Below are 54,704 nucleotides of genomic sequence, written 5' to 3'. Positions count from 1 at the left end.
CGCAGCTTCAGCGGCGAATCGGCCGAGAACATCAGGTGCGGCAACTGGCCCCAGATGGAGGCATCGGCCAGCGGCGCCACATAGGAGTAGCTCAGCTGCGCGCCATTGCCGCTGCTGGTGCCGCTGCCGGGCGCCGCGCGGTCCACCACCGTCACGGTGTGGCCCTGGGCCTGGACTTCCCACGCGGTGGCCAGGCCGACGATGCCGGCGCCGAGGATGCAGATGTGCATGGTGGTGTGCGGACGGAGGAGAGGGGACAACGCGGAAGAGGGCGGCGGGCTGGCCCGTCAGGGTGAACCCGCACTCTACGGAGCGTGCCTGCGCACCGCCAATGCCAAAGCCATCCAGGGCCATGCCGCGAGCTCATGGGGGGCGGCGCGCATCCATAAGCTTTGGGCATGGCCAGCCGCGAAAAAACCATGAGCGGCGGCCCGGTCCTGCGGCCACACTGGCCGGCGCCTTGCTTGGGTTCCTGACGAGTCCGTCTTCTTCCGTCGTGCTCGCTTCCTTCACACGCATCTTCGACAGAAAGGTTTCCATGAAGCTTTCCCCCCTCATGATCGCCGCCCTGCTGGGCATCGCCGGCCTGCAGGCCGCCCAGGCCCAGGGCCAGGACACGCTGGCCAAGATCGACAAGGACAACAAGATCACCCTGGCCTACCGCGAGTCCTCGGTGCCCTTCAGCTACCTGGAAGCGCCCGGCAAGCCCATCGGCTTCGCGGTGGAACTGAGCAATGCCGTGGTGGCCGAGGTCAAGAAGCAGCTCAACAAGCCCAACCTGGAAGTGGCGCTGATGCCCGTCACCTCGCAGAACCGCATCCCGCTGCTGACCAACGGCACCATCGACCTGGAGTGCGGCTCCACCACCAACAACACCGCCCGCGGCAAGGACGTGGCCTTCGCCATCAACCACTTCTACACCGGCACCCGCGCGCTGGTGAAGAAGAGTTCCAACATCAAGGACTGGGCCGACCTCAAGGGCAAGAAGGTGGCCATCACCACCGGCACCACCAACATGCTGGTCGTGCGCAAGTACAACGAGGAGAAGAAGCTGGACCTGGACATCATTGGCACCAAGGACCATGCCGATGCGCTGCTGCTGGTCGAGAGCGACCGCGCCGCGGCCTTCCCGATGGACGACATCCTGCTCTTCGGCCTCAAGGCCAACGCCAAGGACCCGGCCAGCCTGGAGGTGGTGGGCGAGGCGCTGCAGGTGGAGCCCTATGCCTGCATGCTGCGCAAGGACGATCCGAAGTTCAAGGCGCTGGTGGACGGCGTCTTCACCGGCCTCATGAAGTCGGGCGAGTTCGAGAAGATGTACGCCAAGTGGTTCATGGGCCCGATCCCGCCGAAGAACCAGGCCATCGGGCTGCCGATGAGCAAGGAGCTGAAGGACAACCTCAAGGCGCTGAGCGACAAGCCAGCGACATGAGCTCGCCCCCCAGGCTGCGCGGCACTGCGTGCCGCTTCGCCGACCCCCCTGCCGGGGGGCGCTCCCAGCGGCCCGGCAGAGCCGGTTCCGCGGGAGCCGCCGGTATGGCCTGCTCCGCGGCCTCCTGTGCAGTCGTGGGGTCGAGGTTGCCGGCGAGCGGATGATCCTGCGTTCGCTACCTGCCAATTGAAAGAGCCTCCCGCGGGAGGCTCTTTTGCATGGGTTCGGCGGGTGAGTCGGGCTCAGCGCTTCTTGTGCGCGTCCATGCCCTGGGCCAGCAGCTGGCGGGCCTGTTCCACGTTTTCGTTGACGCGCTGGCGCACGATCTCGAAAGCCTCGGCCTGGGACTTGGCGGTCAGGTCGGCCAGTTCGCGGATGTCTTCCAGCGCCTGCTGGAAGCCGGCGCGGCCCATGCTGTCGATCTTGCCGAGCTGGGCCTTCATGTCCTGGCCGGGCATCGCCTGCAGCGTGTCGCGCCACTGCTCGATGGACTGCTTGAGCATCTCGGTCTGGCGCTGCACCACGGTCTGCAGGCCCTCGCGCGCCATCGCGCTGGCCTTGACCATCGCCTCCATGTCCTTGCGGCCGTTCTCCAGCAGCAGGGCGGCCGTGCCGGTCACGTCCATGCCCTGCATGCGCTGGGCCATCTCCTGCAGCGACTTGGAGGCCGCCTCCTGCATGCCGGCCAGCGCGGCCATGGGATCGGGCAGCGGGCCGGCGCCGCCGGCGGATGTGGACGAGGAGGTCTTGCGGGTGGCCATCGGGCGTCTCTCCATTCGGTGAATACGGTGGAGCGGCCACGATAACCGCAGCCGCCGCGGGCGCAAAGCCCGGGCGTCAGCGGGCGGCGGGCGTGGAGCCGGCGGTCGGCAGGTCCGGCAGCTCGATCTTGACCTCGAGCACTTCCAGCGCGTCCTGCTTCTCCAGGTGCACCTTGATGTCCTCGGCCTTGATCGACACGTACTTGGAGATCACCTCCAGCAGTTCGCGCTGCAACTGCGGCAGGTAGTCGGGCCGGCGCGCGTTGATGCCGCGCTCGTGGGCCAGGATGATCTGCAGCCGTTCCTTGGCGACGGCCGCGGACTTCTTCTTCTCGCCCAGCAGGAAGGAGAGGAAGGACATGCGCCTTACCTCCCGAAGATTCGCTTGAAGAAGCCGGGCTTGGCCGCTTCGGTGAAACGCATGGGACGGTCTTCGCCGAGGAAGCGCGCCACCACGTCCAGGTAGGCCTGGGCCACGTCGCTCTCCTTGTCATGCACCGCCGGGATGCCCTGGTTGGAGGCCTGCAGCACCGACTCCGACTCCGGGATCACGCCGATCAGCGGAATGCGCAGGATGTCCTGGATGTCCTCCAGCGACAGCATCTGGCCGTCGGCCACGCGCGTGGGGTTGTAGCGGGTGATGAGCAGGTGCTCCTTGATCGGGTCCGCCCCGTCCTTGGCGCGCTTGGTCTTGGAGCTGAGCATGCCCAGGATGCGGTCGGAGTCGCGCACCGAGGACACCTCGGGGTTGGTCACCACCAGCGCCTCGTCGGCGAAGTGCATGGCCATCAGCGCGCCGGTCTCGATGCCGGCGGGCGAGTCGCAGACGATGTAGTCGAAGTCCATCGTCTTGAGCTCTTCGAGCACGCGGCCCACGCCTTCCTGCGTCAGCGCTTCCTTGTCGCGCGTCTGCGAGGCGGCCAGCACGAACAGGTTGTCGCACAGCTTGTCCTTGATCAGGGCCTGCGTCAGGTTGGCCTCGCCCTGGATCACGTTGACGAAGTCGTACACCACGCGGCGCTCGCAACCCATGATCAGGTCCAGGTTGCGCAGGCCCACGTCGAAGTCGATCACGGCCGTCTTCTTGCCCGCGAGGGCCAGGCCCGATGCGAAGCTCGCGCTGGAGGTCGTCTTGCCGACGCCGCCCTTGCCCGAGGTCACCACCACGATCTTGGTCATTTGCCTGAATCCTTTTTTGACTGGTTCGCGCCGCTTGTTGCGCTGGGGAATGGGGGGTTTTTTGCGGGGAGCCATCAACCGGTGATGGCTTCCAGCAGAAGCTTGTCGTCCTGCAGGCGGATCTGCGCGGGCTTGCCGGCCACGTCCGCGGGCAGTGCCACCTCCGAGGTGCGGTACACGCCGGCCACGGCCACCAGCTGCGCGTCGAGGCAGGTGGTGAAGATGCGCGCACCCGTGTCGCCGCGCGCCCCGGCGATGGCCTTGCCGCGCAGCGGCGCGTACACATGCACGTTGCCGTCGGCGATGACCTCGGCGCCGAAGCTCACGAGGCCGGTGACGATCACGTCGCCGCCGCGGGCATACACCTGCTGGCCCGAGCGCAGCGGCCGGTCGATCAGCAGCGTGCCGCCCTGCGGCACCGGCACCTCGCGCACGATCTGCGGCGCGGGGCTGGGCGGCTCGGGCGGCCGGGCGGGGGCCGGGCTGGGCAAGGCAGCGATGGCCAGGCCCGCGGCGCGCGCGGCCTGGGCATGGCGCGCATCGGCGCCGCGCACGGCCACCGGCTGGGTCTGGTGCCGCGCGAGGATGGTGCGCAGCTTCCTGAAGTCGATGCTGCGGGCGGCCTCGTCCTCGGGCAGCTGGGAGAGGTCGATCACCACCGGCTCCTGCTCGAAGAAATCGGGCGAGTCGGCCAGCTGCGCGTCGAGCGCAGCCGTCAGCACGGACAGGTCGGCGGTCTTGAGGATCACCGCCACCAGGGGCAGCGTGGCACTCTTGAATTCGAAAACCGCGCGTGCGCGTGCGGCGGAAGCATCGGCCATCGAGGGACGGTGGGGAGAAATGGAGGATGAATGAAAAAAAGTTTCGCCAGAACGGCGAAACCTTCGAAGTCTAACGGCGCAGCACCGCCTGGCGGCGCTGCGCAGGGGGCCTCAATGTGACCGGGCGTTTGCGCCGCGGCCCAGCATGGCCCACAGCAGCAGGGCCCCGAAGGTGGCGGTGCCGATGCCGCCCAGCGCGAACTGGCCGAAGCGCAGCGTGAAGTCGCCCGTGCCCAGGATCAGCGTGATCGCGGCGACGATCAGGTTGCGGTTGTCCGAGAAGTCCACCCGGTTGTCGACCCAGATCTTGGCGCCGGCCACAGCGATCAGGCCGAACACCACGATCGACACGCCGCCCATCACCGGCAGCGGAATGGCCTGGATCAGCGCGCCGAACTTGGGACTGAAGCCGAGCACCAGCGCGATGACGGCCGCCACCACGAACACGGCGGTGGAGTAGATGCGCGTGGCGGCCATGACGCCGATGTTCTCGGCATAGGTGGTGACACCCGTGCCGCCGGCCGAACCGCTCACCATGGTGGCCAGGCCGTCGCCCATGAAGGCGCGGCCGATCAGCGGGTCGAGGTTGCGGCCGGTCATGGCCGTGACGGCCTTGAGGTGGCCAAGGTTCTCGGCCACCAGGATGATGGCCACCGGCGCGATCAGCAGCATGGCGCCGGTGTCGAAGCGCGGGCCGGTGAAGGCCGGCATGCCGACCCAGGCCGCGGCGGCCACGCCCGACAGGTCCAGCGGCTTGCCCATGCCCAGGCCATTCGCCAGCACGGCATAGACCACGCTGGCCAGCAGCAGGCCGGCCAGGATCAGCAGGCGCTGCAGCATGCCGCGCGCGAACACGGCCACCAGGCCCACGCACAGGAAGGTCATGGCCTGCATCCAGCTGTCGAAGTTGCCGGCCGCCATGTTCTTGATCGGCACGCTCGCCAGATTGAGGCCGATCACCGCCACCACCGCGCCGGTGACCACCGGCGGCATGAAGCGCTCGATCCAGCCGGTGCCGATGGCCTGCACCAAGAGGCCGATGCCGAAGTACACCAGCCCGCAGACGATGATGCCGCCCAGCGCCACCGGCAGGTTGGCGTTGGGCCCCTGGCCGCCATAGCCGGTCGCGGCGATCACTACGCCGATGAAGGCGAAGCTCGAGCCCAGGTAGCTGGGCACACGGCCGCCCGTGAGCAGGTAGAACAGCAGCGTGCCCAGACCGCTCATCAGGATGGCCACGTTGGGGTTAAAGCCCATCAGGATGGGCGCCAGCACCGTGGCGCCGAACATGGCGATGACGTGCTGCACGCCCATGGCGCCGGTCTGCGGCCAGGACAGGCGCTCATCGGGCGCGACGACGGTGTTGCCGGTCATGGCGACTTCGCGCCACTGGAAAAGGCTCATGGGTTTCTCCTCGGAGGTGTTGTGGTCGATGACGGAGCACGGCGGCGCCTCGCTGCGCCGCGGCAGGGCAAAGGCGGGCCGGGCGGGGCGACTCAGCGCGGCTGCAGCACGGCCATGGTCAGGCGCGAGACGCAGGTCAGCTCGCCGTCGTCGTTGCGCAGCTCGATCTGCCAGACCTGCGTGCTGCGGCCGCGGTGCACCGGCCGTGCGGTGCCGGTGACCCAGCCCTTGGAGGCGGCGCGCAGGTGGTTGGCGTTGATGTCCAGGCCCACGGTACGCTCGTTCTCGGGCACCGAATAGTGGGCGCCGCAGGAACCCAGCGTCTCGGCCAGCACCACCGACACGCCGCCATGCAGGATGCCGTAGGGCTGGATGGTGCGGGCGTCCACCGGCACGCGGCCGACGATGTAGTCGTCGCCGATCTCCAAGAACTCCAGGCCGATGTGGCCGCCCACGGTGCCCACATGGCTGCGGGTGAGTTCCTCGATCGAGATGGGTTTCTGCCATATGCACATGGGTGTCTCCGTCGGCTGTCGGGTTGGATGAAAGAGCCGCGGAACTATAGCCAGCGCACCGGGGCGGTGCAGTCGCCTGCGGGCGGTGGCCATTTGCCCGTCATCGCGCCCGCAGACGCGACGCTGTTCCTACCCGATTCGCGGTCTGGTCCCACAGTCCGCGCGCCCGGGCGCGCTAGGCTGGCCCGCCAGCCCGCACCGCGGGTTTTCTACACCCCATGGAACGAGGAGCCCCCATGAGCCAGGACGACAAGAACGCCCCGCCCGACGCCTTCCGCTTTCCCACTGCCGACAATCCGCAGGCGGCCGAGAAGGTGGCCCCGCCCGAGAAGCGCGAGCCCGACGAGGCCACGCTCGACGAGGGCATCGAACAGTCCTTTCCCGCCAGCGACCCGGTGTCGGTGACGGTCAGCCCGCCGCCGCGCAAGCGCGACGAAGGCGCACGTCGGCCGGTGAAGGGCCTGGTCATTTCCAAGTCCTTCGCCCTGATCGCCTCGGCCGCCATCGCCGGCCTGGCCATCGCGGCCATCAGCCGGCCCGTGGTGCGGCGCCGGCTGCACTGGCGCTGAGCCTTTCTTACTTGGCGGGCGCGGGCGGAATGTTCAGCCCGCGCGCGACCGCCGGACGCGCGACGAAGGCGTCCAGCACGCGCTGCACCTGCGCGAAGTCGCCGAAGCCCACCAGTTCGCGCGCCTCGTAGAAGCCGACCAGGTTGCGCACCCACGGGAAGATCGCGATGTCTGCGATCGAATAGTCGCTGCCCAGTACCCAGTCCTTGCCCACCAGGTGTTTGTCCAGCACGCCCAGCAGTCGCTTGGACTCGGCGACGTAGCGGTCGCGCGGACGCTTGTCCTCGTAGTCCTTGCCGGCGAACTTGTGGAAGAAGCCCAGCTGGCCGAACATCGGCCCGATGCCGCCCATCTGGAACATCAGCCACTGCAGCGCGTGATAGCGGCCGGCGGCGTCCTTGGGGATGAACTGGCCGGTCTTGTCGGCCAGGTAGACCAGGATGGCGCCCGACTCGAACAGCGCCAGGGGCTGGCCGTCGGGTCCGTTGGGGTCGAGGATCGCCGGGATCTTGTTGTTCGGGTTGAGCGACAGGAACTCGGGCGAGGTCTGGTCGTTGGCGCCGAAGTCCACGCGGTGCACCTCGTAGGGCAGGCCACATTCCTCCAGCATGATCGACGCCTTCACGCCATTGGGCGTGGGCAGCGAATAGAGCTGCAGCCGGTCCGGATGCGTGGCAGGCCACTTGCGCGTGATGGGGAAGGCGGAAAGGTCGTTGGACATGGGGAGTCGAAGTCTTGGGGAGCGAGCGCGCCAGCATGCCAGAAGGCCGGTCGCGGTGCCGGCATGGCTGCCAAAGCGCCCACGCGGCGACCTCCTGCCCGGCCAGCGCTGCAGGCGCTCAGGCCGCGGGCTGGAATCCGGGCAGGCGGTGCATGCGCCGCCGCAGCGCATCGATGAAGGCCGTGACGCGCGCGGGCCGATAGACGCCCGGTGGCATGGCCACATGGATGCTCACCGGCTCCAGCCACCACCGCGGCAGCACGCGCCGGACGCGGCCTGCGTCGATATCCGCCTGGCACATCCAGGGCGCTGCGGCGCCGATACCGTCGCCGTTCAGGATGGCGCGGTAGCTGGACAGCAGGCTGTCGGTGCGCAGCGGTGTATCGATGGGCACCATCTGCGCCCGGCCGCTCCTGTCCAGCAGCCGCAGCGTGCCCATCACATGCGGCACCAGGCCCACGCAGGGCAGGGTGGGCAGGCGTGCCAGCGTGACGGGACCGGTTCGTGCCAGCAGGGCCGGACTGGCCACCAGCACACGCTCCATCGAACCCAGCGTACGACTGACCAGCCCGGGGTCGCGCACCTCGCCCACGCACACCCAGCATTCGGCACCTGACGCGGCGAGGTCCACCACGCGGTCGGTCAGCGTCAGCTCGACCCGCAGTTGCGGCCAGGCGGCGCGCAGGTCGGTCACGGCATCGGTGAGAAAGCCCGTGCCGTAGCCCGATGGCCCGATCACGCGCAGTGTGCCCTCCGGCCGGCTGCGGGCGCCGGAGATGCGCTCGGCCAGTCCAGCCCACCGGTCGGCCAGCGCGCGCGCCTCGGCCACCAGCTGCCGCCCTTCGTCGGTGAGCGAAAAGCTGGCCGTGGTGCGCAGGGCGAGCTTGCAGCCCAGCATGCGCTCCAGCTCCAGCAGGCGGCGGCTGGCGGTGGGCTGCGTGATGCCGAGCGTCCGGGCGGCCTTGCTGAGCGAGCCGGCTTCGGCCACACGCACGAAGGTGTCGAGCAGGTCGAGGCGGTCATGGATCGGCTTCATGCGGCGAGCGTATAGGACTTCATCGTTCCATGCGGCTAGTGCAATTGCCGGGCCCGCCTTATCGTGCGGCCGCATGAACCGCGTCGCCTCCGACATCGACCCGCTGCCTGCCAGCGCTGCCCCGCAACCTGCCCGCCTGATCGGCGACACGCCGCGCGGCGGCTCCGTGCTCAGCTTCTACAGTCCCCGGGGCGCGGCGCGGCCTCCGCGCGTGGGTCGGGGCGAGGGCGTCTGGCTCTGGGATGCGGATGGGCGCCGCTACCTCGACGCCACCGCCGGTGCCGTGGTCGCCAACATCGGCCATGGCAACCGGCATGTGATCGCGGCCATGCAGGCGCAGGCCGAGCGCGTGAGCTTCGCCTATCCGCGCTTCTTCGAAAGCGAGCACAACATCGCGCTGGCGGATCGGCTCTGTGCGCTGGCCGGGGAGGGCTTCGACCGGGCCTTCTTCGTCTCGGGTGGGTCGGAGGCCAACGAATCGGCCCTCAAGCTCGCGCGGCAGTACGCGGTGGTCACAGGCCAGGCGGGGCGCTGGAAGGTGATCTCGCGCGACCCCAGCTACCACGGCTCCACGCTGGGCGCACTGGCCGTGACCGGGGACGCGCACACCCAGGCCATCTATGGCCCCATGGTCAAACCCATGCCGAAGGTGCCGGCGCCGCTGAGCTACCGCCTGCCGGAAGGCCACACGGCCGAGAGCTACGCCATGGCCTGCGCCGACGCGCTGGAGCGCACCATCGAGCAGGAAGGTCCCGAGACCGTGCTGGCCTTCATCCTGGAGCCCATCGGAGGGCTTTCCACCGGCGCCGTGGTCTCGCCGGCCGCCTACTTCCAGCGGGTGCGGCAGATCTGCGAACGCCACGGTGTGCTGCTGATCTACGACGAGATCATGAGCGGCGCCGGCCGCACCGGCGAATTCCTCGCCGCGCACCACTGGCCGGGCGCCCGGCCCGACCTGGTGACGCTGGCCAAGGGCCTGGCGGCCGGCTACACGCCGCTGGGTTGCCTGCTGGCACCGGCGCGCATCGTGGACGCGGTGGCAGGCGCGGGCGGGTTCGTGCACGGCCATACCTACTTCACCAATCCGATGTCCTGCGCCATCGCCAACGCGGTGATGGACGAGGTCGAGCGTCTGGACCTGGTGGCGCGGGCCCGGGAGCGCGGTGTCGGTCTGCGCCGCCGCCTGGAGGCCGTCGCTGCGCGCTCGCCGCTCGTGGGTGATGTGCGCGGCCTGGGCCTGTTCAGCGCCATCGAGCTGGTGGCAGACAAGGCCACGCGGCGTTCACTGCCGGCCGACTTCAACGCACCGGCACGGCTCACCGAACACGGTCTGCGCCACGGCATCGCGCTCTACAACCGCCGCGCCAACCTGGGGGCCTTCGGCGACTTCCAGATGATCACGCCCCCGCTGACCATCAGCGAGCCCGAACTCGACGAGCTGGTCGACCGCCTGGGCCGCGCGCTGGACGATCTGGCGGACGAAGTGGTCCGGCGCGGCCTCACCTGAGCCCAGAGGGCGTTCATCGAAAAACCCACGGCCGGCCGTCCCGCGCTCCTGGCAGGGACGGCGCCCCTGCAGGCCCGGCTGTCGGCACCGCCGGCCGGCCGATCCCGCCTTTTCCTCCACGACCCGCGAAAGACACCATGACACTGCCTGCCTTCCTCCGCCTCGGCCTGGCCTGCGCCGGCCTGGCCTTCGCCTGCGCCGCACCGGCGCAGGTGCCCACGGGCAAGGGCCCGCTGCGCCTTGTCGTCGGCTATCCGGCCGGCGGCTCGGCCGATGTGCAGGCACGCACGCTGGCCGACAAGCTGGCGGCCGACCTCGGCGTGACCGTGGTGGTCGAGAACCGCACGGGCGCCGGCGGCCAGATCGCCGCCGACTATGTGCGCGGTACCGCACCCGATGGCCTGACGGTGCTGCTGGCCAACATGCACATGATGGTGATGCTGCCGCTGACCTCGCGCTCGGTGCGCTACGACCCCGTCAAGGACTTCGCCGCCGTCGGTCGCATCGCCACCTTCTACGAAGGCCTGGCCGTGCCCGCGGCCCTGCCGGCCAAGGACGTGCGCGAATGGCTGGCCCTGGCACGCACCGACGCCTCGCGCGGCAGCTACGGCGTGCCGGCGCCGGGCAGCGTCTCGCAGTTCATCGGCTTCCGCCTGGGCAGCGAGGCCGGCGTCAAGCTCACCGCCGTGCCCTACCGCGGCGCCGCGCCGCTGGTGCAGGACCTGCTGGGCAACCAGGTGGCGGCCGGCATCACGCCCATCGCCGATCTGGTGCAGTACCAGCAGGCCGGCAAGATCAGGATCCTGGCGGTCAACGGCGCCCAGCGCGCGGCCCAGCTGCCGGACGTGCCCACGCTCAAGGAGCTGGGCCAGCCGCATTTCGACAACCTCGAATGGACCGGCCTGTTCGTGCCGGCCGCCACCCCCGCCGCCACGGTCGCTCAGCTGCATGCCGCCCTCGGCAAGGCCCTGGCGCAGCCGGACGTGAAGGAGCGGCTGGCCAAGCTCAGCAGCGACGCCAACCCGAGCACGCCCGAGGCCCTGACGCGGCTGATCGCCGAAGACCTGCAGCGCTGGGGACCGGTCATCAAGGCCTCCGGCTTCTCCACCGAATGACGGCGGCGATCCCGCCCCACCGTGCGCTGGCGCTGCCGGGTGTCCATGGCTACACGGGCGCCAAGACCGTGCATGCCGGCGAGGCCATCGACCTGCACCTGAGCGTGGACCGGCCCTGCCGGCTGGGCATCTACCGCCTGGGCGACGATCCCGAGGACCGCGCCAGCGACCGCCTGGTGGCCGACCTGGGCAGGGTGCAGCCGCACATCCAGCCGATTCATCCCGGCTCCTATGTGCATGTGCCACGTGGGCTGCCGGCCGGCATTGCCCTGCCGGGCCTCAGCCTGGAGTGCTGGGTGATGCCCTGGCGGGTGGACGGTCCGCGCCAGGCACTGATCACGCAGTGCGATGACCCGGCACAGGGCGGCTTCGGCCTCTTCATCGCATCGGACGGTGCGCTGGGCCTGTGCCTGGCCGATGCCGGAGCGCCGTCGGCCGGCGCTGTCCCCACCCATCGCTGGACCGCCGGCCGGCTGAAGGCCCGCGTCTGGCAGCATGTGGCCGCGACCTGGGACGGCCGCACGTCGGCGCTGTGGATCGACGGCGTCTGCGTCGGCCGCCAGACCTGGACCGGCCTCCTTCGTCCCGGCGCCGCGCCGTTGCGGCTGGGCGCTTGCGGCGACGGGGGCGTGGCGCAGGCCTTTGCCGATGTCGACCTCGCCCTGCCGGCCATCCACGAATGCGCGCTGCCGGCCGAGGCGCTGGCGCAGCGCGTGACCGATCGCGGCCGGCATCTGCCCGCCCATCCCGCCCTGCGCGCCTGCTGGCCGCTGCGCGAGGGACGGGGCGAGGTGGTCGCCGATGCCAGCGGCCATCAGCGCAACGGCCGCATCGTCAACCACGGCACCTGGATGATCCGCGGCCCCGGCTTCGACGAGGCCGTGGCTGTCCGTGACGGCGACCCCTTCGCCACTGCCGGGCAGTGCCACGGCCTGCGGCTGGCGGCCGACGACCTCTACGACTGCCGATGGGCCATCACCCATCGCGTGACGCTGCCGGTGAACGCGCAGCCCGGCCTGCATGTGGCGCGGCTGGGCGTCGAGCTGGACGGGCGCGAGGCGGTGTACGACATCACCTTCCTGGTCAGGCGTCCGGCCGGTGCCGCGCCGGCGCCGCTGCTGGTGCTGTGCGCCATGAGCAGCTGGCTGGCCTATGCCGCGACGCCCTTCGCACGCAACACCGTGGACGACCCGGTCTGGCCGCGCCGATCCACCGGCCTGCCCAACAGCCATCCCGATGCGCCGGCCTACTGCAGCTACACCTTCCACCGCGCAGGCCAGCCCAGCTACTTCACCGGCCTGCGCATGCCCTGGCCCAACGCCAGCCCGGCGGCGCTCTACGACCCGGCCGGCAGCGGCTTCGCCCAATGGACGCGGCTGGAGCGCCGCCTGCATGTCTGGCTGGAGAAGGAAGGCTACGACTTCGACCTGCTGGCCGATCTGGACGTGCATCGCGACCCGGCGCTGCTGGCGCGCTACCGAACCGTGGTGGTCAATGGCCACAGCGAGTACTGGTCCACGCCCGTGGTCGACGCCTTCGACGCCCTGCTGCGGCGCGGCGGCAGCGCGCTCGTGCTGTCGGGCAACACCATGTACCTGCGCGTGAGCTTCGACGAGGACATGGCGGTGATGGAGCAGCGCAAGAACGAGGAGCGCGGCGCCGATCCGGCCCAGGCCGCGCTGCGCCCGCCCGCGGGTCCCTTCGGCGAGGAATTCCACAGCCAGGACTGGATGCGCGGCGGCCAGCTGCGCGGCGTGGGCCGTTCGGCCGCGAGCATCATCGGGCTGGAGACCGCGGGCTGGGGCTTTGCCGATGCCGGCGACTTCGGCGTGTACCACGTGACGGCCGCGCAGCATCCCTTCTTCGCAAATCCGCTGCCCGTCGGCCTGGCCGAGGGCGACACCTTCGGCCATGCGCCCGGTGGCGGCCTGCCGCGCGCCATCGGCCACGAATGGGACCTGACGGTGGCCAGCCTGCGGCGGATGACGGGCACTGCGCCTCCGGCGGGCGAGGTCCTGCCCGAGCCGCCCGCGGGCCTGCAGGTGATCGCGCAGGGCCGCCGCCGCGTGCCGGGCGCCCTGGACGCCTACCTGGACTGGTTCTCGCGACCCACCGAGGCGCTGGACGGCGGCCTGTCGGCCGAGATGATCGACTGGCAGCGGCCCCAGGGCGGGCGGGTCTTCCATGCGGGCGCGGTCGGCGCGGCCTGGGTCGTGGGGCACGACCCGGCCTTCGACCGGCTGCTGCGCAACGTGCTGCACCACTTCGACGTGCCTGCACCGCATGGCAGGCGCCCACCCGGCGGCCCGACCGGCTGATCGCACGCGCGGTGGCAGCCGGACCCTCGCGTCGGCATCGCTCGATTCAAGCGGCGATCACCTCGGCATCCGCCACCGCCGCATGCAGCCGCGCCACGGCATCGGCGCGCCGCGTGAGCACGGCGCGTTGGTTGAGGTAGCCCTTGTCGGTGATCTCGCCGTGGTCGGCATCGGGGGGCGTGCCCAGCACCAGTGCGCGGGTGGGGCAGCGGGCCGAGCCCAGCCCGGAGGCCATGCGCTGGCGCATCGCGGCCTGCAAGGCCTCGCGCAGCTTCGCCGGTTCGGCGGCGCCCTGTGGACTGGGAAAGACCAGCAGGCCCACGGCCTCGCGGTCGTGGCCGGTGAGCACCAGGTCCTGCACCCAGGGCGCGAGCTGCGACACCAGCTCGATGCGCAGCGGGCCCACCGACACCCAGGTGCCGCTGCCGAGCTTGAAGTCCTCGGCCACGCGGCCGTCGAAGACGATGCCGCGCTCGGGCCGCGCCGCATCCACCAGGTAGCCGGCATCGCCGATGCGGTAGTAGCCCTCGGCGTCGAAGGCGGCCGCCGTCTCGCGCGGCTGGTGGCGATAGCCGGGCGTCACCGTCACGCCGCGGATGCGCATCTCCAGCTTGCCGCCGTTGGGCACGAAGCGCACCTCCATGCCGGGCAGCGGATTGCCGATGCAACCCGCGCCATCGAGCGTCCAGTGGGCCGAGGTGATGGCCGGCGAGGTCTCGGTGCAGCCCCAGGAGGTGGTGAGCCACAGCGGCTGGCCCGGCCGCACGCGCTCGGCCAACGCATGCAGCCGCTGCCAGGTGGCGGGCGACAGCGCCGCCGCCGCGTAGAAGGCCAGCCGCAGCCGCGAGAGGATGTCCGCGGCCAGCGCCGCGTCGGCCTCCATCAGCGGCAGCAGCATGTCGAAGCCGCGCGGCACGTTGAACCACAGCGTGGGCCGTACCTCGCGCAGGTTGCGTGCCGTCTTCTCGACCAGGCCCGGCGCGGGTCGCCCTTCGTCGATGTAGAGCGCGCCGCCATGGGCCAGCACCATGTTGAGGTTGTGGTTGCCGCCGAAGGTGTGGCTCCAGGGCAGCCAGTCCACCAGCACCGGCGGCTCCTGCGTCAGGAAGGGCCAGGTCTGGGCCATCATCTGCTGGTTGGCGCACAGCATGCGGTGGGTGTTGATCACCGCCTTGGGATGGCCGGTGGAGCCCGAGGTCATCAGGTACTTGGCATGCGTCTCGGGGCCGATGGCCTCGAAGGCGTCGCGCACCGCGGGCGTCTCAGGTGTGGCGCACAGGGTGTCGAAGGCCAGGCCGCCGGGCCACGCACCGGCATGGGCGCTGAACACGCAGGGCACGTCGAGGTCGCAGGCGGCGATGGCGGGGCCGTAGACCTGCGCATCGGCCGCATAGATGAGCCCGGGCCCGAGCAGCCGCAGCATGCCGGCCAGGCGCGTGTGGTCTTGCGTGAGCCGCGAATAGGCGCTGGACAGCGAGCAGCTGGGCCGGCCGATGTGCATGGCCGCCAGCATCATCACCGCATGGTCGATGCTGTTGTCCGACAGGATCACCACGGGCGCACCCTCGGGCAGCCGCAGATCGAGCAGCGCCTGGGCCAGGCGGCCGACCTGCGCGCGCAGCTGCGCGTAGCTGACGCGCCGCCAGTCGGCGCCATCCGGCGTGCGCTCGGCCAGCGCCAGGGCATCGGGCGTGCGCTCGGCCCACTGTTCCAGCCACTCGCCCACGCAGCGCGCATAGGGCTGCAGGGCGATGGGCGAGCGCAGCGAGAAGCTGCCGTCGTCGAAGTCGATGCGCACGGCGCGCGGCGGTGCGACCTGTGCGGGGTCGTCCAGGAAGTCGATGGGGGGCATGGATGTCTCTCTAAAGGGCGGACGCAGTCAGGGCAGGGTGCCGTCCCCGGCCTTGGCGCGCATCAGGTCGATCAGCAGGTCGTCGCGGCTGCGGGCCAGCGCGTCCTCGCGGCGCTCGCCGCGGGCCTCGGCCACGCCCTGCACCACGCGTGCCTTCAGCGCGGGCGTCATGGCGGGCTGGCCCAGGTCGCGCCACCAGCTCTCGATGGGCCCGCCCAGGTGTTCCAGCAGATGCGCCATGCCGCCTTCGCCGCCCGACAGGTGCAGGTTCATGAAGGGGCCCATCACCGCCCAGCGCAGGCCGGGGCCGTGCGCGATGGCGGTGTCGATGTCGGCCACGCTGGCCACGCCCTGGTCGACGAGGTGGAAGGCCTCGCGCCACAGCGCCGCCTGCAGCCGGTTGGCGATGTGGCCCAGCACCTCGCGCCGCACGTGGATGGGCCGCTTGCCCAGCGCCGCATAGAAGGCCATGGCCCCTTCGATGGCCTCGGGCGCCGTCGCCTCGCCGCCGCCAACCTCCACCAGCGGGATCAGGTGCGGCGGGTTGAAGGGATGGCCCAGCACCACGCGCTGGGGCGCCTCGCAGCGCACCTGCATGCCGCTGACCGGCAGGCCCGAGCTGCTGCTGGCCAGCAGCACCTGCGGTGGCGTGGCGGCGTCCATGCGGGCATAGAGCTCGGCCTTGAAGTCGGCGCGCTCGGGGCCGCTCTCCTGCACGAAGTCGCAACCTTCCAGCGCGTGCTCCAGCGAGGCGTTGAAGCGCAGCCGGGCTGGCGATGCGCCCTCGGCCAAGCCCATGCGCTGCAGCGTGGGCCAATGGCGATCGACCGCGGCGCGCAGCCGGTCCTCGGCCCCGGGCGCGGGATCGGTGGCCGACACGTCCAGCCCGCGCGCCAGGAAGAAGGCGGCCCAGCTGGCGCCGATCACGCCGGTGCCGACGATGCCGACGCGGCGGATGTCCGGGTGCCCGCTCATGACGCCTTCCAGCGCGCGCAGCGGCTTTCGGCGCGCGTGGTCCAGGCGGCCTCGCCGCGGATGGCCTCGACCACCTTGTAGTAGTCCCAGGGCTCCTTCGACTCCGCGGGCGTCTTCACCTGCATCAGGTGCATGTCGTGCACCATCAGGCCGTCGTCGCGCAGCCAGCCGCCCTGCACGAACATGTCGTCGAACTTGGTCTTCTTCAGTTGGGCCATCACCTTCTCGCCGTCGTCGCTGCCGGCCGCCTGCACGGCCTTGAAGTACTGCAGCGCGGCGGAATAGTCGCCGGCATGGAAGGAGGTGGGCATGCGCTTGTGCTTGTCGAAGAAGCGCCGCGCCCAGGCCCGCGATTCGGGGCTCTGGTTCCAGTACCAGCTGTCGGTCAGGAACATGCCCTGCGCCGTCTTCAGTCCCAGCGCATGCACGTCCTGGATGGTGATGATCATGCCGGCCAGCTTCATCTTCTGCGCCAGGCCGAACTCGGCCGCGGACTTGATGGCGTTGACCGTGTCGCCGCCCGCGTTGGCCAGGGCCAGCACGTCGGGTTTGGCGCTGGTGGCCTGCAGCATGTACGAGGAGAAGTCGCTCGCGCCCAGCGGATGCTTGACCGCGCCGGCCACCGTGCCGCCGCCGGCTTCCACCACCTTGCTCGCATCGGTCTGCAGCGCATTGCCGAAGGCATAGTCGGCCGTCACGAAGAACCAGCGCTTGCCGCCGCCCTTGACCACGGCGCTGGCCGTGCCGCGGGCCATGGCCACGGTGTCGTAGGCATACATGACGGTGAAGGGCGAGCAGTGCTCGTTGGTCAGGCTGGAGGCGCCGGAGCCGACGACGAAGTAGGGCTTCTTCTTGTCGCGCGCCACGCCGGCCATGGCGATGGCGGCGCCGGAGTTGACGCCACCGATCAGCATGTCCACCTTGTCCACGTCGAACCACTCGCGGGCCTTGGCGGCGGCGATGTCGGGCTTGTTCTGGTGGTCGGCCGTGAGCAGTTCGATCTTCTTGCCCGCGACGCTGCCGCCCATGTCGGCGATGGCCATGCGGATGGCCTCGGCGCCGGCCGGGCCGTCGTAGTCGCGGTAGACGCCGGACATGTCGCTGATGAAGCCGATGCGGACGGTGTCGTCCGAGATCTGGGCCGAGGCGCCGGTCGCGCAGGCGAGCGCGGCCGCCGCGGCCAGCAGGGCGCGGGTGAAGGTCATCGGGGTCTCCTCGTGGTGGTCGGAATCAGGCGGCTGCGTCGGCCAGCGCCGCCGGCGCGAACTCGGGCCGGGGCGTGCCAGTGCGCGGCAGGCCCATGAGCTCGCGCGCCTCGTCGGGCGTGGCCGGTTCCATGTCCAGCTCGCGGATCAGCCGCACGATGCGCTCGGTGAGCTGCACGTTGGTGGCCAGCTCGCCCTGGCGGTAGTACAGGTTGTCTTCCAGCCCCACGCGGGCGTGGCCGCCGAGCAGCAGCGCGGCCACGTTGGCCTCCAGCTGCGAAGGACCGATGCCGCTCACGCAGAACAGGCTGTTGCGCGGCAGCACGTCCACCATCTGCTGCAGGTAGCGCGGCGAGAAGGGCATCGCGTTCTGGAAGTTGCGGTGCACGTTCATCACCAGGTTGATGAAGTGCGGCGCCTCGTCATGGCCTTCCTCGATCAGCGTGGTCACGTCCTGCAGGATGTGCGTGTGCGCGAAGACTTCCCACTCCGGCTTGATGCCGCGCGCCTTCATGCCGGCGGCCAGCTCGCGCCCCTTGGACAGCGGCGTGTCCATCAGGATCTCGCGGCCGCCGAAGCTGAGGTTGAGCGTGGTGGCGTCCAGCGTGCACATCTCGGCGCCGGCGTCCATGCCCTTGATGCGCTCCTCCCAGGCGATCTCCCAGCGGTCGCCGGGCAACGGCCGGACCATGTCGCCATGCACACCGCCGCCGGTGGAGTTGTTCAGCACGATGTCGCAGCCCGCGTCGCGGATGCGCCGGTTGATGTCGCGGTAGATGGCGGGGTTGCAGGTGGCGCCGTCGTCGGGCCGCCGTGCATGGATGGCGACCACGCTGGCACCGGCGTTCCAGCAGCGCAGCACGTCGGCGGCGATCTCGTCGGGTTGCGTCGGCAGATGCGGGTTCTGCGACTTGTGGGCCATGCCGCCGGTCGGGGCGATGGTGACGATGACCTTGCGCTTGCTCATCGTGTCTCCTGATGTGTTCGTGGTAGGCGCGGCTATTATTTTTTTCGGGCCCCGCGCACTCAGTCGTTGCGATGACATTTGCCCTGGGGGTTAGTACCGTCCCGCGTCCCATCACGACACGCGCCATCGATTCCAGGAGACCACCATCCGCCACCGTCCCATGCCCGCGCGCAGAAGCCTCGACGACCTGCTGGCCCACAGCGCCTGGTACCCGGCGTTGCCCGGGGCGACGCGGTTGCATGTGCGAGAGCGGATGCGTGAGGCCGAGGTGCCTGCAGGCACCGCGCTGTGCCGCATGGGCGATGCGCCGCTGCACTGGTATGGCGCCATCGAGGGCCTGCTGAAGTGGTCGGTGGGCAGTGCCGACGGCCGCTCGGTCACGCTCGGCGGTCTGTCGGTGGGCAGCTGGTTCGGCGAAGGCACGGTGCTCCGGGGCGCGGCCCGCACGGCCGACGTGATCGCGCTGCGGGACAGTCGGGTGGCGCTGATGCCGGCCGAGGTCTTCGACTGGTTGCGCAGCCACGAGCCCGGCTTCGCCGACTACCTGCTGCGCCAGATCAACGAGCGCATGCACTGGTTCCTGGGCAACTTCGCCGCCCACCACCTGCTGGACACCGACAGCAACGTGGCGCGTGCGCTGGTGGGGCTGTTCCATCCGTGGCTGCATCCGGGCAGCGATCCGCACCTGCAGGTCACGCAGGAGGAGATCGCGCACCTGTCCGGCGTATCCCGTCAGCGCTGCAATGCGGCGCTCAAGCGGCTTGCGGCCGACGGGCTGGTGGAGCTCGAATACGGCGGCATCACGGTGGTCGATCTGGCCGGGCTGCGCGCCCGGGTGCCCGGCGCCTGAGCGCCGATGGGCGGCGCGCTAAACGCCCAGCCGCTGTGCCAGCGCGTCGGGCTGCGCCAGCAACTCGGCCGAGGCGCCGGCCAGCACGATGCGGCCCTTCTCCATCACCACCGCCTGGTCGGTGTGGTGCAGCACCTTGTGCCAGTCGCGGTCCACGATCAGCGTGGCGATGCCGCTGGCACGGATCTCGGCGATCACGCGCCAGATCTCGGCCACGATCAGCGGCGCCAGACCCTCGGTGGCCTCGTCCAGGATCATGAGGCGCGGATTGGTCATCAGCGCGCGGCCGATGGAGAGCATCTGCTGCTCGCCGCCCGACAGCTGCTGGCCGCCGTGCGACAGCCGCTCCGACAGCCGCGGGAAGGTGGCCATCACGCGCTCGAAGGTCCACGCGCGGCTGCCGTCGATGCCGGGCCGCGCGGCCATCACCAGGTTCTCGCGCACCGACAGGTTGGGGAAGATGCCGCGGCCCTCGGGCACGTAGCCGATGCCCAGGCGCGCCATCTTCTCGGGCGCCCAGCCGGTCACGTCGCGGCCGTCGGCCAGCACCTGGCCCGAGGCGGGGCGCACATAGCCCATCAGGCTGCGGATCAGCGTGGTCTTTCCCATGCCGTTGCGGCCCAGCAGGCCCACGGCGCAGGCGGCGGGCACCTGCGCATCGACGCCGCGCAGGATGTGGCTGTCGCCGTAGTAGGTGTTGAGGTCGCGGATGGAGAGCATGGAAGGCGGCTTCGCTTCAGTGTTCATCGCCCAGGTAGGCGGCGCGCACGTCGGGATTGGTGCGGATGGCCTCGGGCGTGCCGGTGGCGATGACGGCGCCGTTGACCATCACGGTGATGCGGTCGGCCACGCGGAAGACGGCGTCCATGTCGTGTTCCACCAGCAGGATGGCATGGCGCGCCTTCAGCCGCTGCAGCAGCGCGAGCATGCGGTCGGTCTCCTCGGCGCCCATGCCGGCCAGCGGCTCGTCCAGCAGCAGCACGCGGGGGCGCGTGGCCAGGCACATGGCAACCTCCAGCTGGCGCTTGGCGCCGTGGCTCAGCGTGCCGGCGATGCGGTGCGCTTCGGTGCTCAGGCCCGCGGCCTCCAGCGCCTCGTGGGCGGCGGCGTTGCTGGCCTGGCAGCGTGCCGACGATTCCCAGAAGGCCCAGGCCCGCGGCGTCGCAGCTTGCGCCGCCAGGCGACAGTTCTCCAGCACGGTGAACTCGCCGAAGATGGTGGTGCGCTGGTAGCTGCGGCCGACGCCGCCCAGCGCGCGCCGCGGCTGGGGCAGGGCGGTGATGTCGCGGCCATCGAGCGCGATGCGGCCGGCCGAGGCCTCGATCTCGCCCGAGAGCATGTTGATCAGCGTGGACTTGCCGGCGCCGTTGGTGCCGATCACCGCATGCACCTCGCCCACATGCAGGTCGAGTGTGACCTCGCTCACCGCCACCAGGCCGCCGAAGCGGCGCGTGAGGCCCTGCACGCCCAGCAGGGCCGCGGTCGATTCGACGGCGTTCATCGTGCCGCTCCCTTGCTGGCACCCATCGGCGACAGCCGCTCGCGCAGGCCGATCAGCCCCTTGGGCAGCAGCGCCACGAAGACGATGATGACGATACCCAGGCTCAGCTGCCAGTGATCGGCCAGCGGGCCCACCAGGCCGTGGGTGGACAGCACTTCCTTCAGCAGCGTGAAGGCCACCGCCCCGAGCACCGCACCGCGCAGATGGCCCAGGCCGCCCAGGATGATCATCAGCAGCACCTCGCCCGAGTTGTGCCAGGCCATCAGCTCGGGGTTGACCACGCCGTCGCGCGCCGCCACCAGAAAGCCCGCCAGCCCCGCCAGCGCGCCGGCGATGACGAAGGCCGCGAGCTTGTAGGCATAGGTGGGAAAGCCCACCGCACGCATGCGCTGCTCGCTCACGCGGATGCCCGCCAGCGCGGCACCGAAGCGCGAGCGGCGGATCAGCGCCAGCAGGCCGTAGGTGCCCGCCAGCGCGGCCAGCACGACGTAGAACAGCACCAGGCGGTTTTCCATGTCCAGCGCACCGACGGCCGGGCGGATGTAGAGGTAGATGCCGTCGCTGCCGCCGCCCACTGGCGTGTCGTGGAAGACGAAGAAGGCCATCTGCGCGAAGGCCAGCGTGACCATGATGAAGTAGACGCCGCGCGTGCGCAGGCTCAAGGCGCCCACCACCAGCGCATAGAGCGCCGCGCCGCCCATGGCCAGCACCAGCAGCACCAGCAGGTTGCCGCCCTCCTTGCCCGAAGCCAGGACGGTGATGTACGCGCCGATGCCGTAGAAGGCGGCGTGGCCCAGGCTCACCAGCCCGGTCATGCCCACCAGCAGTTCGAGGCTGAGCGCAAAGATGGCAAGGATCATCACCTTCACCACCAGGTCGGCCGCATAGCCGCCCAGCAGCGGTCCGGCGATGGCCAGGATCACGGCGGCGGCCAGCGGCAGCAGTGCGCCCTGGGGCAGGCCGCCGGCGCGGGTCGGGGTGGAGGAGGACAAGGGCGGGGTCATCGCGGAAGACGTGGTGGTGTTCATGCGCGCTTGCCCATCAGGCCCTCGGGGCGCCAGATCAGGATGATGGCCATGAGGAGGTAGATGCCGATGCCGCTCAGCTCGGCGAAGAAGACCTTGCCGAAGGTGTCGACGAAGCCGACCAGCAGCGAGGCCACGAGCGCACCGGTGATGGAGCCGATGCCGCCGATCACCACCACCACGAAGCAGATGATGAGCACGCTGGCGCCCATGTTGGGATAGACCGAGGACATGGGTGCCGCGATCATGCCGGCCAGCGCCGCCAGTGCCACACCGGCGGCGAAGACGATGCGGTAGAGCTTGCGGATGTCGATGCCCAGGCCGCGCACCATGTCGCGGTTGCTGGCGCCGGCGCGGATCATCATGCCCAGACGGGTGCGGTTGACGACGGCATACATGGCCACGGCCAGCACGATGCAGGCCACCGACGCGAAGATGCGGTACCACGGGTAGCTCATCACGTCGCCCAGCGCGAAGCTGCCCGCCAGCCAGCCCGGCAGCGGCACGCCGTGCACGTCGTTGCCCACCAGGATGGAACGCAGCTCCTCGAACACCAGGATCAGGCCATAGGTCATCAGCACCTGCTGCAGGTGGTCGCGCTGGTAGAGGTAGCTGAAGAAGGCCCATTCCAGCGCATAGCCCAGCGCCGCCGCCAGCAGCACGCCGGCCACCAGCATCAGCAGGAAGCTGTCGCCGAACAGCGGCGCCAGCGAGAAGGCCATGTACGCGCCGATCATGTAGAAGCTGCCATGCGCCAGGTTGATGACGCCCATGATCCCGAAGATCAGCGTCAGGCCCGAGGCAAGCAGGAACAGCAGCAGCCCGTACTGCACCGAGTTCAGGCATTGGACGAGGAAGGTGCCGAGTTCCACGAGTGAGGTTCCGAGATGCGAATTGAAGAGGGGCCGGCCCGGCTGAGCGTCTATTCCGTTCGGCCTGAGCCTTCATTCCGTTCGGCCTGAGCTTGTCGAAGGCCGTGCACGGCGCGGTGCCGGGCTTCGACAGGCTCAGCCTGAACGGTTGTGGTGGCTCAGCCCAAGCCTTAGCTGCGGCTCAGCCCAAACAGTGGACGCGGCTCAGCCCGAGCGATGGGAGTGATCTCAGGCTGGCAGAAGAAGAGCGGATATTCCCGAGCAGGCCGAATCGCTTACATCCGGCATCCACGCCCAGGGTCTGCAAGGCCCTTGATCGCCACATTCACCAGCTTGTTCTCCTTGCCCTCCACCTTGCGCAGATAGATGTCCTGCACCGGGTTGTGCGACTTGCCCACGGTGAAGGCGCCGCGGGGGCTGTCGATCTTCGCCTTCTCCACGGCGGCGGCGAACTCCGCCTTCTTGCTGGCATCGCCCTTGGTCGCGGCCAACCCGACGCCCAGCATCTGCGCGGCGTCGTAGCCCTGCACGGCGTAGACGTCGGGCTGCAGCTTGAAGGTCTTGGCGTAGGCGGTGCGGAAGGCGTTGTCCTTGGGCGTGTTCAGGCCGTCGGCATAGTGCAGCGTGGTCAGCATGCCGGCGGCGGCATCGCCCTGGGCGTCCAGCGTGCCGTCGGTCAGGAAGCCGGGGCCGTACAGCGGGATCGTCTTGTTCAGGCCGGCGGCCGCATAGTCCTTCACCAGCTTGACGGCGCCGCCGCCGGCCATGAAGGAATACACCGCGTCGGGCTTGGCCGCCGCGATCTCCGTCAGCAGGGCCTGGAACTCCACGTTCGGGAAGGGCAGCGTCAGCTGCTTGACCACCTTGCCGCCGCCCTTCTCGAAGCCTTCCTTGAAGCCGGCCGTGGACTCATCGCCGGCCGCGTACTTCCAGGTCAGGGTGATGGCGGTCTTCTTGCCTTCCTTGGCCGCAACCACGCCCATCGCATAGGCGGGCTGCCAGTTGCTGAAGCTGCTGCGGAAGATGTTGGGCGCGCACATCGGGCCGGTCACCGCATCGGCGCCGGCGTTGGGCACGATCAGGATCGTGCCGCTTTCCTTGGCCGCCTTGGCCATGGCCATGGCCACGCCGGAGTGCACCGTGCCGATGATCACGTCGACGTTGTCGCGCTTGATCAGCTTGTTGACGTTGTCGGTGGCCTTGGCCGGGTCGGACTCGTCGTCCACTTTGAAGTACTCGATCTCGCGGCCGCCGAGCTTGCCGCCCTGCTCGTCCACATAGAGCTTGAAGCCGTTCTCGATGGCCACGCCCAGCGCGCTGTAGGTGCCGCTGAAGGGCAGCATCAGGCCGACCTTGAGCTTGCCGGTGCCTTGGGCCGACGCAGTGACGGCCAGACCGGCCAGGGCGAAGGCGGCGAGGGTGTTGCGGGGGAAGCGGATGGGCATGCGTCTGTCTCCTGGGTAGTCGTGAAATTACTTTACAACTAAAGTAATGTGGGCGGCTTCGGTGTTTACCTGGGCGCGCGGGCGGCTGCCCCGCGCAAGGAAGGCGCGAGCATGCGGCCTGTGGCCTCGATCACCTGCTCGGGTTGATCCCTATGGGGCGAGTGGCCGCAGCACGGAATGGGCAGCAGCTGGGTGCCGGGTACGCGCGCCGCGATGCCCTCGATCTGCGCCAGCGTGCCGTACTCGTCGTCCAGGCCCTGGATGGCGAGCACCGGGCAGTGGATGCCTTCGATGTCGGCCTCGATGTTCCAGGCCCGGAAGGCCGGTGCCAGCCAGATGTCGTTCCAGCCGCGGAAGGCCGAATCCACGTCGTCGTGATAACGGGCCAGTCGCGCGCGCAGGTCCGCATGGTCGTAGGCCTGGCGGGCGAGTTCGATGTTGTGCACCGTCACGTCTTCCACGAAGAGATGGGGCGCCAGCAGCACCAGCCCGGCCACGGCCTGCGGATGGCGGGCGGCGAAGAGCAGGGCGATGGAGCCGCCGTCGCTGTGCCCGAACAGCCACACGGGCGTGTCGATGCCCAGGGCCGCGAGGAACGCCGGCAGCACCTCATGGGCCTGGCGGTGCATGAAGTCCACGTCCCAGCGCTCTTCGGCCGGCCGCGGCGTCGAGCGTCCGTAGCCGGGCCGCGAGTAGACCAGGCCGCGCACGCCCAGTGTCTGGCAAAGGCTGTCGGGGAAGTCCTTCCACATCGCCACCGAGCCCAGGCCCTCGTGCAGGAACACCACCAGGGGCGCCGCCTCGGCACCCGCCGGGACGATGAAGCGGTGCTCGATGCGCACCGCGCGGCCGCGCCAGTCGATCTCGGCGAAGTCGGTGCCGCTCACGCGTGCTGCTCCCGCTCGCGCAGCCGGAAGCGCTGGATCTTGCCCGTCGCCGTCTTGGGCAGCTCGTCGATGAACTCGATCAGCCGCGGGTACTTGTAGGGCGCGAGCCGGTCCTTCACGAAGGCCTTGAGTTCGGCATCGGTGGCGGGCTGGCCGGGCTTGAGCACCACGTAGGCCTTGGTCTTGGTGAGGCCTTCGGCATCTGCCACGCCGATGACGGCGGCCTCCAGAACGGCCGGGTGCTGCACCAGCGTGGCCTCGACCTCGAAGGGCGAGACATAGATGCCGCTGACCTTGAGCATGTCGTCGCTGCGGCCGGCATAGGTGTAGTAGCCCTCGGCATCCCGCACGTACTTGTCGCCGGACTTGGTCCAGCGGCCCAGGAAGGTGTCGCGCGTCTTCTCGCGGTTGCCCCAGTACATGAGCGCGCTGCTCGGGCCGCGGATGTAGAGGTCGCCGACTTCGCCGTCGGGCACGGGGCGGCCGTCCTCGCCGCGCAGCTCCACCTCGTAGCCCTCGACCGGGCGGCCCGTCGTGCCGTAGCGCACGTCGCCGGGCCGGTTGGAGAGGAAGACATGCAGCATCTCGGTGGAGCCGATGCCGTCGATGATGTCGCAGCCGAAGTGCGCCTTGAAGCGCTGGGCGATGTCGGCCGGCAGCGCCTCGCCGGCGGACGAGCCCATGCGCAGTGCGACCTGATCGCGGGCAGGCAGCTGCGGCGAGGCCAGCATGCCCGCATAGCCCGTGGGCGCGCCGAAGAAGACCGTAGGCCGGTGCTCGGCCTGCGTCCATCGCTTGAAGGTGGCCTCGGGCGTGGGGCGTTCGGCCATCAGCACCACGCTGGCACCCACCGACAGCGGGAAGGTCAGCGCATTGCCGAGCCCGTAGGCGAAGTAGAGCTTGGCGGCCGAGAAGCACACGTCCTGCTCGGTCAGCTGCAGCACCGCCTTGCCGTAGAGCTCGGCCGTCCACCACAGGTTGCCATGGGTGTGGACGGTGCCCTTGGGCTTGCCGGTGGAGCCGGAGGAATAGAGCCAGAAGCCCGGGTCGTCCGGCGTGGTGGGCGCGGGGGCGGGCCGCGGCTCGGTGGCGGCAATGGTGTCTTCCAGCGCCTGCATGCCGCGCGGCAGCTCGCCCGTGGGCTGGGCGACGATCACCGACTGCAGCTCGTGCGTGCCCTTTTCCATCGCGCTCTGCAGCACCGGCAGCAGCGCGCCGCCCACCAGCGCGGCCTGGGCGCGGCTGTGTTCCAGCATGTAGGCATAGTCGTCGGCGGTGAGCAGCGTGTTGACGGCCACCGGCACCACGCCGGCGTACAGGCTGCCGAGAAAGCACACGGGCCAGTCCTGCGTGTCGTGCATCAGCAGCAGCACGCGCTCCTCGCGCCGCACACCGGCGGCGGTGAGGGCCGCCGCCAGGCGGCGGGCGCGGTCTTCCAGCTCGCCATAGCTCAGCACGCCCCGGTCGTCGATGTAGGCGGCCTTGGCGGCGCGGCCGCGGTTGAGGGCGAACAGGTGTTCGGCGAAGTTGAAGCGGGCGGGCAGGCTCATCGTTGTCTCCTAGTCACTCCCTGGGGGCTCTTTTTCTTGTCAGGCGCGTGTCACGACACCAGCGCGTCCAGCACCGCAGGACTGGCCTGCACGGCCGCGCGCCGGTGGTAGAAGTCCAGCGCCCGCAGGCCGCCCAGTTCGGCGCCGCCACCGGCGCGGCCCGGGCCGCCGTGCAGCGACATGGGCATCACGTTGCCGTGGCCGGTGTGGGCCTGCGCCACCTCGGGCGTCACCGCATGCACGCGGCCGTGGCTGGCGGCCAGGGCGAGGGCGGCGCGGCCGATCTCGGCCGGCTCGCTGCCATAGACCGAGGCCACCAGCGAGCCCAGCCCGCGTTCGGCCAGGGCCAGCGCATGCGGCAGGTCGCGGTAGGGCAGCAGCGTGGCCACGGGGCCGAACACCTCCACGTCGTGCACCACGGCCGCGCTGTCGGCATCGCGGGCGCCCAGCAGCACCGGGCCGATGCAGGCGGCGATGGCCGGGTCGCAATCCACCAGCGCGGCGCGGCGGCCGTCGTGCAGCACCTCGGTCGCGGCCTCCAGTTGCTGCAGACCCTGCTGGACGGAGGCCAACTGCTCGCGGCTGACCAGCGAACCCATGCGCACCGACTCGTTGCGCGGATTGCCCACGCTCACTTTCGCCAGCCGGGCGGAGACGGCCTCGGCCACCGGCGCATAGAGCGCCTCGGGCACCAAAACGCGGCGGATGGCGGTGCACTTCTGGCCGGACTTGACCGTCATCTCGCGCACCACCTCCTTGACCAGCAGCTCGAACACCGCATCGCCCGGCGCGGCGCCGGGCAGCAGCAGGGCGCTGTTGAGGCTGTCGGCCTCGATATTGGCGCGTACCGAATGGCGAGCCACCGCCGCATGGCCGCGGATCAGCGCCGCGGTGTCGGCCGAGCCGGTGAAGGAGACGAGGTCGAAGGGCCTCAGCGCATCCATCAGCCCGGCCGAGCTGCCGCAGACCAGGGACAGCGCGCCCGGCGGCAGCACGCCGGCGTCGATCACATCGCGCACCATGCGCTGCGTGAGCCAGGCGGTGGCGGTGGCAGGCTTGACGATCACCGGCACGCCCGACAGCAGGGCCGGTGCCGCCTTCTCCCACAGCCCCCAGGCCGGGAAGTTGAAGGCATTGATGAACAGGGCCACGCCCTGCACCGGCACCTGCACGTGCTGGGACTGGAAGACCGGCTCGCGGCCCAGCCGCACTGGCTCGCCGTCCTTCAGTGCATGGGCGTCGCCCAGCGACTCGCCCCACTTGGCGTACTGGCCCAGCGTGAAGATGCCGCCGTCGATGTCCACCGCCGAGTCGTTCTTCACCGTGCCCGAATTGGCGGTGGCGATCTCGTAGTAGGCATCGCGGTTGGCCTGCAGCACCTTGACGATGGCGGCCAGCAGGCCGGCACGCTCGCGGTAGCTCAGCGCCCGCAGCGCCGCGCCGCCGGTCTGGCGTGCGAAGGCGAAGGCGGCGGGCAGGTCCAGACCGGTGGCGTCGACGCGCACGAGCTCGGTGCCGAGCACCGGGTCGACCAGCGGCGTGCCGGCGCCGGTGCCCGCCTGCCAGCGGCCGGCGACGTGGTTCTGGAGAAGTTCGGTGGTCATCGCTCAGGCGCCTTTGGTGAATTCGATGCGGCCCTCGGGCAGCATGTAGAGCACCAGCGCGCGGCCGTCGCTCACGGTGGGCCGGTGGGCGCTGCCCGGCGGGTAGACGCACCAGCCGGCGGGCCGGCCGTCGAAGGCGGCGCGGCTGTCCGCGAGCGGCATGATCAGGTCGATCTCGCCGTTCGGGTGCACATGGTGCGGACCTGCAATGTCCTGCATGTCGACCACGTCGACCGAGAAGCGATGCAGGGCGTCCTCGGCTTTGAAGACGCGGCCGTAGCGGATGCCGCCGCCCTCGCGCTCGCACAGCCAGCCCTCGGCCACGCCCTCTTCGCAGCTGGCCTTGAGCTGGGCATAGGTGGCGCTGCCGGCGCCGTGCTCGGCATTGAGCCAGGCGTCCAGCGCGGCGTCGAGCGGCCGGCCGGCGATCTGGGCCGTCAGTGCGGCCACCTGGGCATGGAAGGCTTGCTTGGACATCGTGGATCTCGCTGTCGGGGTGCTTGTCTCTCTGCGGGTTGACGCCAGTGCTTGCCGGCGCCGTTCATGTGCAGTATCTTGCTTGCGGACGAACCATAAAAGCGCACCTGATGCATGTCAAGCAACATAGTGCATGTTGGGTGTTATCCCTAGGTGCGGTGAAGACGGAAGGGCCGGCGATGAATCGGCCGACGCGAGGGCCGGTGGCGCCTCGCGACAATCGCGTTGTGAAGGACGATGCAATGAGCGAACCCGAGAGCGCGCTGCGGCCTGGTGAGGCGGAAGCGGACGCGCATCCGCCGGAGGCGGCCAACACCGCCTCCGGCGGCGAAAACCGCCATCCGCTGCTGGCGGCCGTGGGCGAGCGCGCCCGCAGCCTGCGCGCGCGGCGCGGACTGACGCGCAAGGCCGTGGCGCAGGCGGCCGACGTGTCGGAGCGCCACCTGGCCAACCTCGAATACGGCATGGGCAACGTGTCGATCCTGGTGCTGCAACAGGTGGCGGGCGCGCTGCAGTGCTCCATGGCCGAGCTGCTCGGCGACGCGACCACCAGTTCGCCCGAATGGCTGCTGATCCGCGAACTGCTCGAAAACCGCAGCGAGGCCGACCTGCGCCGCGCCCGCATCGCGCTGGGCGAGCTGTTGGGCACTGCCGGCATCGACCCGGCCCGCAAGCGCCGCTTTGCACTGGTGGGCCTGCGCGGCGCCGGCAAGTCCACGCTGGGCCAGATGCTGGCCGAGGACCTGGGCTTGCCCTTCATCGAGCTCAGCCGCGAGATCGAGAAGTTCGCAGGCTGCAGCGTGCGCGAGATTCACGACCTGTACGGCACCAACGCGTACCGCCGCTACGAGCGCCGCGCGCTGGAAGAAACGGTGCAGATCTACGGCGAGGTGGTCATCGCCACGCCGGGCGGCATCGTCTCCGACCCGGCCACCTTCAACGAGCTGCTGGCCCACTGCACCACCGTGTGGCTGCAGGCCCGGCCCGAGGAGCACATGGGCCGCGTCATCGCCCAGGGCGACATGCGCCCCATGGCCGCCAGCCGCGAGGCGATGGACGACCTCAAGCGCATCCTCGACGGACGTGCGGCCTTCTATTCCAAGGCCGACCTCACGGTCGACACCGGCGGCACCACGCTGCCGCAGGCTTTCGAGGCGCTGCGGGCGGCGGTGCAGAAGGTGATGGCCGAGCCGGTGGGCGGCTGAGCGGCCCTGCGCGGGATCGACGGTGCCACCCCGAAAGCCGCCCCGCGCCGTCGTCCGGCGCGCGCCCCGGCAGCAGCGCGCCCACGACACGGTGGCGATCATCCTCGAGGCCGCGCAGCAGATCCTTCGGGCGCACGGGCTGCCGGGCTTCAACACCAACCGCATCGCCGAGCGCGCGGGCGTCAGCGTCGGCAGCCTGTATGGCTACTTTCCCAACAAGCAGTCGATCCTGCTCGCCCTCGCGCGGCGCCTGCTGGCCGAGGACCGAGAGGCTTTCCTGGCCGCGCTGGCCGCGGCGGATGAGGCCACGGTCGATCCCATCCGCCGGCTGGTGCGGGTGCTGCTGGCGCGGCATGCGCACGACGCGCCGGTGCGCCGCGTGCTGCTGGGCGTGTACATGGGGGCGGGCCTGGCGGGCGACGATGCGCACCACATTGCGCAGCTGACCGAGGCCGTCGCTTCGCATCCCCAGGGCCCGCGAGCTGCGCGCGCGTTGGCGCCCATCCAGCTCTTCGTCATCGCCCGTGCGGTGCTGGGCGTGGCCCGCGCTCTGACGGATGCGCGCGACGGGCCGGCGCTGCCCATGCAGGCCGTGGAAGACGAGGCCGTGAAGCTGGTGAATGCCTACCTGCTCGCGGCGACGCCCTCGGATGCGGGCGGCAACGCGGCCGCCAACTCGGTGAACAGCGCGTCTTCCTCGGCCAGGATGCCAAGCTCGCCGTAGTTGCCGGCGGTCATCGTCACGACCAGACGCAGGGCCGGCACCACATAGAGCCGCTGCCCGCCGTTGCCGATGGCCTGGATCACCCGCACCGGCCTGCCGCCGATGCGGTGGGTGCGGACCCACCACTGGTAGCCGTAGCCATAGTCCGCGCTCGCCGAAACCTGGGCGTGGGTGGCGGCTTCGATCCAGGCAGCGGGCACCACCTGGCGTCCCTGCCAGCGCCCCTGGTCGAGCACCAGCAGGCCGAGCGTGAGCAGGTCCTGCGGACGCAGCCGCAGCCCGGCAAAGGCCACGGCCCGCCCGCGCAGGTCGTGCGTCCAGGTCCAGCCGCTGATGCCCAGTGGATCGAACAGCTCGTGGCCGACCAGATCCTCCAGCGTCCGGCCCGTGCTGCGCGCCATGATGTCGGCCAGCACGGCGGTGGCGCCGCCGCTGTAGACGAAGTGCGTGCCCGGCTCGGCCACGCGCACCCGGCAGAGCACGTGTTCGGCCACCGAGCCGGTCCACAGAAGGGCGGACTGGTCATCGCGCGTGGGGCGGCGCACGGGCGATGGCTCGTCCCAGTCCAGGCCCGTGGTCATGGTCAGCAGGTGGCGCACGCGCAGCGGCGTGGACGATGCGCCCTGCTGGTCGGCGCACTGTGGATAGAGCGAGGCCACCGGCGTGTCCAGGTCCGGCACCTCGCCGCGCGCCAGCAGGATGCCGTAGACCAGCGCGAGCACGCTTTTGCTGACCGAGCGCATGTCGTGCAGGTCCTGGGCGCCGAAGCCGCGGTGCGAGCGCCACAGGCTGTAGATCGTCTGGTCCTTGCCGGCGTAGTAGCGCTCGGCCAGGTGCTCGCCGTCGCGCATGACCAGCACGCTGTGGATGTTGGAGGCCGCCGGGTCCGCGCGGTCAAGGACGCGCGCCACGGCGGCGGCCTCGGCCCCGAACGGCTGGGGAGAGGTCGCCGCGTCCTGTGCCAGCGCGGCCAGGGGTACAAGCAGGCCGGCACACGCCACGATCCAGATCCAGCCGGCGCGAACGGCCGGCCGCAGCAGGGCGAAGGCGGCGTGAAGGCCGGGGAACTGGGAGCTGCGGGTCGTGTTCATTCGCGAAATTCTCAGCAGCGCATCGGCTTGCGACTACTCGCAATCCGGCGTCGTGGCGCCGTGCATGGACGTCCGAAAAACCGCACCAGTGACAACGGCTTGCGCTCGCGCGGGCCCGCGAAACCAGCGCGGTGCCGCGGCGGGCTCGGATTCGTGTGGGGGGCAGGACGTGTTGCTTGGCACCCCAGTGGGCCTCGTGCAAAGGATGAGTGCCGGCCGAACGAATGACCCGGCCCGCTGCAGGGCGGAACGCGGCCCTCCCTCTCTTCGGGATTCCCCCAGCCCGAAAACCCGTTCGCCTTCTCCGCCCTGCCTTGACGTGTCCGTCAACATGCATGATGATGCATGTCATCGACGAAGCAACATGCACATTGCTTCCGGTTGACCCACCCAGGAGACACCCCATGAGCGAGAGCGCAGCAGCAAGCAGCACCACCGCGGCCCAGGCGCCGGTGGACTACCGCACGGACCCCAGCCAGTACAAGCACTGGAAGCTCAGCACCGATGGCGCCATCGCCCGGCTGACGCTGGACATTGCCGAGGACGGCGGCCTGCGCCCCGGGTACAAGCTCAAGCTCAACAGCTACGACCTGGGCGTGGACATCGAGCTGCACGATGCCCTCAACCGCATCCGCTTCGAGCACCCCGAGGTACGCACGGTCATCGTCACCAGCGCCCGCGACCGCATCTTCTGCTCGGGCGCCAACATCTTCATGCTGGGCCTCTCCAGCCATGCCTGGAAGGTGAACTTCTGCAAGTTCACCAACGAAACGCGCAACGGCATCGAGGACTCGTCCAAGCACTCCGGCCTCAAGTTCCTGGCCGCCGTCAACGGCGCCTGCGCCGGCGGCGGCTACGAGCTGGCCCTGGCCTGCGACGAGATCATGCTGGTGGACGACCGCTCCTCCGCCGTCAGCCTGCCCGAAGTGCCGCTGCTGGGCGTGCTGCCCGGCACCGGCGGCCTCACCCGCGTGACCGACAAGCGCCATGTGCGCCACGACCTGGCCGACATCTTCTGCACCAGCGTCGAAGGCGTGCGTGGCCAGCGCGCCGTGGACTGGCGCCTGGTCGATGCCGTGGCCAAGCCGGCGCAGTTCGGCGCGGCCGTGCAGGAGCGCGCCATGAAGCTGGCCGAAGGCAGCACGCGCCCCGCCAGCGCCCGCGGCATCGCGCTGCCGCGCCTGCAGCGCGAGGAAGGCGCTGACAGCGTGCGCTATTCGCATGTCGAGGTGTCGGTGGACCGCGCCAAGCGCACCGCAACGCTGACGCTCAAGGCCCCGCAGTCCGCACTGCCGGCCGACATCGCCGCCATCGAGGCCGCTGGCGCCGGCTGGTGGCCGCTGGCCCTGGCCCGCGAGCTGGACGACGCCATCCTGCACCTGCGCACCAACGAGCCCGACATCGGCACCTGGCTGCTCAAGACCCGCGGCGAGGCCGAGGCCGTGCTGGCCGCCGACCGCCAGCTGCTGGCGCACCAGGACCACTGGCTGGCGCGCGAGACGCTGGGCGCGCTGCGCCGTACCTTCGCGCGGCTGGATGTGTCCTCGCGCACGCTGTTCGCCGTGGTGGACGAAGGCTCCTGCTTCGCCGGCCTGTTCGCCGAGCTGGCCTTCGCCGCCGACCGCACCTACATGCTGGCCCTGCCCGATGCGCCCGAGAAGGCGCCGAAGCTGGTGCTGGACGAATTCAACTTCGGCCTGCTGCCCCTGGTCAACGACCAGAGCCGCCTGCAGCGCCGCTTCTACGAAGAGGCCGGCCCGATGGAGGCCGCTCGCGCCGCCGCTGGCCGCCCGCTCGATGCCGACGAAGCGATGACGCTGGGCCTGGTCACCGCCGCGCCCGACGACATCGACTGGGAAGACGAACTGCGCATCGCGCTCGAAGAGCGCGCTGCCATGTCGCCCGATGCGTTGACCGGCCTGGAGGCCAACCTGCGCTTCGCCAGCCAGGAGAACATGCTGACCCGCATCTTCGGGCGGCTGTCGGCCTGGCAGAACTGGATCTTCCAGCGTCCCAATGCCGTCGGCGAGGCAGGCGCCTTGAAGGTCTACGGCACCGGCCAGAAGGCGGGCTTCGACATGAAAAGGGTCTAACCCCCAGGCTCCGCGGACTGAGTCCGCGCCGCCCACCCCCTTGCAGGGGGCGACGCCTGCAGCCCGGCAAAGCCGGTTCCGCGGCATCTCCCGCGAAGACAGCGTCCCCAACTTCTTCCCTTCTTTCTCCCAGTCACGAGGTCGAGACATGAGCAGCATCAACTACAGCGAGAAGATCCCCAACAACGTCAACCTGGCCGAGGACCGCACGCTGCAGCGCGCGCTCGAAGGCTGGCAGCCCAACTTCATCAACTGGTGGGACGACGTGGGCCCCGAAGGCTCCACCAACTTCGACGTCTACCTGCGCACGGCCGTGAGCGTGGACCCCAACGGCTGGGCCCAGTTCGGCCACGTGAAGATGCGCGACTACCGCTGGGGCATCTTCCTGAACCCGGGCGACGCCAGCCGCGAGATCCACTTCGGCGACCACAAGGGCGAGAAGGCCTGGCAGGACGTGCCCGGCGAGCACCGCGCCAACCTGCGCCGCATCATCGTCACGCAGGGCGACACCGAGCCGGCCTCGGTCGAACAGCAGCGCCACCTGGGCCTCACGGCGCCCAGCCAGTACGACCTGCGCAACCTCTTCCAGGTCAACGTGGAAGAAGGCCGCCACCTGTGGGCCATGGTCTACCTGCTGCACAAGCACTTCGGCCGCGATGGCCGCGAGGAGGCCGAGGCGCTGTTGGAGCGCCAGAGCGGCGACGAGAACAACCCCCGCATCCTGGGCGCGTTCAACGAGAAGACGCCGGACTGGCTGGCCTTCTTCATGTTCACCTACTTCACCGACCGCGACGGCAAGTTCCAGCTGTCGGCCCTGGCCGAGTCCGCCTTCGACCCGCTGGCGCGCACCACCAAGTTCATGCTGACCGAAGAGGCCCATCACATGTTCGTGGGCGAGTCGGGCGTCAGCCGCGTCATCCAGCGCACCTGCCAGGTGATGAACGAGCTCAAGACCGACGACCCGAAGAAGGTGCGCGAGGCCGGCGCCATCGACCTGGAGACCATCCAGCGCTACCTGAACTTCCACTACTCGGTGACCATCGACCTGTTCGGCGCCGACCAGTCCAGCAACGCCGCCACCTTCTACAGCTCGGGCCTCAAGGGCCGCTATGAAGAAGGCAAGCGCACCGACGACCACGTCCTCAAGAACCAGACCTACAAGGTGCTGGAGGTCAAGGATGGGCAGTTGCTCGAGAAGGAAGTGCCGATGCTCAATGCCCTCAACGAGGTGCTGCGCGACGACTTCATCAAGGACTCCGTGGCCGGCGTGAACCGCTGGAACAAGGTGATCGAGAAGGCGGGCATCCCCTTCCGGCTCACGGTGCCGCACAAGGCCTTCAACCGCGCCATCGGCGCCCTGGCCGGCATCCGCATGTCGCCGGATGGCCGCGTGGTGAGCGAGACCGAATGGGAAGCGAAGAAGAAGGAATGGCTGCCCACCGACGAGGACCGCGCCTTCGTGGCCTCGCTGATGGGCCGCGTGGTCGAGCCCGGCAAGTTCGCCAACTGGATCGCGCCGCCGGTCATGGGCATCAACCGCCAGCCGGTGGATTTCGAGTACGTGCGATTCGCCTGAGGCGCCTGGCGCCCTCTCTGCCTCGGACACCCCACGACCCGTTCGCGTTGAGCCTGTCGAAACGCCGCGCAAGGCTTCGACAAGCTCAGCCCGAACGGTCTGGGAATACCGACCGGAGATCGGAGCGACGGGCTGAGGCACGCATAGTCAGTCAAAGCGGGCGGTGACGCCCGTCCTCCTGCGCGAGAGGCCACGAGGTCGTGGCGACGCAGGCGGACCGAGAAGGAAAGAAAAAGCGATGGAAACGGCTGAAGCTGTGGCGGTCATCAAGCAGCACCTGATCGACCCCGAGATCTGCATCCGCTGCAACACCTGCGAGGCCACCTGCCCCATCGGGGCGATCACGCACGACGACCGCAACTACGTGGTCAAGGCCGACGTGTGCAACGGCTGCATGGCCTGCATCTCGCCCTGCCCGACGGGCTCCATCGACAACTGGCGCACCGTGCCTGCGGCCAAGGCCTATCCGATCGAGGAACAGCTGCTGTGGGACGAACTGCCTGCGGAACTCACGCCCGACCAACTGGCGGCTGAAGGCGTGCCCGCTGACGCGGCGGAAGCGGCGCCTGTGGCCGTGGCCCCGGCCGCCGAGGCGGTCGCCGAGCCCGGCACCGCGCCTTTTCATTCCGCCAGCTATGGCGCCACGCGCCCACCATGGTCGGCCGCGCATCCCTACACCAACCTGCATGCACCCAAGAGCCCCATCACCGGCACGGTGACGGGCAACTTCAACTGCACCGAGGCCGGCTTCGACAGCGAGACGCACCACATCGTGCTGGACTTCGGCGCCATGCCCTTCCCGGTGTTGGAAGGCCAGTCCATCGGCATCGTGCCGCCGGGCGCCGATGCGCTTGGCCGTGCGCACCAGCCGCGCCAGTATTCGGTGGCCAGCGCCCGCAATGGCGAGCGCCCGGGCTACAACAACCTGTCGCTCACGGTGAAGCGCGTCACGCAGGACCACCAGGGCCAGGCCGTGCGGGGCATCTGCTCCAACTACCTGTGCGACCTCAAGGTGGGCGACACGGTGCAGGTGGTCGGCCCCTTCGGCAGCAGCTTCCTGATGCCGAACCACCCGAAGTCGCACATCGTCATGATCTGCACCGGCACCGGCAGCGCGCCCATGCGGGCCATGACCGAATGGCGGCGGCGCCTGAGGAAGAGCGGCAAGTTCGAAGGCGGCAAGCTGATGCTCTTCTTCGGCGCCCGCACCCAGCAGGAACTTCCCTACTTCGGCCCGCTGACCAGCCTGCCCAAGGACTTCATCGACATCAACCTGGCCTTCTCCCGCACGCCCGGCGAGCCGAAGAAGTACGTGCAGGACCTGATGCGCGAGCGCGCCGCCGACCTGGCATTGCTGCTGCGCGACGAGGCTGCCCACTTCTACGTCTGCGGCCTCAAGAGCATGGAAGAAGGCGTGGTGCTGGCCCTGCGCGACGTGGCCCACGAGGCCGGCCTGGACTGGGAGCAGATCGCGGCGCGGCTCAAGCAGGAAGGGCGGCTGCACCTGGAGACGTACTGACGGACAAACGACCGGGGGCACGTGCACGATCAGGCCCATAGAGAACGTCGGCTCGCCAGAGTGCCGTCGAAGGGAGACACTTGCGGCTCGCCGTTTCCGGCCCACTTCGCCACGGAGCCCCTGATGAATCCTCCCGCCAGCGTCACCTTCCCCGCCTCCATCGCCCCCGATGCGCTGCCCAGCTTTTCCGCCTATGAGGCGCAGGCGCGCAAGCGCGGCTTCGACGAGGTGGCCGAGCGCATGTGGGAGCCGGATACGCAGGTCGCCAGCCACGGCCATCCCTTCGCCGTGGAAGCCTTGATGGTGCAGGGCGAACTGACGCTCACCGTCGCTGGCGAGACCCGGGTACTGCACCGCGGCGACCGCTTCGTGCTGGCGCCCGATCAGCCGCACGAGGAGCACTACGGTCCCGATGGCGCGACCTACTGGGTCGCCCGGCTGCATGCGCAGGCCATGCCGCCGCTGGAGGAAGCGCCACGCTGAGGCGGTTGCGCACCGGATGAAGTTTGCGGAGTTCCGCCCCGGTCAGGTCATCGAGGCCGGTCCACATGCCGTCACCGAGGAAGAGGTGCTCGGCTTTGCCCGCCAGTGGGACCCGCAGTGGTTCCACACCGATCCCGAGGCGGCGGCCGAGGGCGTGTTCGGCGGACTCATCGCCAGCGGCTGGCACACCTGCGCCATCGCCATGCGGCTGGTGGTGCAGGCGGCGCTGCACGACTCCGAATCCTTCGCCTCGCCGGGCATCGACCACATCCGCTGGTCCCGGCCCGTGCGTCCCGGCGACCGGCTGCGCCTGCGGGCCCAGGTGATCGAAGCGCGGCGCTCCGACACCAAGGCGCACCTGGGCATCCTGCGCTGGCGCTGGCAGCTGTTCAACCAGCACGATGCGCAGGTGCTGGACGCCATGGTCACCAGCCTGTTCCGGCTGCCCTGAGCGGGCGAGCCGCTCCAGGGACGGGAGCAGGTCGAATGCGCTGGGGCGTGAGCCCCGCGTTATCCGACCGCCGGCAGCACCTCGCCCCGGCATTCTCCGAAGCCGATGCGGGCATGGCCCTCGCGCTCGCACCAGCCGCGCAGGATGACCGTGTCGCCGTCCTCCAGGAAGGTGCGGGTCTCGCCGGTGGTCGGCAGGTCGATGGCCTGCGTGCCGCCGCGCGACAGCTCGACGATGGCGCCGGCTTCGCCCGGCGTAGGACCGGAAATGGTGCCGGTCCCCAGCAGGTCGCCCGGCTGCAGGTTGCAGCCGCCCACCGTGTGCTGCGCCACCATCTGCGCCAGGGTCCAGTACTGGTGGCGGAAGCTGGTGGCCGACAGGCGGTCGCCGGCATGTCCCGCCTTACGGTGCCGCGGGCTCTGCAGGCGTACCTCCAGTTGCACGTCCACGCCGCCCGCTTCGCGGTTGGCGGGGCTGTCCAGATAGGCCAGCGGTTGCGGCTCGTCGGCCTCGCGCCCAAAGGGCACGCGGTAGGGTGCAAGGGCCTCCATGGTCACGACCCAGGGCGAGACGCTGGTGCAGAAGTTCTTGCCCAGGAAGGGGCCCAGCGGCGCCATCTCCCAGAACTGGTGGTCGCGCGCCGACCAGTCGTTGAGCAGGCACATGCCGAAGATGTGCGACTCGGCCTGGCCGATGCCGATGGGCCGGCCCTGGGCATTGCCCGGGCCCACGTAGAAGCCCATCTCCAGCTCGTAGTCCAGCCGGCGGCAGGGGCCGTACTGCGGTGCGGCGGCACCGGGTGCCATGGCCTGGCCCATGGGGCGGTGGAAGGCCGTGCCGCTGGGCACCACGCTGGAGGCGCGGCCGTGGTAGGCGATGGGCAGCCAGCGAAAGTTGGGCGTCAGAGGATCGTCGGGCTTGAGCACCCGGCCTACGTTCACCGCGTGGTGCACCGAGGTGTAGAAGTCGGTGTAGTCGCCAATGCGGCTGGGCAGGCCCATCTCGGCCTGGGCCTGGGGCACGAGCGCGGCGCGCAGCGCGTCGGCGGCTGGGCCGGTGGCGTCCTCGCGCAGGGCGTCGAAGAGTGCGAGCCGCAACGCATGCCAGGCCTCGGGGCCCATGGCCATCAGCGCATTGAGCGTGGGCTGCGATGCGGCCTGCAAGGCCTGCGCTGCCAGGCCCGTGAAGGCGCCGCTGGCCGCCACCGCCTGCAGGTCGATCACCTGGTCGCCGATGGCCACGCCGCCGCGGAAGGCCTCCTGGCTACCCGCAAGGCGGAATACGCCGAAGGGCAGGTTCTGGATCGGAAAGTCGCCGCCTGATGCGTTGGCGCTGGCCAGCCAGCTGCGCGCAGCGGCGTCATGGGTGCGGTCGAGTGTCATCGATGCCGCTCCTCAGGCCGAGGCCATCAGGGTGTCGTCGAAGATCGCCACGGCGCGCGTCCAGCCCGCGGACGCGCCGCGGATCTTGTGCGGGAAGCAGCTGATGAAGAAGCCATCGGGCGGCAGCGCCTCCAGGTTGTGCAGCTTCTCGATGTGGCAGTAGCCGATGTCGCGGCCGGCCTTGTGGCCTTCCCAGATCAGGCCGGCGTCCTTGGTCTCGCCGTATTTCTGCGCGGTGTGGACGAAGGGCGCGTCCCAGCTCCAGCCGTCGGTGCCCGTCAGGCGCACGCCGCGCTCCAGCAGGTACATGGTGGCCTCGTAGCCCATGCCGCAGCCGCTGGAGACATAGTCGTTCTGGCCGTAGCGCTCGCCGGCGCGGGTGTTGACCACCACGATCTCCAGCGGCTTGAGCACGTGGCCGATGCGGGCCAGCTCGGCCTCCACATCGGCGGCCGTCACCACGTAGCCGTCCGCGAAGTGGCGGAAGTCCAGCTTCACGCCGGGCTGGAAGCACCACTCCAGCGGCACGGCATCGATGGTGATGGCGGGCTTCTTCTCGCCCAGCGCCTTGTCCATGGTGGAGTGGAAGTGGTAGGGCGCATCCAGGTGCGTGCCGTTGTGCGTGGACAGCTGCACCTGCTCCACCGCCCAGCCCTCGCCGTCGGGCAGGTCGGCCTTCTGCAGGCCGGGGAAGAAGGGCACGATCTGCTCGACCGTGTTCTCGTGGGTGAAGTACTGGATCTTGGGCGCGAAGGGCGGCGGGTCGCTCACCACGTCGTTCTCGAGGTAGATGGACAGGTCGACGAATTTGCGGGGCATGGCGGGTCTCCTTTGTGTGGGTCCGTGGGATGTGAGGTTCAGGGGCGTTGCCAGCGCAGGAGGCGGTGTTCCGCGAAGGCCAGCAAGCCATTGCTGACGAAGCCGATCAGCCCCAGCAGCACGATGCCGGCGAACAGCTCGCTGGCCCGGAAGGCGCGTGCCGCCAGCAGGATGGCCTGGCCCAGGCCGCCCTGCGAGGCGATCATCTCGCCCACCACGGCCACGATCAGCGCAACGGTGAGGGCCAGGCGCATGCCGGCCAGGATGTCGGGCATGGCATGGGGCAGGCCGATCTTGAGGATGAAGGCGGGGCGCGACAGCTGCAGGCAGCGCGTCACCTCGGCCAGCCGCGCATCGACGGTGGCCAGGCCATGCACCGTGGCCAGCAGCACCGGCCACATCGCGCCGAAGGCCACCACCACCAGCACCATGCGCGGACTGAGCCCGAAGATGGCGATGGCCACCGGCAGCACGGCCGAGGCCGGCAGCGGCCGGATGAACTCCAGCATGGGCTGCAGCCAGGCACGGGCCGCGGCCGATGCACCGATGAATACGCCAAGCGCCACACCCGCGAGCGAGGCGAGCAGCCAGCCCTGCAGCATGCGGCCGACGGTGTCCAGCGTCCAGCCGGCCAACTCGCCGTTGCCGCTGCCGCGCAGGTTGAAGCCCTCGGCCAGTGCGTCCCACGTCGCCTGCGGCGTGGGCAGGAAGACGCGGCTGACCCAGCCCAGGTTGCTGGCCCCCCACCACAGCGCGATCAGTGCGCCGAGCACCAGGGCCGAGCCCAGCCAGCTGCTCATCTTGAGGCGGTCGTTCATGCGGCCCCCATCCGGCGGGCGACGCGCTGCTGCAGCCGCAGCATGCCCGCGTTGACCGCATAGCCCACCACGCCGATCCAGCCCAGCCAGGCCAGCATCAGCGCAGGGTCGAAGCTCTGCTGCGCGATCATCATGGCGTAGCCCATGCCATTGGGGTTGGCAGCGATCTCCACCGTCACGGCGACCACCAGCGCCACCGCCACGCCCAGGCGCAGCGCCACGAACAGCCGCGGCGCGATGGCCGGCAGCACGATCTTGAAGGCCCGCTCGCGCGCAGACAGGCCGAGCACGCGGCTCACCTCCAGCAGCCGCGGTTCCACCTGCCGCACGGCCGCCTGCACCAGCAGCATCAGCGGCCAGAAGGTGGCGAAGGCGATCACCGCCATCTCCATGCGCACGCCGAAGCCGAACATCAGCATGGCCAGCGGGATCAGCGCCACCGAGGGCACGGTGCGCAGCAGCTCGGTGGTCATGAAGCCCATGCGGGCCGCGCGTGCCGACAGGCCCAGCGCGATGCCGCCGGCCAGGGCGAGCAGTGCGCCGACCAACAGGCCGAGGGCCGCGGTGCCGAGGGTGAAGGCGGTGGCCTGCCAGAGCGAGCCGTCCATGGCCGCGCCCCACCAGGCCTTGAGCGCGGCGCTGACGGGGGCCAGCGAGTCGCTGCCCAGGGCCGAGGCGCGGCGGGCGTAGAGCTCGAAGGCGATCAGCAGCAGGGCGGGGATGACCCAGGGGCGCAGGCGGGCGAGGGGGTGTGGGCGCGGGGCGCTCGAGCTGCGGGACGGCGCTTCGACAGGCTCAGCGCGAACGGGCTGGGGTGCGCGCATCGCTTCGGCCCGCTCAGCCATGGCCTTCCTCGATGAAGGTGAAGAGCTCGCGGCGCAGGCGCACGAACTCGGGATGCTCGCGCGTGGTCAGCTGGTCGCGGGGTCGGGGAATGGGCACGTCGATCATGCGGGCCAGGCTGGGCCGGCCGGGACCCGGGTTGGCCTGCAGGGCCACCACGCGGTCGCCGAGGTAGATGGCCTCTTCCAGGTCGTGGGTGACGAAGATCACCGTCAGGCCGTCATCGCGCACCAGGCGCGCCAGCTCGTCCTGCAGGCCCTGGCGCGTCATCGCGTCCAGCGCGCCGAAGGGCTCGTCCATCAGCATCAGCTCGGGGCGCTGGGCCAGGCAGCGGGCGATCTGCACGCGCTGCTGCATGCCGCCCGACAGCTGCAGCGGAAATTTGTTCGCATGCGCGGCCAGGCCGACCTTGGCCAGCACCTCGGCGGCCCGGGCGGCATGCTCGGCGGTGGGCACGTGCGCGGCCTCCAGCGCCAGGCGCACATTGCCTTCCACCGTGCGCCAGGGCAGCAGGGCACGGCCGTAGTCCTGGAACACGAAGGCGATCTCGCGCGCGGGCTGCGTGATGGGCACGCCGTGACGCAGCACGCGGCCCGCGGTGGGCGTGACCAGGGCGCTGGCGGTGCGCAACAGCGTGGTCTTGCCGCAGCCGCTGGCGCCGACGATGCAGACGAATTCGCCGCGCCGCACCTCGAAGCTGGTGGGCGACAGGATCTCGCGCCCGCCCAGCCGGATGCTCACCTCGTCGAAACGTAGCAGCGGCGCTTCTGCGCTCGCGGCGCGGCCCGCGATGGGGGCAGCCGCTGCAGCGGTCGGATGTACCGCCGCGCGGTTTGCGGCGACCATGAAGTCCGGGGCTCCCATGACGTGCGCCCCGCCTCAGCGGGCGATCAGCCGCGCCACGTCGGGCGAGCCCTTGAGCATGTCCTGGTCCTTCATCAGCCCGACCCAGTAGGCCAGTTGCTTGTCGGTGACGACAGGGCCGGGCGGCGAGATCTGCACCTTGGCCAGCACCTCGGGCGGCAGCTTGATGTACTTGCCGATGGCCGCGCGCACGCGCGCGTCGTTCTTCGCCTGGCCCATGAAGGCGGCGGCCTCCACCAGCGACTCGCGGAAGGCGCGCACCGCCTGCGGGTTCTTCTCGGCCCAGTCGCGGCGCGCGGCATGCACGATGGTCTGGTTGCCCTCGGGCAGGAAGGTGGAGTAATAGCTCGCCACATAGCCCGCGCCCGATTCGGTGATGCGGCTCATGAAGGGGTCGGCCGACACCACCGCGTCCACCGAGCCGCCGCGCAGCAGGTCCGCATGCTGCGGGAAGGCGGCCTCGACGAAGTTGACCTTGCGGTAGTCCACGCCCTGGTCCTTGAGCCAGGCGCGGAAGGTCACGTGCAGGAAGGCGCCCAGGCCCGGCACGCCGATCTTCTTGCCCACGCAGTCCTGCGCATTCTTGATGCCCGAGCCGGCGCGCGCCACCAGGCCGAAGCCGGTGATGCTCTTCGCCGTGAGCCCGCCGCCGGCCACCAGCACCAGGTCCAGGCCGCCATCCACCGCCTGCAGGAAGACCGAGGGCGTGGGCCCGCCGATGGTGAGCGAGTCGGACTGCAATGCCGCCGGGATGGTCGAGTTGAGCGGGATGAACTTGGGCTCCACGTCCAGCGAACGCTTGCCGAAGTAGCCCTCTTCCTTGGCCACGAAGACCGAGGCGAAGTCGGTCACGGCCGTGAAGCCGAACACGATCTTGATGGTGCCCTGTGCGCGGGCGGGCAGCGCTGCGGCGGCCAGGGTGGCGGCGCCGAGTGCCGAGAGTGCGGTGCGTCTTTTCATCAGGCTTGTCTCCGTGGGTTTGTCTTCTTGGCAGGCGCCGCGGCCTTGCGAACGGCGCGAGGACGGGGCATGGCGGCGCGAAGCCCGCCGGCGATGAAGGCCACTAGCAGCGCGCTGCCCGCCGCCTCGTTGGCCTGCGCCTCGCCGCCGGACAGGCGCTCCACCCGCGTGTCCGTCAGGTGGTGCAGCAGCGCGCCGAGGGCGAACTGGTAGCCCCAGGCCACCTGCGCACGCGTGGCATGCGGCAGGGCGCGCTGCAGGGCGTCGATGAAGGCGTTGGCCAGCGGGTCGAAGTAGTGGCGCAGCACACGGTCGGCCTCTTCGGTGACGTGCGAGAGCTCGCGGGCCACCAGCCGTGCGTAGTACTCGCCTTCGCTGCTGGCGCGCAGGGCCAGAACCGGCGCGGTGAAGGCGTCGATGATGCGGGGCAGCGTGCGCGCGTCCGCCGGATCGATGGGCACCTCGGCGAGCGCGGCCAGCCGGCGCTCGATGGTCTGGTTCCAGTGCTCGAAGATGGCCTCGAACAGTGCGTTCTTGGGGCCGAAGTAGTAGCCCACCAGCGCCAGCGGCACGCCGGCCTCGTCGGCGATCTGGCGGATGCTCACGGCGTGGTAGCCGTGGCGGGCGAAGAGCTTTTCGGCCGCCAGCAGGATGGCGTGGCGACGGTCCGGACGGGGCTCGGCGGCTGCGCCACGGGCCGCGCGGCGCGCGGGAGGAGCGGAGGTCGGCCGGGCACTCATGCGCCTATTGAACGGCCGTACAACAGTCTTGCACACACGTACAAACCATGAGCCGCTGCTCCCTGCCAGTGCTTCGTGGCGGGACAGTGCCAGTCGCGCAGACGACGCGGCTGGGGCCAATCCGCATTGAGCGTGCTGCAGTGCCGCACTACGCTGGCCGTATGACCGCTCCCGCCTACGTTCCCCAGATCCGCCTCTTCCAGAACTGGCTGCGCGACCGCCGCGGGCTGGTCTTCGACAGCTACGACGCGCTGTGGCAATGGTCGGTGACCGACCTGCATGGCTTCTGGCAGGCCATCTGGGACTACGCGGGCACCCAGTCGCCGACGCCGCACCGTGCGGTGCTGGCCGACCGGCGCATGCCGGGGGCCGTGTGGTTCCCGGGCGCACAGGTCAACTATGCCTGCGAGGTGCTGCGCCATGTGGAGCCCGCGCATGCGGCCGGCATGCCGGCCATCGTCAGCGAGAACGAGGCGGGCGAGGTGCGAGAGATGTCCTGGCCCGAGCTCCAGCGCCAGGTCGCCTCGGTGGCGCTGTCGCTCAAGGCCCTGGGCGTGCGGCGCGGCGACCGCGTGGCCGCCTACCTGCCCAACATCCCCGAGACCATGGTCGCCTTCCTGGCCTGCTCCAGCATCGGCGCCGTGTGGAGCGTGTGCGCGCCCGACATGGGCACCGCCGCCGTGGCCGACCGTTTCAGGCAGATCGAGCCGAAGGTGCTGATCGCGGTCGACGGCGTGCACTATGGCCAGAAGGCGCTGGACCGCAGTGCCGTGGTGCGGGAGCTGCGCGCGCAGTTGCCCACGGCCGAGCACCTGCTGCTGCTGCGCACGCCGCATGCGGCCGAGCCCTTGCCGCACGACATCGACTGGACCACCGCCAGCGGTCGCGACGATGCCGAGGTCGCTGCCTTCGCGCCCGAATGGCTGCCCTTCGACCATCCGGTGTGGATCGTCTATTCCAGCGGCACCACCGGCCTGCCCAAGCCCATCGTGCATGGCCAGGGCGGCATCCTGATGTCGATGGCGCTGTCGCAGATCCATTACGACCTGGGCAGCAGCTATGCGGCCAACAGCTTCGGCGAGCGCTTCCACTGGTTCAGCTCCACCGGCTGGGTGATGTGGAACGCGCAGCTGTCGGGCCTGGTGGCGGGCGCCACCTGCGTCATCTACGACGGCCATCCGGCCCACAGCAAGGAGCAGCCCGACTGGTCGGTGCTGTGGCGCTTCGTGGCGCGCCATGGCGTGACCTTCTTCGGCGCCGGCGCGGCCTACTTCAGCAACTGCATGAAGGCCGGCGTGCGCGCCGTCGACTGCGGCGACCTTTCGCGCGTGCGTGTGCTGGGCAGCACCGGCTCGCCACTGGCCGAGGAGGTGCAGCGCTGGGGCAGTGCGCAGATGCAGGAGGCGAAGCTCGCCGCGGGCCTCGTGCCCAAGCCGGGTGCCCTCAAGGGCGGCGCCGATGGTGAGCCCTGGTGGTGCAACATTTCTGGCGGCACCGACTTCTGCGGCGCCTTCGTCGGCGGCAACCGCGAGCTGCCCGAGGTGCCGGGTCAGATGCAGTGCCGCTTCATGGGCGCCGCCGTCTACGCCTGGAACGAGAACGGCCAGGCCGTCACCGGCGAGGTGGGCGAGCTGGTCTGTACCGAGCCCATCCCGTCGATGCCCCTGTACTTCTGGAACGACCCGGGCAACGCGCGCTACCTGTCGAGCTACTTCGACACCTACCCGGGCGTCTGGCGGCATGGCGACTGGCTCAAGGTGGGTGCGGACGGCGGCTGCGTCATCTACGGCCGCAGCGACGCCACCATCAACCGCCAGGGCCTGCGCATGGGCACCAGCGAGATCTACAACGCGGTGGAAGCGCTGCCCGAGGTGCTCGACTCGATGGTGGTCGACCTGGAGTACCTGGGCCGCGACAGCTACATGCCGCTCTTCGTGGTGCTGCGTCCCGGCGTGGCACTGGACGAGGCCATGCGCCGCAAGCTCAATGACGCCATCCGCGCCAGCCTGTCGCCGCGCTTCCTGCCGGACGACATCTTCGAGGTGGCCGAGATCCCGCGCACCCTCTCGGGCAAGAAGCAGGAGCTGCCGATCAAGAAGCTGCTGCTGGGGCAGCCCATCGACAAGGTGGTCAACAAGGAGGCCATGGCCAACCCGGGCTGCCTGGGCTGGTACGTGGCGCTGGCGGAACGGCGGGCGCAGGCCGCAGCCTGAGCCAGTGACGGCGGCCGGGCGCCCGGCCTGTCGCGCCGGTGGTCGATGGCGCCGAGGCGCGGGCCGGACAATGGCCCTCCACATGCCGTCCCCGTCAGCCACTTCGCGCGGCCTCGTCGCGCTGACTTTCGCCTTCTCCCTCAGCCAGTTCTTCCGCAGCTGCCTCGCGGTCATCGCGCCGGAGCTGCAGCACGATCTCGCGCTGTCGCCTGCCGGCTTCGGCGCGCTGTCTTCCAGCTTCTTCCTGGCCTTCGCCGTCGCGCAGGTGCCGGTGGGCGTGGCCTTCGACCGCTGGGGCGTCGGGCGACCCAGCCGCTGGCTGCTGGCGATCGGCGTGGTGTCGGCGGCCCTGCTGGTCGCCGCGCCCAATGGCGCCGTCGCCATGGTGGCCCAGGCGGGCCTGGGCCTGGCCTGCGCGCCGGTCTTCATGGGCCTCATGCATTACGCGGCCGAGCAGCTGCCGCCGGCCCGCTTTGCGGCCTTCATCAGCCGGGCCAATGCCGTGGGCATGGTGGGCTCGCTGGTGGCCACGGCGCCGCTGGGCTGGGCTGCTCATCGCATCGGCTGGCGACCCGCCATCGCGATGGGCGGTGTCGCCATGCTGCTGGCCTGCATCGGCGTGTGGCGGCATGTGCGCGACCAGGGCCACGCCCAGGCCCGGCAGGAAAGTCCCGCCGCCATGGTGCTGGCCAGCGCCGGCCTGCTGCGTCGGATGGCGCTGTGGACGCTCATCCCGATGTGCATCGCGATGGCGGCGGGCACCAGTTTCCGCAACGCCTGGGGCGGGCCGTACTTTGCGCAGGTCTTCGGCCTGGGGGCCGATGCGCGCGGGCTGGCGCTGATGGTGGTGAGTGCTGGAGGCATCCTGGGTGCGCTCACCATTCCTTTGGTGGTGCGCCGCAGCTCGCTGCGTGGCACCGTGGCCGGCTGGACCGCCTTCTCCTTCGTCGCGGCCGTGGCGCTCACCGCCTGGCCCGCGGTGGGGCTGGCCGTGGACCTGACCCTGCTCACCTTCGTCGTCACGGCCGGCATGCTGCACCCGCTGGTGATGAGCCACGGCCGTGCGCTGGTGCCTGCGGCTCTGCGCGGGCGGGGCCTGGGCGTTCTGAACACCTGCGTGTTCCTGGGGTCCGCCGGCGCCTCCTGGGCCTTCGGCCTGATCGCCGAGGCGGGCCAGCGCCGCGGCTGGCCGGTGGACGGCACCTTCGCCGCCATCTTCGGCTGCGCGGCGGCGCTGCTGCTGGCGGGCCTGCTGCCCTACCTGTTCAGTCCATCGCCGGTGGAAGCGGCGCCCTCGCGCCCGTCCTGAGGCGGATGCTCAGGCCGCTGGCGCGAGGATCGACGCGCGCAGCCGGTACTCGGCCTGCGCATGGGGCATCGGCTCGCCGCGCCGCAGGGATTCGATCCAGGGCCGCAGCACGGGCCGCCGGCTCCACGTCACGCCCAGCGCGAGCAGCAGCGGCCTGGAGGCCCGCGCGAAGGGCAGCATCTGCACGCGGCCATCGGGCGCGATGAGCGCCACCACCTGCTGGGTGCCCAGCACCGGCGCGAGCTGCCAGGCCGACAGGTCGGGCGCCGGATACAGGCTGAGGCGGCCCACCCGGGCGCGTCCGGCCAGCCGGTGGAGCTGGCAGCGGTTCTTGCCCTCGCCGGCCCAGAAGATCGGAATCCCCGCCAGGCCGTGCGCGGTGGCGTCCATGGCGCCGGGGTCGGCGCGGATCTCGTCCACCATCGCCCGCAGTCGGGCCTGCGGCCGCTCGGGCGTGAGGCGGTAGGCGTCCTTGCGCACCCAGCCGAGCGTGCACCAGGGCGGCAGACTGCTGCGCTCCCAGGTGCCGACGGGCTCGCCGGTGGCGGCGAACCAGTCGCCCAGAAGATGCCGGACAAAGCGGTCCGGCAGGTGCGAAGCCCGGAGCGCCGCCGCCTGCTCCAGCGTCAGGCCATGCGCAGCGAGGATCTGCGCGACGCGACCATTGGGGGGCGTGCGGTCGGGCCAGCGCACGGCATGGTCCAGTGCCTCCTTGAGTTCGCACAGGGGCTCGACAAGGCTGCGCCAGCCGTCCGGAACGAATGGACCTGTGCGCTCGAGGGTGGGAGAGGGGGGCGAGTCGATCATGGAGAAGAGAAAAATTTTTTGGATGCGCGTGGGCCGGTCAGGGCGTGCCGGCGGTCCGCAGTGCGGGCGTTGCAGGCCCGGGGAAGTTCTTGCGCATCACGCCCGGCAGGGTCGCGAACAGCGCCTGGCGCAGGCCGTCGTAGGCGGTCCGGTTTTCCTTCAGCAGCGTGTCGTAGGCGTAGTAGCGGGGCTCGGCCGACCGGAAGGACACGGAGTCCCAGGCCAGGGGCGCAAGCTGTTCGTCGCGCAGTGCGTACTCGACCCGGGCGTAGGGCCGGAAGCTCGAACCGAGGTCGGGTGCCCAGTAGGCGGTGGAGATGCGCAGCAGCAGCACGTCATGGCCGGGCGTGGGCGTCAGCCCGTCCAGGTGCAGCTCTCCGTCGGCCCCCTGGGCGCGTGCTGCGGGCGTGAGTTTGACCACGCGGCCGGTCGCACGCAGTGCCTCCGCCAGGCGCTGCGCGTACTCGCGGTTGAGCGCGAGGTCGCTGCCTTCGCCCCGCACCGCCTGCGTGAAGCGCTGGCTGCGCTCGCCGGCCTGCTGGGTCGAGTTGCCGCGGCTGAGGGCATCCACGCCCATCGCCGCCAGCGCACCCACGGGGCCCAGCAACCCGATCAGGCCCACGGCGGGAATGGCACCCGAGTCGCGCACCACCAGTTCGGGCTCCGCGTTGTAGAAGATCTCCACGCGCGGATGCGGCAGCGGATGCCCCGAGGTGGCACTGACGGGTGCGGTGGGTGGTGCCTGCCGTCCCGCGCAGGCGGCGAGCATTGCGGCGACCACGCAGATAGAAATGGCGCGTCTCATGACGTCTCCTTGCCGGCTCCCTGTGAATCGTTCTGTCGATTCTGGGCAGCGGCACGGTGATCGCCATGGTCTTGTTTCGCAAAAACCGCGTCCGGCGGTGTAACGGCGCCAGAAGCGGCGCGCATGCGCGTCGCTTCTTTAACAAGCGCGCGGATTGGTCAACGAAATGCGGGGCGGCGTCACCCGTGTGACGACCGGGGCGCGCGGCAGGCGCGGCAGGGCAAGGGCGCTACAGCCAGTTGCCCGTGCCCTGCGGCAGCTGGATGCGGGTGGCCGGGTCGCCGCCGTCCACCAGCGTGCCGATCAGCATGCTCAGCAGCGAGATGAAGATGCTGGCGAACAGGGCGGTCCAGAAGCCTGACACCCGGAAGCCCTTCACCAGCGCCGCGACCAGCAGGATCATCAGCGCGTTGATGACCAGCAGGAACAGGCCGAAGGTCAGCAGCGTGAGCGGCAGCGTCAGGAAGATCAGCAGCGGCTTGACGATGGCATTGGCCAGCCCCAGCAGCAATGCCGACACCACCAGCGAGCCCGTGCCGTCGAACTGCAGCCCACGGAAGATGTGACTGGCCACCCACAGCGAGAAGGCGGTGATGGCCCAGTGGAGGAGGAAGGGCGTGAGGTTCGCGAGCATCGTCCGATGATAGGCCGGCGTCATGGCGGGCAGCCCCGTGCGGCCAAGCCCCGCAGCGGGCGGACAGCGCCGCTCAGCCTCGGCCTACAGGCGGCTGCGCCCGCGGGGCGAGCATGGCCTTTTGTGCAACACAGGAGATCACCATGCCCCGTGGCGACAAGTCCGCCTATACCGACAAGCAGAAGCGCCAGGCCGAGCACATCGAGGAAGGCTACGAATCGCGCGGCGTGTCCGCGCCGGAGGCCGAGCGTCGCGCCTGGGCCACCGTGAACAAGGAGACCGGGGGCGGCAAGAAGAGTGGCTCGGGCCGCGGCCATGCCGAGAACCACGCACCGTCGCGCAAGGGCGGCCATGCAGGGGGCAAGGCATCGGCCTCGCGCTCGGCGGCCGAGCGTTCCGCCTCGGCGAAGAAGGCGGCGGCTACACGCAAGCGAAACGCCGCCGCCAAGCACTGAGCGTCTGCCGTTTCGCCTTGCTGCCGGGCACGGTGGACCGCCTTCTGCCTTGCGCCCCGTCAAAGCGGCTGCGGCGATGCAGGCCTACCCTGCGATCTCCCCCAACCGACTGCGTGGAGAGACGACGATGGCCACCCTGCAATGGTCCGAAGCCCTGGTGCTGGACGCCCCCGTGATGGACCGCACCCATGAGGAGTTCGTGCTGCTGCTGGCCGACGTCGAGCAGGCGCCGGACGAGCAACTGCTGGCATGCTGGAGCGGGCTGATCGACCACACCGATGCCCACTTCTCGCGCGAGGACCAATGGATGCAGTCCACCGGCTTTTCCAGTGCCAACTGCCATAGCGTGCAACACAAGGTGGTGCTGCAGGCCATGCGCGACGGCCTGGCGGCCGGCCAGCGCGGCGATCTGGCGCTGGTGCGCGAGATGGCGCGCCAGCTGGGGGCGTGGTTCGTGCTCCATGCACAGACCATGGACGCAGGCTTGGCGCTGCATCTGCGCAGCGTCGGCTTCGACATGGAGACGGGCGAGATCGGTCGGCCCCATGCGCTACCGGCCCAGCCGATGACGGGCTGTGGCTCTGCGGCATGTTCTCCTGCCGTGGAAGAGGCCACCGCGACGGTTGCTTGAGGCGAGGCGGGCCAGCGCGGGCGCGAGCGCCAGCCGCAGGGCGTGTTGCGTTCCTCGCGTAGCACCCGCGCCCCGCCGCCTTTCTGCTGTCGGCGGAGGGTCGAAGCCCTTGAGCTCGCTGTTCAGAAGCGGGCGGGGCCGGCGCCGATCAGCTGCCGTGTGATCGCCGCCCGCACCGGCGGCAACCGGCGTGCGGCTTCGAGCACCACGCTGCGCAGCAACCGATGCGCGCCCCTCTGGCCCGCATAGAGGCGCGCCACCGCATTGGTGCCGTGGTAGATCGGCGCCGTCTCGCGGCGGTGCACTCGTTCATATTGCTGCAGCCGGTCTGCGCGGCCGGGATCGTCGGACAGCGGCCGATGCGAGAGGGCGGCGCACAGACTGCGCACGCCTTGCAGCCCCAGGTTGAAGCCATGGGCGGTGACCGGGTGCATCCCCACGGCGGCGTCGCCCGCCAGCGCGAAGCGGTGGCCCGCAAAGCGGTCGGCATAGGTCGCCACCAGCGGATAGGCGTGGCGTTCGCCGGCCAGGCGCAGCGGGCCCAGCCCGTCGCCGAACTGGCGTTGGATTTCCTGCGCGAACGCGTCGGCCGGCAGGCTGCACAGCCGAGAGGCCTGCGCGCCCGGCACCGTCAGCACGGCAGAACTGAAGCGGCCCGGCAGGGGCAGCATGGCCAGCGTGCGCTCCGGACCGAAGCATTCGTGTGCCACCTCGCCATGGTCCGCGGCCTCGTGGGCCACGCGGCAGACCACCATGGTGCGGCCGAAGTCCTGCAAGGCAGCGCCCACGCCGAGCTGGCGCCGCAGGCCCGAGAAGCGGCTGTCGGCCGCCACCAGCAGCCGTGCGCGCAGCGGCGCGCCGCCTTCGCTGGCGATGTGGGCATGGTCCGCGTCGATGTGCACCTGCTGCACGCGCCGGCCGGGATGCAGCCGCAGGCGCTCCTGCGATGCGGCCGCCGCGAAGCAGGCCCGTCGGATCGCATGGTTGGCAACGATGGCGCCCAGCACCTCGCAGCCCGTTCCCGCCGTGTGGAAGCGCAGGGCGGGCGAGGCGGGGCCGCCGTCCGTCACCCGGGCTTCGCGGATGCGGCCGATCGCCGCGGCCGGCAGGTGGCGCCAGATGCCCAGCTCGCGCAGCAGCCCGACGCTGGCGTGGGTCAGGGCGATCTCGCGGCCGTCGTCGGCGGGCGCGGCGAGGGCGTCGGCGTCCTGATGGTCGAGCACGTCCACGCCGTAGCCCTGGCGGGCGAGGGCGATGCCCAGGGCGAGTCCGGTGGGGCCGGCGCCCACGATGGCGATGTCGAGCGGATCGGTGGGGCGCATGGGTCTCGCGGCGGAAGTCGGGCCGTCCATTGTGGCCAGCGCCCTGCCGCATCGGCTTGACCGGCCTCAACCCGTGGCAGCCCGGTCCTCGAGCAGTTCGTACACCGTCAGGGGCGCCTGCCGGCCGCGCAGCAGGGTTTCGGTGGCGATGCGCCGCACGGGCAGGCGCTCGGCCACGCCTTGCCAGGTGGCCTCGGAGATGAGGATCCGCGTGCCCAGCGCGGTGTTGAGCTCTTCCACTCGGCTCGCCACGTTGACGGCATCGCCGATGGCCGTGTAGGCCGGGCGGTCGTTGGAGCCCAGCACGCCCGCGATCACCGGCCCGGTGTGGATGCCGATGCGCGTGGGCAGCGGCGCGCGGCCCGCGGCCCGTGCACGGTCGTTGAGGGCGTCCACCTCGGCCTGCAGGTCGAGGGCGGCGCGGCAGGTGCGCAGCTCCGCGTCGGGCAGCGCGGTGGGGGCACCCCACAGCACCATCATCCCGTCGCCGATGTACTTGTCGATGGTGCCGCCATGGCGCGCGATCACCGCCGCCGTCAGGTTGAAGTAGTCCGTGAGCTGCGCCACCAGCACCGGCGCGGGGGTGCCTTCGGCCAGCCCGGTGAAGCCGGCGATGTCGGTGAACATGATCGTCACCCGCCGCAGCCGGCCGCTGGCGCCCAGGGGCAACCCTTCGGCCATGAGCTGCCGCACCAACTGCACGGGCACGAACTGCCGGAAGGCGCGCAGCCCGCGGGCGGAGTCGTCCAGGGCCTGCGCCAGGTGCTGGATCTCCAGCACGCGGCTTTGTGCGGGTGCCGGGCCGTCCAGCTCCAGCCGTCCGATCCGGCGCGCGAATTCGGCCAGGCGCTCCACCGGCGCCGTCACGCGGCGGGCCAGGCGCAGCGACAGCAGCAGCACCACGCCCAGGAAGCCCAGCGCGGTGGCCATCGCGCCGCCGACCGCCCGGTGCACGCCGCCCAGCACGCGCTCCTCGGGCACCCAGCTGACCAGCCGCCAGCCGGTGGCCACGATCACCGAACTCTGCACGAAGTAGCGCTCGCCGCGGTAGGTGATCGTGAAGCTCGCGGCCCCTGCGCGGGCCAACGGCTCGCGCAGGGCCGCGAGCACGCCGTCGGCGGGCGACTCCAGCCGGGTGATGCGGCCGGGCCGGTCGCTGCGCGCCAGCACGCGCAGGTCGGCGCTGAGCAGCGCGCTGTCGCCCTCGCCGGCGCGGGCGAACTGGCGCACGAAGTCCGACAGCCGGCCCAGGGTCACGTCTCCCGCCGACGGCCACGTACAGGCTGTCGAGTTCGGGCGCCTGCTGCAGCAGCACCCACAGCAGCTCGGCGGTGTCGTCGGCGCTGCTGCCGGCAGGCGCGAGGTGGGGCGCCTGCACCATCGCGTCCACCGCCGTGGCGGCCCGCTCCAGGAAGGCCTCGACCTTCTCCTGGACCCGCCGGTGATTGGCCCGCTGCGCCCCCTCGCCGAAGGAGGAGACCAGCCGTTGTGCGCCCCAGCCCACGAAGGCGATGAGCACGAGCGACTGCGCGAGCACCAGGGCCGCGATGAGGGTGCCCACGTCGACCCGGAAGCGACGGGAGCGGGGCAGGAAGGACGCGAACGACATGCGAGCGGGGCAGGGTTGCCGCAGCAGGACCGTCGGCGGCCCATGATCTTGCGGGCCGCGGACCGACGTCCTGCTGATCCCGCAGCGGTGCGGGTCGGATGGCGCAAGGCGTCGTGGGCTCGTGCAGACGCAGCGTCAACAGAGATGGAGGAGGGGGCAGGCGTCTTTGCAGTTGTCCAGGCTGTCGGCGCGGGCTTACCGCGCAAGGCGCTGCGGGCGCCGGCGTCGACCCCGGAACAACTCCTACGCTGCAGCGCATGAACGATCCCCATGCCCCCCGCACCGGCCAGGCGCCGCCTCCCCTCTCGCGAGAGGCCTTCCACGTGCAGTTCATGCAGGTCTTCCACGACCCGGCCTTCCGCGCGGAGGCCGAGGCGATCGGCCGCATCGAACAGGTGGCCTGGGAGGCGTACGAAGACGGGCGCAAGGCGCCGGTGACGCGGGAGGCGGGGCCGGGGTATGCCGATCCGGGCTATGCGCTGTCCGTGGACTGGATCGAGGCACGTGCGCGCATCGACGCGGCGCAGGCCGAATGGAGCCGGCCCGAGACGCGCTCGCGCGTGCTGCTGATCAACGGCTCGCCGCGCAACGACGGCAGCTGCCCCGGCGAGATGTCCAAGAGCTGGCGCCTGCTGCAGCTGGCGCGCGAGGTGCTCGAGGGCCAGGGCCTGCAGTGCGACGTGCTGGACCTGAGCCGGGTCACCTCCGACTACGGTCGGCACATCCATCCGTGCAAGGGCTGCGCCTCCACCGCCATGCCGCT

The 54,704-nt window shown here is 70.4% G+C and carries 53 protein-coding genes (2 of these 53 running past the window's edge); 18 read left to right on the top strand and 35 right to left on the bottom strand.

From position 1 onward, the window contains the following. Nucleotides 1-230, bottom strand: the 5' end (the start) of a protein-coding gene (locus tag DFR41_RS03775; protein WP_114801735.1) for a D-amino acid dehydrogenase. 1,009 nt of this gene lie to the left of the window's left edge; 230 of the gene's 1,239 nt are visible here — the first part of the coding sequence; the start codon lies at nt 228-230; its stop codon lies off the left edge, out of view. Between the two features lie 308 nt (nt 231-538). Here DFR41_RS03775 and DFR41_RS03770 point away from each other — a divergent pair, with 308 nt between their 5' ends. Continuing rightward, nucleotides 539-1,432, top strand: coding sequence for a transporter substrate-binding domain-containing protein (locus DFR41_RS03770; protein WP_114801734.1), 894 nt, complete (start codon nt 539-541; stop codon nt 1,430-1,432). Nucleotides 1,433-1,674: 242 nt separating this feature from the next. Here DFR41_RS03770 and phaP read toward each other — a convergent pair whose 3' ends face one another. The 6 genes from phaP to DFR41_RS03740 all read right to left on the bottom strand — a co-directional run bounded on the left by phaP (nt 1,675) and on the right by DFR41_RS03740 (nt 6,112). Beyond that, entirely contained in the window at nt 1,675-2,193 is a 519-nt protein-coding gene (gene phaP, locus DFR41_RS03765) for a TIGR01841 family phasin (RefSeq protein ID WP_017759338.1), read from the bottom strand. Nucleotides 2,194-2,269: 76 nt separating this feature from the next. Beyond that, nucleotides 2,270-2,554: a cell division topological specificity factor MinE gene (minE, locus tag DFR41_RS03760; RefSeq protein WP_017759337.1), complete on the bottom strand. Its 285-nt coding sequence runs from the start codon at nt 2,552-2,554 to the stop codon at nt 2,270-2,272. Nucleotides 2,555-2,559: 5 nt separating this feature from the next. Then, the gene (gene minD, locus DFR41_RS03755; protein ID WP_114801733.1) at nt 2,560-3,372 is read right to left on the bottom strand and encodes a septum site-determining protein MinD; all 813 of its coding nucleotides are present in this window, start codon (nt 3,370-3,372) and stop codon (nt 2,560-2,562) included. Nucleotides 3,373-3,446: 74 nt separating this feature from the next. Beyond that, nucleotides 3,447-4,193 (bottom strand): septum site-determining protein MinC, encoded by a 747-nt coding sequence (minC, locus tag DFR41_RS03750; RefSeq protein ID WP_114801732.1) that lies wholly within the window; start codon nt 4,191-4,193, stop codon nt 3,447-3,449. A gap of 111 nt (nt 4,194-4,304) precedes the next feature. Further along, complete coding sequence (locus DFR41_RS03745) at nt 4,305-5,597, bottom strand: solute carrier family 23 protein (RefSeq protein WP_114801731.1); 1,293 nt, start codon at nt 5,595-5,597, stop codon at nt 4,305-4,307. Between the two features lie 92 nt (nt 5,598-5,689). Then, nucleotides 5,690-6,112: a PaaI family thioesterase gene (locus DFR41_RS03740; protein ID WP_114801730.1), complete on the bottom strand. Its 423-nt coding sequence runs from the start codon at nt 6,110-6,112 to the stop codon at nt 5,690-5,692. 236 nt (nt 6,113-6,348) lie between these two features. Here DFR41_RS03740 and DFR41_RS03735 point away from each other — a divergent pair, with 236 nt between their 5' ends. Further along, entirely contained in the window at nt 6,349-6,681 is a 333-nt protein-coding gene (locus tag DFR41_RS03735; protein WP_114801729.1) for a hypothetical protein, read from the top strand. A gap of 7 nt (nt 6,682-6,688) precedes the next feature. On the opposite strand, the gene DFR41_RS03730 is transcribed toward DFR41_RS03735, so the two are convergent. Both DFR41_RS03730 and DFR41_RS03725 read right to left on the bottom strand, forming a co-directional pair. Then, nucleotides 6,689-7,402, bottom strand: coding sequence for a glutathione S-transferase N-terminal domain-containing protein (locus tag DFR41_RS03730; protein ID WP_114801728.1), 714 nt, complete (start codon nt 7,400-7,402; stop codon nt 6,689-6,691). Between the two features lie 118 nt (nt 7,403-7,520). Then, nucleotides 7,521-8,438, bottom strand: a complete 918-nt coding sequence (locus tag DFR41_RS03725) for a LysR family transcriptional regulator (RefSeq protein ID WP_114801727.1) — start codon at nt 8,436-8,438, stop codon at nt 7,521-7,523. A gap of 73 nt (nt 8,439-8,511) precedes the next feature. Here DFR41_RS03725 and DFR41_RS03720 point away from each other — a divergent pair, with 73 nt between their 5' ends. The 3 genes from DFR41_RS03720 (at nt 8,512) to DFR41_RS03710 (ending at nt 13,378) form a co-directional block, all read left to right on the top strand. Then, on the top strand, nt 8,512-9,945 hold the full coding sequence (locus DFR41_RS03720; RefSeq protein WP_114801726.1) for an aminotransferase family protein: 1,434 nt from the start codon (nt 8,512-8,514) through the stop codon (nt 9,943-9,945). Between the two features lie 137 nt (nt 9,946-10,082). Continuing rightward, complete coding sequence (locus DFR41_RS03715) at nt 10,083-11,060, top strand: tripartite tricarboxylate transporter substrate-binding protein (RefSeq protein WP_114801725.1); 978 nt, start codon at nt 10,083-10,085, stop codon at nt 11,058-11,060. After that, complete coding sequence (locus tag DFR41_RS03710; protein WP_114801724.1) at nt 11,057-13,378, top strand: N,N-dimethylformamidase beta subunit family domain-containing protein; 2,322 nt, start codon at nt 11,057-11,059, stop codon at nt 13,376-13,378. The genes DFR41_RS03715 and DFR41_RS03710 overlap by 4 nt, the downstream gene beginning before the upstream one ends. A gap of 46 nt (nt 13,379-13,424) precedes the next feature. On the opposite strand, the gene DFR41_RS03705 is transcribed toward DFR41_RS03710, so the two are convergent. Genes DFR41_RS03705 through DFR41_RS03690 form a run of 4 tightly spaced genes read right to left on the bottom strand, consistent with a single transcriptional unit; the run spans nt 13,425 to nt 18,377 of the window. Continuing rightward, on the bottom strand, nt 13,425-15,230 hold the full coding sequence (locus DFR41_RS03705; RefSeq protein ID WP_114801723.1) for a feruloyl-CoA synthase: 1,806 nt from the start codon (nt 15,228-15,230) through the stop codon (nt 13,425-13,427). Nucleotides 15,231-15,257: 27 nt separating this feature from the next. Beyond that, nucleotides 15,258-16,205: a 3-hydroxyacyl-CoA dehydrogenase NAD-binding domain-containing protein gene (locus tag DFR41_RS03700; RefSeq protein ID WP_114801722.1), complete on the bottom strand. Its 948-nt coding sequence runs from the start codon at nt 16,203-16,205 to the stop codon at nt 15,258-15,260. Then, nucleotides 16,202-17,410: an ABC transporter substrate-binding protein gene (locus DFR41_RS03695; protein WP_114801721.1), complete on the bottom strand. Its 1,209-nt coding sequence runs from the start codon at nt 17,408-17,410 to the stop codon at nt 16,202-16,204. The genes DFR41_RS03700 and DFR41_RS03695 overlap by 4 nt, the downstream gene beginning before the upstream one ends. 25 nt (nt 17,411-17,435) lie before the next feature. Then, nucleotides 17,436-18,377 (bottom strand): beta-keto acid cleavage family enzyme, encoded by a 942-nt coding sequence (locus DFR41_RS03690; RefSeq protein ID WP_114801720.1) that lies wholly within the window; start codon nt 18,375-18,377, stop codon nt 17,436-17,438. A 160-nt stretch (nt 18,378-18,537) separates the two neighbouring features. Here DFR41_RS03690 and DFR41_RS03685 point away from each other — a divergent pair, with 160 nt between their 5' ends. After that, a complete protein-coding gene (locus tag DFR41_RS03685; protein ID WP_114801719.1) occupies nt 18,538-19,227 on the top strand; it encodes a Crp/Fnr family transcriptional regulator in 690 nt (229 codons plus the stop codon). Nucleotides 19,228-19,245: 18 nt separating this feature from the next. Here the strand turns inward: DFR41_RS03685 and DFR41_RS03680 are convergent, their stop codons facing one another. From DFR41_RS03680 to DFR41_RS03645, 9 genes are all read right to left on the bottom strand, one after another. After that, nucleotides 19,246-19,947, bottom strand: coding sequence for an ABC transporter ATP-binding protein (locus DFR41_RS03680; RefSeq protein ID WP_017757727.1), 702 nt, complete (start codon nt 19,945-19,947; stop codon nt 19,246-19,248). Nucleotides 19,948-19,963: 16 nt separating this feature from the next. Further along, nucleotides 19,964-20,728: an ABC transporter ATP-binding protein gene (locus DFR41_RS03675; protein ID WP_114801718.1), complete on the bottom strand. Its 765-nt coding sequence runs from the start codon at nt 20,726-20,728 to the stop codon at nt 19,964-19,966. Then, entirely contained in the window at nt 20,725-21,732 is a 1,008-nt protein-coding gene (locus DFR41_RS03670) for a branched-chain amino acid ABC transporter permease (protein WP_211322558.1), read from the bottom strand. Before DFR41_RS03670 ends, DFR41_RS03675 begins: the two co-directional genes overlap by 4 nt. Before the next feature lie 20 nt (nt 21,733-21,752). After that, complete coding sequence (locus tag DFR41_RS03665) at nt 21,753-22,625, bottom strand: branched-chain amino acid ABC transporter permease (protein ID WP_017757730.1); 873 nt, start codon at nt 22,623-22,625, stop codon at nt 21,753-21,755. A 275-nt stretch (nt 22,626-22,900) separates the two neighbouring features. Next, complete coding sequence (locus tag DFR41_RS03660; RefSeq protein WP_114801716.1) at nt 22,901-24,070, bottom strand: ABC transporter substrate-binding protein; 1,170 nt, start codon at nt 24,068-24,070, stop codon at nt 22,901-22,903. 65 nt (nt 24,071-24,135) lie between these two features. After that, nucleotides 24,136-24,957 (bottom strand): alpha/beta fold hydrolase, encoded by an 822-nt coding sequence (locus tag DFR41_RS27935; RefSeq protein WP_244917636.1) that lies wholly within the window; start codon nt 24,955-24,957, stop codon nt 24,136-24,138. Further along, the gene (locus tag DFR41_RS27930; protein WP_244917635.1) at nt 24,954-26,507 is read right to left on the bottom strand and encodes a benzoate-CoA ligase family protein; all 1,554 of its coding nucleotides are present in this window, start codon (nt 26,505-26,507) and stop codon (nt 24,954-24,956) included. Before DFR41_RS27930 ends, DFR41_RS27935 begins: the two co-directional genes overlap by 4 nt. Nucleotides 26,508-26,557: 50 nt before the next feature. Continuing rightward, a complete protein-coding gene (locus DFR41_RS03650; protein ID WP_114801715.1) occupies nt 26,558-28,111 on the bottom strand; it encodes a 3,4-dehydroadipyl-CoA semialdehyde dehydrogenase in 1,554 nt (517 codons plus the stop codon). Between the two features lie 3 nt (nt 28,112-28,114). After that, complete coding sequence (locus DFR41_RS03645; protein ID WP_114801714.1) at nt 28,115-28,588, bottom strand: 4-hydroxylaminobenzoate lyase; 474 nt, start codon at nt 28,586-28,588, stop codon at nt 28,115-28,117. A gap of 242 nt (nt 28,589-28,830) precedes the next feature. Here DFR41_RS03645 and DFR41_RS03640 point away from each other — a divergent pair, with 242 nt between their 5' ends. Together DFR41_RS03640 and DFR41_RS03635 are read left to right on the top strand one after the other, a co-directional pair. Next, nucleotides 28,831-29,793: a helix-turn-helix transcriptional regulator gene (locus DFR41_RS03640; RefSeq protein WP_114801713.1), complete on the top strand. Its 963-nt coding sequence runs from the start codon at nt 28,831-28,833 to the stop codon at nt 29,791-29,793. Nucleotides 29,794-29,884: 91 nt separating this feature from the next. Then, a complete protein-coding gene (locus tag DFR41_RS03635) occupies nt 29,885-30,517 on the top strand; it encodes a TetR/AcrR family transcriptional regulator (protein WP_170159308.1) in 633 nt (210 codons plus the stop codon). Here the strand turns inward: DFR41_RS03635 and DFR41_RS03630 are convergent. After that, nucleotides 30,418-31,608 (bottom strand): serine hydrolase domain-containing protein, encoded by a 1,191-nt coding sequence (locus DFR41_RS03630; RefSeq protein ID WP_017760692.1) that lies wholly within the window; start codon nt 31,606-31,608, stop codon nt 30,418-30,420. The two genes, DFR41_RS03635 and DFR41_RS03630, sit on opposite strands and share 100 nt — an antisense overlap. 404 nt (nt 31,609-32,012) lie before the next feature. On the opposite strand from DFR41_RS03630, the gene boxC reads away from it, so the two are divergent. The 5 genes from boxC to DFR41_RS03605 all read left to right on the top strand — a co-directional run bounded on the left by boxC (nt 32,013) and on the right by DFR41_RS03605 (nt 37,730). Next, on the top strand, nt 32,013-33,701 hold the full coding sequence (gene boxC, locus DFR41_RS03625) for a 2,3-epoxybenzoyl-CoA dihydrolase (RefSeq protein ID WP_114801711.1): 1,689 nt from the start codon (nt 32,013-32,015) through the stop codon (nt 33,699-33,701). 148 nt (nt 33,702-33,849) lie between these two features. Next, nucleotides 33,850-35,277 carry a benzoyl-CoA 2,3-epoxidase subunit BoxB gene (gene boxB, locus DFR41_RS03620; protein WP_114801710.1) on the top strand — a complete coding sequence of 476 codons (1,428 nt, stop codon included), beginning with the start codon at nt 33,850-33,852 and terminating at the stop codon, nt 35,275-35,277. A gap of 238 nt (nt 35,278-35,515) precedes the next feature. Continuing rightward, nucleotides 35,516-36,796, top strand: a complete 1,281-nt coding sequence (gene boxA / locus DFR41_RS03615; protein WP_114801709.1) for a benzoyl-CoA 2,3-epoxidase subunit BoxA — start codon at nt 35,516-35,518, stop codon at nt 36,794-36,796. Between the two features lie 123 nt (nt 36,797-36,919). Next, nucleotides 36,920-37,279, top strand: a complete 360-nt coding sequence (locus tag DFR41_RS03610) for an AraC family ligand binding domain-containing protein (RefSeq protein ID WP_017760696.1) — start codon at nt 36,920-36,922, stop codon at nt 37,277-37,279. A gap of 16 nt (nt 37,280-37,295) precedes the next feature. Further along, nucleotides 37,296-37,730, top strand: coding sequence for a MaoC family dehydratase (locus tag DFR41_RS03605; protein WP_114801708.1), 435 nt, complete (start codon nt 37,296-37,298; stop codon nt 37,728-37,730). A 59-nt stretch (nt 37,731-37,789) separates the two neighbouring features. On the opposite strand, the gene fahA is transcribed toward DFR41_RS03605, so the two are convergent. From fahA to DFR41_RS03570, 7 genes are read right to left on the bottom strand one after another with little or no spacing between them, the layout of a single operon-like run. Beyond that, nucleotides 37,790-39,112 carry a fumarylacetoacetase gene (gene fahA, locus DFR41_RS03600; protein ID WP_114801707.1) on the bottom strand — a complete coding sequence of 441 codons (1,323 nt, stop codon included), beginning with the start codon at nt 39,110-39,112 and terminating at the stop codon, nt 37,790-37,792. Nucleotides 39,113-39,124: 12 nt separating this feature from the next. After that, a complete protein-coding gene (locus tag DFR41_RS03595) occupies nt 39,125-39,931 on the bottom strand; it encodes a cyclase family protein (RefSeq protein WP_017760699.1) in 807 nt (268 codons plus the stop codon). A 38-nt stretch (nt 39,932-39,969) separates the two neighbouring features. Next, nucleotides 39,970-40,749, bottom strand: coding sequence for an ABC transporter permease (locus DFR41_RS03590; RefSeq protein WP_114801706.1), 780 nt, complete (start codon nt 40,747-40,749; stop codon nt 39,970-39,972). After that, nucleotides 40,746-41,594: an ABC transporter permease gene (locus tag DFR41_RS03585; RefSeq protein WP_244917634.1), complete on the bottom strand. Its 849-nt coding sequence runs from the start codon at nt 41,592-41,594 to the stop codon at nt 40,746-40,748. The genes DFR41_RS03590 and DFR41_RS03585 overlap by 4 nt, the downstream gene beginning before the upstream one ends. Beyond that, entirely contained in the window at nt 41,587-42,438 is an 852-nt protein-coding gene (locus DFR41_RS03580; protein ID WP_114802171.1) for an ABC transporter ATP-binding protein, read from the bottom strand. The genes DFR41_RS03585 and DFR41_RS03580 overlap by 8 nt, the downstream gene beginning before the upstream one ends. A 33-nt stretch (nt 42,439-42,471) precedes the next feature. Beyond that, nucleotides 42,472-43,419: an ABC transporter substrate-binding protein gene (locus tag DFR41_RS03575; protein ID WP_114801705.1), complete on the bottom strand. Its 948-nt coding sequence runs from the start codon at nt 43,417-43,419 to the stop codon at nt 42,472-42,474. After that, nucleotides 43,416-44,156, bottom strand: a complete 741-nt coding sequence (locus tag DFR41_RS03570; RefSeq protein ID WP_017760704.1) for a TetR/AcrR family transcriptional regulator — start codon at nt 44,154-44,156, stop codon at nt 43,416-43,418. The genes DFR41_RS03575 and DFR41_RS03570 overlap by 4 nt, the downstream gene beginning before the upstream one ends. Before the next feature lie 161 nt (nt 44,157-44,317). On the opposite strand from DFR41_RS03570, the gene DFR41_RS03565 reads away from it, so the two are divergent. After that, a complete protein-coding gene (locus tag DFR41_RS03565; RefSeq protein WP_017760705.1) occupies nt 44,318-46,369 on the top strand; it encodes an acetoacetate--CoA ligase in 2,052 nt (683 codons plus the stop codon). 82 nt (nt 46,370-46,451) lie between these two features. Then, nucleotides 46,452-47,678: an MFS transporter gene (locus tag DFR41_RS03560; RefSeq protein ID WP_244917633.1), complete on the top strand. Its 1,227-nt coding sequence runs from the start codon at nt 46,452-46,454 to the stop codon at nt 47,676-47,678. 9 nt (nt 47,679-47,687) lie between these two features. Here the strand turns inward: DFR41_RS03560 and DFR41_RS03555 are convergent, their stop codons facing one another. From DFR41_RS03555 to DFR41_RS03545, 3 genes are all read right to left on the bottom strand, one after another. Then, nucleotides 47,688-48,485: a hypothetical protein gene (locus DFR41_RS03555; RefSeq protein WP_114801703.1), complete on the bottom strand. Its 798-nt coding sequence runs from the start codon at nt 48,483-48,485 to the stop codon at nt 47,688-47,690. Between the two features lie 37 nt (nt 48,486-48,522). Next, entirely contained in the window at nt 48,523-49,290 is a 768-nt protein-coding gene (locus DFR41_RS03550) for a hypothetical protein (protein ID WP_147284310.1), read from the bottom strand. Between the two features lie 229 nt (nt 49,291-49,519). Continuing rightward, entirely contained in the window at nt 49,520-49,924 is a 405-nt protein-coding gene (locus DFR41_RS03545) for a phage holin family protein (protein ID WP_114801701.1), read from the bottom strand. A gap of 143 nt (nt 49,925-50,067) precedes the next feature. Between DFR41_RS03545 and DFR41_RS03540 the strand changes: the two genes are divergently transcribed. Together DFR41_RS03540 and DFR41_RS03535 are read left to right on the top strand one after the other, a co-directional pair. Further along, on the top strand, nt 50,068-50,379 hold the full coding sequence (locus tag DFR41_RS03540; protein ID WP_114801700.1) for a plasmid stabilization protein: 312 nt from the start codon (nt 50,068-50,070) through the stop codon (nt 50,377-50,379). Between the two features lie 127 nt (nt 50,380-50,506). Beyond that, entirely contained in the window at nt 50,507-51,010 is a 504-nt protein-coding gene (locus tag DFR41_RS03535; RefSeq protein WP_114801699.1) for a hemerythrin domain-containing protein, read from the top strand. A gap of 122 nt (nt 51,011-51,132) precedes the next feature. On the opposite strand, the gene ubiM is transcribed toward DFR41_RS03535, so the two are convergent. Both ubiM and DFR41_RS03525 read right to left on the bottom strand, forming a co-directional pair. After that, entirely contained in the window at nt 51,133-52,332 is a 1,200-nt protein-coding gene (ubiM, locus tag DFR41_RS03530) for a 5-demethoxyubiquinol-8 5-hydroxylase UbiM (RefSeq protein WP_114801698.1), read from the bottom strand. 66 nt (nt 52,333-52,398) lie between these two features. Then, the gene (locus DFR41_RS03525) at nt 52,399-53,589 is read right to left on the bottom strand and encodes an adenylate/guanylate cyclase domain-containing protein (RefSeq protein ID WP_170159307.1); all 1,191 of its coding nucleotides are present in this window, start codon (nt 53,587-53,589) and stop codon (nt 52,399-52,401) included. A gap of 609 nt (nt 53,590-54,198) precedes the next feature. Between DFR41_RS03525 and DFR41_RS03520 the strand changes: the two genes are divergently transcribed. After that, nucleotides 54,199-54,704 carry the 5' end (the start) of a flavodoxin family protein gene (locus DFR41_RS03520; protein ID WP_114801696.1) on the top strand. Its footprint extends 574 nt past the window's final position, so 506 of the gene's 1,080 nt are visible here — the first part of the coding sequence; the start codon lies at nt 54,199-54,201; its stop codon lies off the right edge, out of view.

It is taken from the genome of Pseudacidovorax intermedius, from assembly GCF_003350475.1.
In the GTDB taxonomy this organism is placed as follows: Bacteria; Pseudomonadota; Gammaproteobacteria; order Burkholderiales; family Burkholderiaceae_C; genus Xenophilus; species Xenophilus intermedius.
Note: the sequence above shows the minus strand (reverse complement) of the source record. Positions and strands in the feature narration are given on the sequence as shown.

What these genes read in the sequence shown, in the direction of transcription:
- DFR41_RS03770 (WP_114801734.1), top strand. Translation starts at nt 539, where the DNA reads ATGAAGCTTTCCCCCCTCATGATCGCCGCCCTGCTGGGCATCGCCGGC.
- phaP (WP_017759338.1), bottom strand. Translation starts at nt 2,193, where the DNA reads ATGGCCACCCGCAAGACCTCCTCGTCCACATCCGCCGGCGGCGCCGGC.
- minE (WP_017759337.1), bottom strand. Translation starts at nt 2,554, where the DNA reads ATGTCCTTCCTCTCCTTCCTGCTGGGCGAGAAGAAGAAGTCCGCGGCC.
- minD (WP_114801733.1), bottom strand. Translation starts at nt 3,372, where the DNA reads ATGACCAAGATCGTGGTGGTGACCTCGGGCAAGGGCGGCGTCGGCAAG.
- minC (WP_114801732.1), bottom strand. Translation starts at nt 4,193, where the DNA reads ATGGCCGATGCTTCCGCCGCACGCGCACGCGCGGTTTTCGAATTCAAG.
- DFR41_RS03745 (WP_114801731.1), bottom strand. Translation starts at nt 5,597, where the DNA reads ATGAGCCTTTTCCAGTGGCGCGAAGTCGCCATGACCGGCAACACCGTC.
- DFR41_RS03740 (WP_114801730.1), bottom strand. Translation starts at nt 6,112, where the DNA reads ATGTGCATATGGCAGAAACCCATCTCGATCGAGGAACTCACCCGCAGC.
- DFR41_RS03735 (WP_114801729.1), top strand. Translation starts at nt 6,349, where the DNA reads ATGAGCCAGGACGACAAGAACGCCCCGCCCGACGCCTTCCGCTTTCCC.
- DFR41_RS03730 (WP_114801728.1), bottom strand. Translation starts at nt 7,402, where the DNA reads ATGTCCAACGACCTTTCCGCCTTCCCCATCACGCGCAAGTGGCCTGCC.
- DFR41_RS03725 (WP_114801727.1), bottom strand. Translation starts at nt 8,438, where the DNA reads ATGAAGCCGATCCATGACCGCCTCGACCTGCTCGACACCTTCGTGCGT.
- DFR41_RS03720 (WP_114801726.1), top strand. Translation starts at nt 8,512, where the DNA reads ATGAACCGCGTCGCCTCCGACATCGACCCGCTGCCTGCCAGCGCTGCC.
- DFR41_RS03715 (WP_114801725.1), top strand. Translation starts at nt 10,083, where the DNA reads ATGACACTGCCTGCCTTCCTCCGCCTCGGCCTGGCCTGCGCCGGCCTG.
- DFR41_RS03710 (WP_114801724.1), top strand. Translation starts at nt 11,057, where the DNA reads ATGACGGCGGCGATCCCGCCCCACCGTGCGCTGGCGCTGCCGGGTGTC.
- DFR41_RS03705 (WP_114801723.1), bottom strand. Translation starts at nt 15,230, where the DNA reads ATGCCCCCCATCGACTTCCTGGACGACCCCGCACAGGTCGCACCGCCG.
- DFR41_RS03700 (WP_114801722.1), bottom strand. Translation starts at nt 16,205, where the DNA reads ATGAGCGGGCACCCGGACATCCGCCGCGTCGGCATCGTCGGCACCGGC.
- DFR41_RS03695 (WP_114801721.1), bottom strand. Translation starts at nt 17,410, where the DNA reads ATGACCTTCACCCGCGCCCTGCTGGCCGCGGCGGCCGCGCTCGCCTGC.
- DFR41_RS03690 (WP_114801720.1), bottom strand. Translation starts at nt 18,377, where the DNA reads ATGAGCAAGCGCAAGGTCATCGTCACCATCGCCCCGACCGGCGGCATG.
- DFR41_RS03685 (WP_114801719.1), top strand. Translation starts at nt 18,538, where the DNA reads ATGCCCGCGCGCAGAAGCCTCGACGACCTGCTGGCCCACAGCGCCTGG.
- DFR41_RS03680 (WP_017757727.1), bottom strand. Translation starts at nt 19,947, where the DNA reads ATGCTCTCCATCCGCGACCTCAACACCTACTACGGCGACAGCCACATC.
- DFR41_RS03675 (WP_114801718.1), bottom strand. Translation starts at nt 20,728, where the DNA reads ATGAACGCCGTCGAATCGACCGCGGCCCTGCTGGGCGTGCAGGGCCTC.
- DFR41_RS03670 (WP_211322558.1), bottom strand. Translation starts at nt 21,732, where the DNA reads ATGACCCCGCCCTTGTCCTCCTCCACCCCGACCCGCGCCGGCGGCCTG.
- DFR41_RS03660 (WP_114801716.1), bottom strand. Translation starts at nt 24,070, where the DNA reads ATGCCCATCCGCTTCCCCCGCAACACCCTCGCCGCCTTCGCCCTGGCC.
- DFR41_RS27930 (WP_244917635.1), bottom strand. Translation starts at nt 26,507, where the DNA reads ATGAGCCTGCCCGCCCGCTTCAACTTCGCCGAACACCTGTTCGCCCTC.
- DFR41_RS03650 (WP_114801715.1), bottom strand. Translation starts at nt 28,111, where the DNA reads ATGACCACCGAACTTCTCCAGAACCACGTCGCCGGCCGCTGGCAGGCG.
- DFR41_RS03645 (WP_114801714.1), bottom strand. Translation starts at nt 28,588, where the DNA reads ATGTCCAAGCAAGCCTTCCATGCCCAGGTGGCCGCACTGACGGCCCAG.
- DFR41_RS03640 (WP_114801713.1), top strand. Translation starts at nt 28,831, where the DNA reads ATGAGCGAACCCGAGAGCGCGCTGCGGCCTGGTGAGGCGGAAGCGGAC.
- DFR41_RS03630 (WP_017760692.1), bottom strand. Translation starts at nt 31,608, where the DNA reads ATGAACACGACCCGCAGCTCCCAGTTCCCCGGCCTTCACGCCGCCTTC.
- boxC (WP_114801711.1), top strand. Translation starts at nt 32,013, where the DNA reads ATGAGCGAGAGCGCAGCAGCAAGCAGCACCACCGCGGCCCAGGCGCCG.
- boxB (WP_114801710.1), top strand. Translation starts at nt 33,850, where the DNA reads ATGAGCAGCATCAACTACAGCGAGAAGATCCCCAACAACGTCAACCTG.
- boxA (WP_114801709.1), top strand. Translation starts at nt 35,516, where the DNA reads ATGGAAACGGCTGAAGCTGTGGCGGTCATCAAGCAGCACCTGATCGAC.
- DFR41_RS03610 (WP_017760696.1), top strand. Translation starts at nt 36,920, where the DNA reads ATGAATCCTCCCGCCAGCGTCACCTTCCCCGCCTCCATCGCCCCCGAT.
- DFR41_RS03605 (WP_114801708.1), top strand. Translation starts at nt 37,296, where the DNA reads ATGAAGTTTGCGGAGTTCCGCCCCGGTCAGGTCATCGAGGCCGGTCCA.
- fahA (WP_114801707.1), bottom strand. Translation starts at nt 39,112, where the DNA reads ATGACACTCGACCGCACCCATGACGCCGCTGCGCGCAGCTGGCTGGCC.
- DFR41_RS03595 (WP_017760699.1), bottom strand. Translation starts at nt 39,931, where the DNA reads ATGCCCCGCAAATTCGTCGACCTGTCCATCTACCTCGAGAACGACGTG.
- DFR41_RS03590 (WP_114801706.1), bottom strand. Translation starts at nt 40,749, where the DNA reads ATGAACGACCGCCTCAAGATGAGCAGCTGGCTGGGCTCGGCCCTGGTG.
- DFR41_RS03585 (WP_244917634.1), bottom strand. Translation starts at nt 41,594, where the DNA reads ATGGCTGAGCGGGCCGAAGCGATGCGCGCACCCCAGCCCGTTCGCGCT.
- DFR41_RS03580 (WP_114802171.1), bottom strand. Translation starts at nt 42,438, where the DNA reads ATGGTCGCCGCAAACCGCGCGGCGGTACATCCGACCGCTGCAGCGGCT.
- DFR41_RS03570 (WP_017760704.1), bottom strand. Translation starts at nt 44,156, where the DNA reads ATGAGTGCCCGGCCGACCTCCGCTCCTCCCGCGCGCCGCGCGGCCCGT.
- DFR41_RS03565 (WP_017760705.1), top strand. Translation starts at nt 44,318, where the DNA reads ATGACCGCTCCCGCCTACGTTCCCCAGATCCGCCTCTTCCAGAACTGG.
- DFR41_RS03560 (WP_244917633.1), top strand. Translation starts at nt 46,452, where the DNA reads ATGCCGTCCCCGTCAGCCACTTCGCGCGGCCTCGTCGCGCTGACTTTC.
- DFR41_RS03555 (WP_114801703.1), bottom strand. Translation starts at nt 48,485, where the DNA reads ATGATCGACTCGCCCCCCTCTCCCACCCTCGAGCGCACAGGTCCATTC.
- DFR41_RS03550 (WP_147284310.1), bottom strand. Translation starts at nt 49,290, where the DNA reads ATGAGACGCGCCATTTCTATCTGCGTGGTCGCCGCAATGCTCGCCGCC.
- DFR41_RS03545 (WP_114801701.1), bottom strand. Translation starts at nt 49,924, where the DNA reads ATGCTCGCGAACCTCACGCCCTTCCTCCTCCACTGGGCCATCACCGCC.
- DFR41_RS03540 (WP_114801700.1), top strand. Translation starts at nt 50,068, where the DNA reads ATGCCCCGTGGCGACAAGTCCGCCTATACCGACAAGCAGAAGCGCCAG.
- DFR41_RS03535 (WP_114801699.1), top strand. Translation starts at nt 50,507, where the DNA reads ATGGCCACCCTGCAATGGTCCGAAGCCCTGGTGCTGGACGCCCCCGTG.
- ubiM (WP_114801698.1), bottom strand. Translation starts at nt 52,332, where the DNA reads ATGCGCCCCACCGATCCGCTCGACATCGCCATCGTGGGCGCCGGCCCC.